At 54.6% G+C, this 56,155-nt stretch carries 53 protein-coding genes (2 of these 53 cut by a window edge); 23 read left to right on the plus strand and 30 right to left on the minus strand.

Features of this window, described 5'->3' with window-relative positions:
- Positions 1-152: the 3' portion of a DNA-3-methyladenine glycosylase 2 gene (gene alkA / locus AC2FCQ_RS12195; RefSeq protein ID WP_490308250.1), read on the plus strand. The gene continues 1,345 nt to the left of window position 1, outside the view; the window shows 152 of its 1,497 coding nt (coding positions 1,346-1,497); its start codon lies beyond the left edge, outside the window; it ends in the stop codon at positions 150-152.
- A 10-nt stretch (positions 153-162) separates the two neighbouring features.
- On the opposite strand, the gene AC2FCQ_RS12200 is transcribed toward alkA, so the two are convergent.
- The 4 genes from AC2FCQ_RS12200 to AC2FCQ_RS12215 all read right to left on the minus strand — a co-directional run bounded on the left by AC2FCQ_RS12200 (position 163) and on the right by AC2FCQ_RS12215 (position 6,039).
- Complete coding sequence (locus AC2FCQ_RS12200) at positions 163-513, minus strand: DNA-binding protein (protein WP_209638230.1); 351 nt, start codon at positions 511-513, stop codon at positions 163-165.
- Between the two features lie 211 nt (positions 514-724).
- Complete coding sequence (locus tag AC2FCQ_RS12205) at positions 725-4,066, minus strand: diguanylate cyclase (RefSeq protein ID WP_490308249.1); 3,342 nt, start codon at positions 4,064-4,066, stop codon at positions 725-727.
- A gap of 162 nt (positions 4,067-4,228) precedes the next feature.
- Complete coding sequence (gene mgtE, locus AC2FCQ_RS12210; protein ID WP_209638226.1) at positions 4,229-5,662, minus strand: magnesium transporter; 1,434 nt, start codon at positions 5,660-5,662, stop codon at positions 4,229-4,231.
- Between the two features lie 197 nt (positions 5,663-5,859).
- A complete protein-coding gene (locus AC2FCQ_RS12215; protein ID WP_265555412.1) occupies positions 5,860-6,039 on the minus strand; it encodes a YfgG family protein in 180 nt (59 codons plus the stop codon).
- Between the two features lie 488 nt (positions 6,040-6,527).
- On the opposite strand from AC2FCQ_RS12215, the gene AC2FCQ_RS12220 reads away from it, so the two are divergent.
- Positions 6,528-8,747, plus strand: a complete 2,220-nt coding sequence (locus AC2FCQ_RS12220; protein WP_490308248.1) for an EAL domain-containing protein — start codon at positions 6,528-6,530, stop codon at positions 8,745-8,747.
- A 28-nt stretch (positions 8,748-8,775) separates the two neighbouring features.
- Here AC2FCQ_RS12220 and ppx read toward each other — a convergent pair whose 3' ends face one another.
- A complete protein-coding gene (ppx, locus tag AC2FCQ_RS12225; protein WP_037424503.1) occupies positions 8,776-10,326 on the minus strand; it encodes an exopolyphosphatase in 1,551 nt (516 codons plus the stop codon).
- A gap of 10 nt (positions 10,327-10,336) precedes the next feature.
- Complete coding sequence (gene ppk1 / locus AC2FCQ_RS12230; protein WP_490308247.1) at positions 10,337-12,400, minus strand: polyphosphate kinase 1; 2,064 nt, start codon at positions 12,398-12,400, stop codon at positions 10,337-10,339.
- A 524-nt stretch (positions 12,401-12,924) separates the two neighbouring features.
- Between ppk1 and AC2FCQ_RS12235 the strand changes: the two genes are divergently transcribed.
- Genes AC2FCQ_RS12235 through pstB form a run of 3 tightly spaced genes read left to right on the plus strand, consistent with a single transcriptional unit; the run spans position 12,925 to position 17,589 of the window.
- A complete protein-coding gene (locus tag AC2FCQ_RS12235; protein ID WP_490308245.1) occupies positions 12,925-15,099 on the plus strand; it encodes an ABC transporter permease subunit in 2,175 nt (724 codons plus the stop codon).
- Positions 15,096-16,748 carry a phosphate ABC transporter permease PstA gene (pstA, locus tag AC2FCQ_RS12240; protein ID WP_265555420.1) on the plus strand — a complete coding sequence of 551 codons (1,653 nt, stop codon included), beginning with the start codon at positions 15,096-15,098 and terminating at the stop codon, positions 16,746-16,748. Before AC2FCQ_RS12235 ends, pstA begins: the two co-directional genes overlap by 4 nt.
- A 28-nt stretch (positions 16,749-16,776) precedes the next feature.
- The gene (gene pstB / locus AC2FCQ_RS12245) at positions 16,777-17,589 is read left to right on the plus strand and encodes a phosphate ABC transporter ATP-binding protein PstB (RefSeq protein ID WP_209638213.1); all 813 of its coding nucleotides are present in this window, start codon (positions 16,777-16,779) and stop codon (positions 17,587-17,589) included.
- Between the two features lie 240 nt (positions 17,590-17,829).
- Here the strand turns inward: pstB and speG are convergent, their stop codons facing one another.
- The 3 genes from speG to purM all read right to left on the minus strand — a co-directional run bounded on the left by speG (position 17,830) and on the right by purM (position 20,174).
- Complete coding sequence (gene speG / locus AC2FCQ_RS12250; RefSeq protein WP_209638211.1) at positions 17,830-18,384, minus strand: spermidine N1-acetyltransferase; 555 nt, start codon at positions 18,382-18,384, stop codon at positions 17,830-17,832.
- Positions 18,385-18,498: 114 nt separating this feature from the next.
- The gene (gene purN / locus AC2FCQ_RS12255) at positions 18,499-19,137 is read right to left on the minus strand and encodes a phosphoribosylglycinamide formyltransferase (RefSeq protein WP_265555422.1); all 639 of its coding nucleotides are present in this window, start codon (positions 19,135-19,137) and stop codon (positions 18,499-18,501) included.
- Positions 19,137-20,174: a phosphoribosylformylglycinamidine cyclo-ligase gene (purM, locus tag AC2FCQ_RS12260; protein WP_265555424.1), complete on the minus strand. Its 1,038-nt coding sequence runs from the start codon at positions 20,172-20,174 to the stop codon at positions 19,137-19,139. Before purM ends, purN begins: the two co-directional genes overlap by 1 nt.
- Positions 20,175-20,429: 255 nt before the next feature.
- On the opposite strand from purM, the gene upp reads away from it, so the two are divergent.
- Both upp and uraA read left to right on the plus strand, forming a co-directional pair.
- Positions 20,430-21,056 carry a uracil phosphoribosyltransferase gene (gene upp, locus AC2FCQ_RS12265; protein ID WP_020828072.1) on the plus strand — a complete coding sequence of 209 codons (627 nt, stop codon included), beginning with the start codon at positions 20,430-20,432 and terminating at the stop codon, positions 21,054-21,056.
- Positions 21,057-21,249: 193 nt separating this feature from the next.
- Positions 21,250-22,542, plus strand: a complete 1,293-nt coding sequence (gene uraA, locus AC2FCQ_RS12270) for a uracil permease (protein ID WP_265555426.1) — start codon at positions 21,250-21,252, stop codon at positions 22,540-22,542.
- 49 nt (positions 22,543-22,591) lie between these two features.
- Here uraA and AC2FCQ_RS12275 read toward each other — a convergent pair whose 3' ends face one another.
- Both AC2FCQ_RS12275 and AC2FCQ_RS12280 read right to left on the minus strand, forming a co-directional pair.
- Complete coding sequence (locus AC2FCQ_RS12275; RefSeq protein ID WP_004941647.1) at positions 22,592-22,840, minus strand: GlsB/YeaQ/YmgE family stress response membrane protein; 249 nt, start codon at positions 22,838-22,840, stop codon at positions 22,592-22,594.
- 28 nt (positions 22,841-22,868) lie between these two features.
- The gene (locus AC2FCQ_RS12280) at positions 22,869-23,378 is read right to left on the minus strand and encodes an E3 ubiquitin--protein ligase (protein ID WP_209638203.1); all 510 of its coding nucleotides are present in this window, start codon (positions 23,376-23,378) and stop codon (positions 22,869-22,871) included.
- Between the two features lie 228 nt (positions 23,379-23,606).
- Between AC2FCQ_RS12280 and hda the strand changes: the two genes are divergently transcribed.
- Positions 23,607-24,308, plus strand: a complete 702-nt coding sequence (gene hda, locus AC2FCQ_RS12285; RefSeq protein WP_037424480.1) for a DnaA inactivator Hda — start codon at positions 23,607-23,609, stop codon at positions 24,306-24,308.
- A 51-nt stretch (positions 24,309-24,359) separates the two neighbouring features.
- Here hda and arsC read toward each other — a convergent pair whose 3' ends face one another.
- Together arsC and bepA are read right to left on the minus strand one after the other, a co-directional pair.
- Positions 24,360-24,713 carry an arsenate reductase (glutaredoxin) gene (arsC, locus tag AC2FCQ_RS12290; RefSeq protein WP_209638201.1) on the minus strand — a complete coding sequence of 118 codons (354 nt, stop codon included), beginning with the start codon at positions 24,711-24,713 and terminating at the stop codon, positions 24,360-24,362.
- Positions 24,714-24,733: 20 nt separating this feature from the next.
- Positions 24,734-26,203, minus strand: a complete 1,470-nt coding sequence (gene bepA / locus AC2FCQ_RS12295) for a beta-barrel assembly-enhancing protease (protein ID WP_209638199.1) — start codon at positions 26,201-26,203, stop codon at positions 24,734-24,736.
- A 370-nt stretch (positions 26,204-26,573) separates the two neighbouring features.
- On the opposite strand from bepA, the gene AC2FCQ_RS12300 reads away from it, so the two are divergent.
- A complete protein-coding gene (locus tag AC2FCQ_RS12300) occupies positions 26,574-27,116 on the plus strand; it encodes an RrF2 family transcriptional regulator (RefSeq protein ID WP_209638197.1) in 543 nt (180 codons plus the stop codon).
- Positions 27,117-27,274: 158 nt separating this feature from the next.
- Complete coding sequence (locus AC2FCQ_RS12305) at positions 27,275-28,483, plus strand: NAD(P)/FAD-dependent oxidoreductase (RefSeq protein WP_490308244.1); 1,209 nt, start codon at positions 27,275-27,277, stop codon at positions 28,481-28,483.
- Between the two features lie 144 nt (positions 28,484-28,627).
- Here AC2FCQ_RS12305 and AC2FCQ_RS12310 read toward each other — a convergent pair whose 3' ends face one another.
- Positions 28,628-28,834, minus strand: coding sequence for a DUF2767 family protein (locus AC2FCQ_RS12310; RefSeq protein WP_209638192.1), 207 nt, complete (start codon positions 28,832-28,834; stop codon positions 28,628-28,630).
- Between the two features lie 29 nt (positions 28,835-28,863).
- Positions 28,864-29,319 (minus strand): Lrp/AsnC family transcriptional regulator, encoded by a 456-nt coding sequence (locus AC2FCQ_RS12315; protein ID WP_186427281.1) that lies wholly within the window; start codon positions 29,317-29,319, stop codon positions 28,864-28,866.
- 194 nt (positions 29,320-29,513) lie between these two features.
- Between AC2FCQ_RS12315 and AC2FCQ_RS12320 the strand changes: the two genes are divergently transcribed.
- The gene (locus AC2FCQ_RS12320) at positions 29,514-30,131 is read left to right on the plus strand and encodes a LysE family translocator (protein ID WP_404760759.1); all 618 of its coding nucleotides are present in this window, start codon (positions 29,514-29,516) and stop codon (positions 30,129-30,131) included.
- Positions 30,132-30,520: 389 nt separating this feature from the next.
- Here the strand turns inward: AC2FCQ_RS12320 and AC2FCQ_RS12325 are convergent, their stop codons facing one another.
- Complete coding sequence (locus tag AC2FCQ_RS12325) at positions 30,521-30,949, minus strand: TOBE domain-containing protein (RefSeq protein ID WP_209638189.1); 429 nt, start codon at positions 30,947-30,949, stop codon at positions 30,521-30,523.
- A 298-nt stretch (positions 30,950-31,247) separates the two neighbouring features.
- Between AC2FCQ_RS12325 and AC2FCQ_RS12330 the strand changes: the two genes are divergently transcribed.
- Complete coding sequence (locus tag AC2FCQ_RS12330; protein ID WP_037424464.1) at positions 31,248-32,318, plus strand: AI-2E family transporter; 1,071 nt, start codon at positions 31,248-31,250, stop codon at positions 32,316-32,318.
- Positions 32,319-32,372: 54 nt separating this feature from the next.
- Here AC2FCQ_RS12330 and bcp read toward each other — a convergent pair whose 3' ends face one another.
- Positions 32,373-32,837, minus strand: coding sequence for a thioredoxin-dependent thiol peroxidase (bcp, locus tag AC2FCQ_RS12335; protein ID WP_209638187.1), 465 nt, complete (start codon positions 32,835-32,837; stop codon positions 32,373-32,375).
- 2 nt (positions 32,838-32,839) lie between these two features.
- A complete protein-coding gene (locus AC2FCQ_RS12340; RefSeq protein ID WP_209638578.1) occupies positions 32,840-33,445 on the minus strand; it encodes a glycine cleavage system transcriptional repressor in 606 nt (201 codons plus the stop codon).
- A gap of 110 nt (positions 33,446-33,555) precedes the next feature.
- Here AC2FCQ_RS12340 and dapA point away from each other — a divergent pair, with 110 nt between their 5' ends.
- The 6 genes from dapA (at position 33,556) to ypfH (ending at position 40,416) form a co-directional block, all read left to right on the plus strand.
- The gene (dapA, locus tag AC2FCQ_RS12345) at positions 33,556-34,437 is read left to right on the plus strand and encodes a 4-hydroxy-tetrahydrodipicolinate synthase (RefSeq protein WP_209638185.1); all 882 of its coding nucleotides are present in this window, start codon (positions 33,556-33,558) and stop codon (positions 34,435-34,437) included.
- 16 nt (positions 34,438-34,453) lie between these two features.
- On the plus strand, positions 34,454-35,506 hold the full coding sequence (bamC, locus tag AC2FCQ_RS12350; RefSeq protein WP_209638183.1) for an outer membrane protein assembly factor BamC: 1,053 nt from the start codon (positions 34,454-34,456) through the stop codon (positions 35,504-35,506).
- A gap of 246 nt (positions 35,507-35,752) precedes the next feature.
- Complete coding sequence (purC, locus tag AC2FCQ_RS12355) at positions 35,753-36,466, plus strand: phosphoribosylaminoimidazolesuccinocarboxamide synthase (protein WP_004951825.1); 714 nt, start codon at positions 35,753-35,755, stop codon at positions 36,464-36,466.
- Between the two features lie 164 nt (positions 36,467-36,630).
- Positions 36,631-37,497 carry a KPN_02809 family neutral zinc metallopeptidase gene (gene ypfJ, locus AC2FCQ_RS12360; protein WP_209638181.1) on the plus strand — a complete coding sequence of 289 codons (867 nt, stop codon included), beginning with the start codon at positions 36,631-36,633 and terminating at the stop codon, positions 37,495-37,497.
- A gap of 112 nt (positions 37,498-37,609) precedes the next feature.
- The gene (locus tag AC2FCQ_RS12365; protein WP_490308328.1) at positions 37,610-39,610 is read left to right on the plus strand and encodes a tRNA(Met) cytidine acetyltransferase TmcA; all 2,001 of its coding nucleotides are present in this window, start codon (positions 37,610-37,612) and stop codon (positions 39,608-39,610) included.
- Between the two features lie 116 nt (positions 39,611-39,726).
- Positions 39,727-40,416 (plus strand): esterase, encoded by a 690-nt coding sequence (gene ypfH / locus AC2FCQ_RS12370; protein WP_209638180.1) that lies wholly within the window; start codon positions 39,727-39,729, stop codon positions 40,414-40,416.
- 28 nt (positions 40,417-40,444) lie between these two features.
- On the opposite strand, the gene AC2FCQ_RS12375 is transcribed toward ypfH, so the two are convergent.
- Genes AC2FCQ_RS12375 through AC2FCQ_RS12390 form a run of 4 tightly spaced genes read right to left on the minus strand, consistent with a single transcriptional unit; the run spans position 40,445 to position 42,793 of the window.
- Positions 40,445-40,630: a YpfN family protein gene (locus tag AC2FCQ_RS12375; protein WP_265555436.1), complete on the minus strand. Its 186-nt coding sequence runs from the start codon at positions 40,628-40,630 to the stop codon at positions 40,445-40,447.
- Positions 40,631-40,632: 2 nt separating this feature from the next.
- Entirely contained in the window at positions 40,633-41,307 is a 675-nt protein-coding gene (locus AC2FCQ_RS12380) for a M15 family metallopeptidase (RefSeq protein ID WP_490308242.1), read from the minus strand.
- Positions 41,304-42,431, minus strand: coding sequence for a succinyl-diaminopimelate desuccinylase (dapE, locus tag AC2FCQ_RS12385; protein WP_209638173.1), 1,128 nt, complete (start codon positions 42,429-42,431; stop codon positions 41,304-41,306). Before dapE ends, AC2FCQ_RS12380 begins: the two co-directional genes overlap by 4 nt.
- Positions 42,428-42,793, minus strand: coding sequence for an ArsC family reductase (locus AC2FCQ_RS12390; RefSeq protein WP_490308241.1), 366 nt, complete (start codon positions 42,791-42,793; stop codon positions 42,428-42,430). Before AC2FCQ_RS12390 ends, dapE begins: the two co-directional genes overlap by 4 nt.
- A gap of 231 nt (positions 42,794-43,024) precedes the next feature.
- On the opposite strand from AC2FCQ_RS12390, the gene AC2FCQ_RS12395 reads away from it, so the two are divergent.
- The gene (locus AC2FCQ_RS12395) at positions 43,025-43,450 is read left to right on the plus strand and encodes a GNAT family N-acetyltransferase (protein WP_490308240.1); all 426 of its coding nucleotides are present in this window, start codon (positions 43,025-43,027) and stop codon (positions 43,448-43,450) included.
- Between the two features lie 103 nt (positions 43,451-43,553).
- On the opposite strand, the gene AC2FCQ_RS12400 is transcribed toward AC2FCQ_RS12395, so the two are convergent.
- The 5 genes from AC2FCQ_RS12400 to yncE form a co-directional block, all read right to left on the minus strand.
- Complete coding sequence (locus tag AC2FCQ_RS12400) at positions 43,554-43,874, minus strand: isochorismate lyase (protein WP_490308239.1); 321 nt, start codon at positions 43,872-43,874, stop codon at positions 43,554-43,556.
- Positions 43,875-43,897: 23 nt separating this feature from the next.
- Positions 43,898-44,329: a GNAT family N-acetyltransferase gene (locus AC2FCQ_RS12405; protein WP_404760763.1), complete on the minus strand. Its 432-nt coding sequence runs from the start codon at positions 44,327-44,329 to the stop codon at positions 43,898-43,900.
- A gap of 11 nt (positions 44,330-44,340) precedes the next feature.
- Positions 44,341-44,820, minus strand: a complete 480-nt coding sequence (locus AC2FCQ_RS12410) for a tetratricopeptide repeat protein (RefSeq protein ID WP_490308238.1) — start codon at positions 44,818-44,820, stop codon at positions 44,341-44,343.
- 133 nt (positions 44,821-44,953) lie between these two features.
- Positions 44,954-47,125, minus strand: coding sequence for a TonB-dependent siderophore receptor (locus AC2FCQ_RS12415; protein WP_490308237.1), 2,172 nt, complete (start codon positions 47,123-47,125; stop codon positions 44,954-44,956).
- A gap of 8 nt (positions 47,126-47,133) precedes the next feature.
- Positions 47,134-48,204 carry a 7-bladed beta-propeller protein YncE gene (yncE, locus tag AC2FCQ_RS12420; protein WP_490308236.1) on the minus strand — a complete coding sequence of 357 codons (1,071 nt, stop codon included), beginning with the start codon at positions 48,202-48,204 and terminating at the stop codon, positions 47,134-47,136.
- A 532-nt stretch (positions 48,205-48,736) separates the two neighbouring features.
- Between yncE and ypfM the strand changes: the two genes are divergently transcribed.
- Positions 48,737-48,796 (plus strand): protein YpfM, encoded by a 60-nt coding sequence (gene ypfM / locus AC2FCQ_RS12425; RefSeq protein WP_100396732.1) that lies wholly within the window; start codon positions 48,737-48,739, stop codon positions 48,794-48,796.
- A 120-nt stretch (positions 48,797-48,916) separates the two neighbouring features.
- Here ypfM and acrD read toward each other — a convergent pair whose 3' ends face one another.
- Complete coding sequence (gene acrD / locus AC2FCQ_RS12430) at positions 48,917-52,054, minus strand: multidrug efflux RND transporter permease AcrD (RefSeq protein WP_209638156.1); 3,138 nt, start codon at positions 52,052-52,054, stop codon at positions 48,917-48,919.
- A 281-nt stretch (positions 52,055-52,335) separates the two neighbouring features.
- Here acrD and AC2FCQ_RS12435 point away from each other — a divergent pair, with 281 nt between their 5' ends.
- Entirely contained in the window at positions 52,336-52,614 is a 279-nt protein-coding gene (locus tag AC2FCQ_RS12435; protein WP_017893610.1) for a winged helix-turn-helix domain-containing protein, read from the plus strand.
- Positions 52,615-52,640: 26 nt separating this feature from the next.
- On the opposite strand, the gene narL is transcribed toward AC2FCQ_RS12435, so the two are convergent.
- Positions 52,641-53,273 carry a two-component system response regulator NarL gene (gene narL, locus AC2FCQ_RS12440; protein WP_209638155.1) on the minus strand — a complete coding sequence of 211 codons (633 nt, stop codon included), beginning with the start codon at positions 53,271-53,273 and terminating at the stop codon, positions 52,641-52,643.
- Positions 53,274-53,434: 161 nt separating this feature from the next.
- Positions 53,435-55,117, minus strand: coding sequence for a nitrate/nitrite two-component system sensor histidine kinase NarQ (gene narQ / locus AC2FCQ_RS12445; RefSeq protein WP_265555448.1), 1,683 nt, complete (start codon positions 55,115-55,117; stop codon positions 53,435-53,437).
- A gap of 446 nt (positions 55,118-55,563) precedes the next feature.
- Here narQ and napF point away from each other — a divergent pair, with 446 nt between their 5' ends.
- The gene (napF, locus tag AC2FCQ_RS12450; protein ID WP_490308235.1) at positions 55,564-56,061 is read left to right on the plus strand and encodes a ferredoxin-type protein NapF; all 498 of its coding nucleotides are present in this window, start codon (positions 55,564-55,566) and stop codon (positions 56,059-56,061) included.
- Positions 56,051-56,155 carry the 5' portion of a chaperone NapD gene (gene napD / locus AC2FCQ_RS12455; protein ID WP_265555452.1) on the plus strand. It continues 162 nt past the right edge of the window, so the window shows 105 of its 267 coding nt (coding positions 1-105); it begins with the start codon at positions 56,051-56,053; the stop codon falls past the right edge of the window. The genes napF and napD overlap by 11 nt, the downstream gene beginning before the upstream one ends.

Raw genomic sequence — 56,155 nt, forward strand, 5'->3', positions numbered from 1 at the left:
CGGGGGATTATTTGATCAAGCAACGCTTCCCTGACCTGACGCCGCGCCAAATTGAAAAATATGCCGAACGCTGGCGGCCGTGGCGTTCTTACGCCACGCTCCATTTGTGGCATAACGACGCATGGGTACCGCTGGCGGATGTCGACAATTAGCGCGGTGGCGTTATCCTTCGTTGTCGATACGAGCCAGTAGGCTTTCTATCCCTTCACGCATCAGGAATGCCAGCACCTTCTCGCGTTCGGTTTCGCTCAGGTGATAGTAATACTGCACCCATACTGCCAGTGGCTCTTGGCGTTCAACTTGATATTCTGCGGGTTCTTCCTGCAACATCAACAGCTTGCGCGGGCCAATAGGCAGGCTGTTGATATGGTATTCCACCGCTTTCCCCTGGATGCCTTTACGGCGGCGGCTGATCCAACCTTCGCGCCGCGCCATCAAATTGATTCCCTGTGGTGAAGAGGGCAGTCCTGCTATGCCTGTCAGCTCCCTGGCGGCAAACCACTCGTTTTTCATAGCCATTATCCCTGAGCAATTACGTGCAAAGATGGTTCCTGGAAATTAACGGGCGTGCTGATTTCCGTATCAAAGTGATTGTACGAAGGATTAACTTTCACCCGTTAGTTATACCACTAACATCTGATTGGCTAAGCAAAAACGTGCTGGGGGCGTGCGGCACAGGATGCCGCAACGCAAAAGAACACAGGAGAGCGCTGCGCTGAGGCGGTTACCTTATGCCGAAATAACCGCCGCTGAGCAGCTCGGTAAGGGGTTGTTCCCGCGCCACGGCGTCACCGTCTGCCAGGTCGACGCCCAGAGCCTGCAACGTATGCAAGGTTATCTGCTGGTGTGCTGGGCCTGCCAGTGTCTGGGCATGTACACGGTGGGCTGCACCGTTAAGCATGGAAACCATCAGTTCATCCATCTGGTTGCAGTGAACCTGGGTGATAAAGCGCTCATCAATGCGGATATAGTCAATCCGACGACCATGCAGTTCGTCGAAGGCGTTGAGGCTGTGGCCGAAGCCGCTGACGATCAGCTTGCAGCCCAGCCGTTGTAATTGGTGGATAAACGGCCTGCAAATGTCATCGTGTTCCAGCACCGCCGCCTCATCGACCACCAGCAGCAAAGCCTGTGGTTGTAATGGAGAGGTATTTAACCGGGTGATCAGGTGTTGTCGGAACCCGGCGTCGAGCAGGCTGTCTGTCGAGAGTGGGAGCGCGATTGTCAGGCCTTTCGCCCCGATCTCTGCGGCGTGGCGCTCGAGAACCTGCCGGCTGACCCAGTCATCGACGTCCGGCAGCAGGCCATAAAGCTGTGCCGCAGCGAGAAACGCCTCTCCGTTCAACGGGCGTGGATCCAGCGGCATGACCTGCAGTTTTAACTGATAGAAACACACTGCCAGTGGGGTTTTCGGCGGTGCCACGGCCTTAACACTGAGCATCAACTGCCCGTCGGCAATAATGCTCATCACTTCCTGTCTCGTCAGCAGCTCATGCTGGCGTTCCAGCATCTGTTTTTGCCGTGCCTCATACAGATAGACCTGCCCGCGGCCGCGATGTTTGGCGGTATAACAGGCAATGTCCGCCTGCGCCAACAGCTCGCCGCTTTTACCACTGCCGCTCTCTATACGGGTGATGCCAGCGCTGGCACCTACGTGATAAACCTTTCCTTCCCAATAGAACGGGTGCTGGCTGATGTTGTTAACCAGCTGCTGCATCAGGGATTTTGCCTGCTCGCTGGCACAATCAAACAGGATTAGCCCAAACTCATCCCCCCCGAGCCTTGCCAGGCAGTCGCTGTCACGCACGTGGCGTTGCATCAGTTGGGCAATATCCCTCAGCAATGCATCGCCTGCCGCATGCCCGGCGCTGTCATTGACGGCCTTGAAACGATCGAGATCGAGGAACACCAGCGCATGCTGCCGCTGTTTTTCACCGGAGCCCAGGATGGCGGCTTTCAGGCGCTTCTCAAAACTGGTGCGATTGGGCAGGCTGGTGAGGGCGTCATGGGCGGCGCTGTAACTCAGCTTACGCATCAACTCGCGTGAAGCCGTGACATCTTGCAACACCATCACAGCCCCCATCACGCCACCCCCGAGGGTTTTCAGCGGCGATACCGATTGTTGAATATCAAAGTGACGGCCGTCGCGACTGTGCAGCACCAGGGCATAATCCGCCGAAAGCTGACGATTTTCCTGAAGGCAGCACTGGACCGGGTTTTCCACTTCCATGCCATCTTTGCCGTTAGTCATGCGTACGACTCCCGCAATCGGCATGCCAACAGCCAGACTCAGCGGCCAGCCGCACATCTGTTCGGCCACCGGATTCATGAAGGTGATATGCATGGCATCGTCAGTTGAAATCACCCCTTCGCCAATGGCATCCAGCGTGATGTGCAGACGTTCTTTCTCTTGGTGCAGCGCTTCGGTCAGATTGCGGACTTCCGTCATATCAATGTTCGTGCCGATCATGCGCAGCGGGCGGCCTTGTGCATCCAGAATGACGTTGCCCTGGCCGCGGATATGGCGGATTTTCCCTTGGCGGGAAAGCAGCCGGAATTCGAGGATAAAAGGACGCGGTTGGTCCAGCAAAGAGGCCATTTCACGGTCGGTTCGCTCGCGATCTTCCGGCAGCAGGAGGGTGCGCCACAGTGAAAGCGTAGGCGTCTGCTCTGGACTGAGGTCATAGAGTTCAAACATGCGCTTGTCCCAGGTGAGTTCCTCACCGTCCATGACCCATTCCCAAACGCCAATCCCCCCCACCTGATTGGCCAGCGTGATGCGCTCAACCAACCGATGATTCTCTGCGGCGGTGCGTTTCAGTTCGCTGATGTCTTCCACCTGAGAAATAAAATACAGCGGTAGGCCTTCGGCATCGCGCACCATTGAGACGGCCAGCAGAGCCCAGACGTGTTCGCCATCGCTGCGAATATAGCGTTTTTCCAGGGTGTAGCTGCTGATATGGCCTTCGAGCAGATCCTGTAACTGCAGCAGGTCGGCATTCAAATCATCCGGGTGAGTGATCTCCTGAAACGTCAAGCGCCGCAGAGCTTCCGGGGTGTAGCCCAGCAGGTTGCACAGTGCTTGATTGACCTGTAGCCATTTCCCTTGCGGAGAGACCAGCGCCATACCGATAGCGGAGTATTCCAGCGCATTACGAAAGCGGGCTTCGCTCTCGACGATATGCTGTTTTTCTACCCGGAAGGCGTGCATGACCATCGCCATGGCGTGTGCGGGGATCAAAATCAACAGAATCGGTAAGTAGATTTCGATGTCACTGAGCGGTTCGGCGGGAACATTAAAATGCAGCAGCCCAAGTGAAATCATCACGGTGATCATCAATGTGGTACAAAAGCAGGTCACAAAGGCTTCCAGGCGTGGCAGTGCGATCGCCGCCCACAGCAGAGGAAGAATGACAAAGGTAAACGGGAAAGGCAGATAGGTCAGCGCGAGATAGCAAAAAATCAGCGCCATCATGAGCGTCAGCAGCAAGGAGAACAGGTTTAACTGCTCCAGCATGCGCCGGCGATAGACCAATCCAATCGGTGCCAGTGACAGGACGCCAATGGCTTCCGAAATAAACCAGGTATTGAAGGGCTGCCAGAAGGATTGCTCCGGGGCAGGGGCCCACCAGGCGGCCAGCAAGGCGCTAAATAGCGGGGTGAAAATGACCGCACAGACCACGAACTTTAGCCAACTGGCCAGATTATTCAGGGGATCGTCAGACAACAGCATACGGCGCAGCAGCAGGGTACTGACGGAGGCTTCCAGCAGGTTGATCAGTGCAAGCTTTACCGGCACCCAGCTAAATCCGTACAGGATAACGCTGGCGCTTATGATACCCAGCCCACAGGCCAGCAAGGGTAATCCCCATTGGCGCGGCGAATGGCGATACAACAGGGTAATGATGGCAGCCGTAGGGAACCACAGCGGCGTAAAATGGCTGGATTCGTTCGACAACGTCAGACACAACAAGGCCAACATAAAAACGGCTACGGCTGCCAGCAAAGTCTGCGTCAACAGCACGCTTTTGCGCGTAGTGAGATGATTCGGTGCGCTGATATCCATAGACAACCTTAACGCTGGCATCTGTCACTGAACTACGTCATGACGCGGATGGGATGAGAAGTTTATTGCCAAAGGGTAGTACAGCACAGCAAGAAAACATACTGAATCAAACGGCTTTAGTGAGCGAGCGCAAAAGCCGGCGTTGCCGCCGGCTCGACAGCGTCAGAGCAGGAACAACGTGGCCAGACCGAGGAAGATAAAGAAGCCGCCGGTATCGGTTAATGCCGTGATCAGTACGCTGGAACCGACAGCGGGATCTCGGCCCATTTTTAGCATGGTCATTGGGATCACCACCCCCATCAGCGCCGCCACCAATAGGTTGAGGATCATGGCTAACGTCATGACGCCACCCATAGCCCAGTCGCCATAGAGCAGCCAGGTGACTATCCCCATAATGCCGCCCCATACGACGCCGTTAATGATGGCGACGCCAAGCTCCCTGAGCATCAGGCGAGAAATATTGCCAACTTCGATCTGGTGTAGCGCAAGTGCGCGGACAATCATGGTAATGGTTTGGTTACCGGTATTGCCGCCGATACCCGCAACGATGGGCATCAACGCCGCCAATGCCACCAACTGCGAAATGGTGTGTTCAAACAGGCCGATGACACGTGACGCGATAAACGCGGTGCACAGATTGATTGCCAACCAAGCCCAGCGAGTTTTCACCGCTTTGCTGACAGGGGCAAATACATCTTCTTCCGGGCTCAACCCCCCCATACGGCGAAGGTTGCTGTCGCTTTCTTCATTGACGACGTCGACGATCTCTTCAATCGTCAGGCGGCCCATCAGTTTGCCCTTGGCATCGACAACCGGGGCACTGATCAGGTCATAACGTTCAAACGCGCTGGCTGCAGCCTCCGCTTTGTCTTCCGGCAGAAAACGGGTGGGATCGTTGTCCATGACTGCGTGTACCGGCGTTTCAGGATCGTTGAGCAGCACCGCGGTCAGCGGCAGTTCACCGAGCAGCGTATTTTTACGGTCCGTGACAAAGAGTTTATCGGTAGCGTCCGGGATGGTTTTGCGCAGCCGCAAGAAACGATGCACGGCCCCGAGGGTAACGTCAGGGCGCACAGTGACCAGTTCAAAATCCATCATCCAGCCGACGGTGTCTTTGCCGTAGTGGATCATCTCGCGCACCTGCGCACGCTGATCCGGCTCCAGCGAGGTCAGCAGGCGGCCCATCAGGTTACGCGGCAGATATTGAGCCAGATAAGCCTGTTCGTCGACATCCAGCGTTTTGATCGCCTTGAGCAGGTCTTTATCGCTCATCTCTTCGATCAGGCTGTCCCACACCGGTTCGGCCACTTCCACCAGTGTTTGGCCGCGTTTGGCATTGCCAACCAAACGCCACAGCGCCAGGCGTTCGTCCTGCGGTAACGCTTCCAGTAAGTCGGCCAGGTCAGCGGCATGCATGTCGTCCAGCAGCCCGGTAATTTCGGCGGTCTGGTTTAGCAGTTCACTTTTACTGAGGGCGTTTTCATCCCCTGGTCTGCCGAGAATACCGTCTATCAGGTCTTTGTTGTTTAACAACAGGGAAAGAATGCGCTGACGATGCTCAGCGACTTTTTTAACATTATGCGTTGCGGCGGACATGGTATTCCTTACTGGCACTCAGTGATCCTTACGGGCGATCTCTACACAAGATAGAGCATAGTGAATGCAGGCGTCATTTTTATGAAATGGGCACAGATGCCAAGGAATAAGTAAGGGGCCTGGCATGCCGAAATGCGGTCCGACGGCAGGCTGCTTAACTATTCGATTGCTCTGCAGGAGGTGTTGGGTCTGTCGGTTCAGGGGGGAGTGTCCTGGTTTTCTCCCTCTACCTCGGTGGTCTCTTGATAGGGGGCGAGCTTTTTTTCCTGATGATGGGGCACCGCAACGACGGCGGCATACAGCAGACGGCCGACTAAAATGATAAAGCTGATAAACAGCACTATTTTCGTCATTTGTCCGGTAGTTTTTTTACGCATATATCACCCGGCATGCCGGTTTCCTGTGTTATACCCGCTGCCTTTCAAACGGTAGCCACTGTAGCGGCTGCGTGGAGCCAACGGCTCATATGAGCGTAATAGGCCGTGCTTTTACCGTACTGAGAGCGAGTAATGAAAGCCGATAAAGTGTAAATGGGATTCTAGCGATTGGTGACAAATATTGTCTATTTATTTCCGGCGACCCAAACAGAGTATTTGACCGGTGTTTAGCTTGGGTTTGAGTTTATCTGTGGGATCAGCATGTTAAGAGATGACAAAAAATGGCTGACATATTTTTACCCAACTTTTCCTCCTTGGTTGATCGGCGTCAAGCCTGAGACGGCCCTCGTGCATAAAATTCCCCCCCGTTCCCCTGTCGCATATGGTACTTTCAGTTTGCCTCATGAATGGATAGAGGTATGAAAAGGAACCTGCCTTACCACCTGAACGCGTGAATGGAATTGCGCTCTGAAGGACTCATTATTTTTATGGTTGAACCGACATTTTGGAAACATTTGCGTGAGCGCTGGTGGGGATACCCCCTGATCTGGAGCTTGTTGTTGATCCCGTTCGCCGGTTGGCTCTCCCCCCGCATCATGTTACCCGAGAGCAAGGTTTATCTGCTCTACCTGCCGCTGGCAGCCTGTATTGCGTTGTTGATGGTTTATGACTGGCGGGCGTTGCCGGGAATTGCTCTTGCCATTTTACTGCGTTACGGCTGCCGACTTGGCCTGGAAAGCGGCGTGCTGCTCACGGCGTTATACCTGTTATGTCTAAGCCTATGTTGGCTGGGGTATCGCAACCAAACCCAGCGTCGCTGGTGTGCGGCCCCCGGCGTGCCCAGGTTGGTCAAGGCAAGGCTTGTCTGGCTGATCGTGTTGCCGGCGCTGCTGTTTATTCTCGGATTGAAGCTGTTGGTGGGGTTAAAACAATTGCCTGACGAGCTGGGAATGATGCCGGGTGATAATGGCTATCTGCTCGCGTTGGTTAATTTCCAGGCGTTGTTATTAGGGTGCCTTTCCGCGGTGCCACTGTTCTACTTTATGTTGCGCCTGCTGAAAAAGCCCGGGTTCATGTTAAGACTTTGGCGGCGCGTTGGCCGTGAAATGGCTCCAGACGTCGATAAAAAAGAGCTGGCGCTGTGGTTTTTGATCCTGTGCGCAATGGTCATATTGCTGTCTTATCATGCAAAAGATGCCAATCCTCTGTTGTTGGGGGGCTACGGTCTGATATTACTGCTGCCGGTGATGCTGTATGGCGCAATGCGTTTTGGCTACCAATTCAATTGCATCATTTGGTCGTCCACGCTTTTGGTGTTGCTTTCCCATCATCCCGACTATGCCCAGCACGAAAACCTGTTGCATAACCTTGCCGTTATTTCTTCGATGATGGTGGTGTTTACCTTATGCATTTTCTTGATGTCTGCGCTCAATACTCGCCAACGGTTGAGTCATGCCAGGGCGCAAAACGCCGCGCTGCAGGACCCGGTGATTGGATTGCCCAATCTGCGCGCCCTTAAACGGGATCTGGCCCAATCACCGCCTTCGACGTTGTGCTTTCTGCGCGTGAGTGAGTTGGACTTGTTAAGCCGTAATTACGGCATGCAGTTGCGCATTCGTTTTAAGCAGCAGTTGGCCGCGCTTTTACACCAAATCTTGGCGCCGGGCGAGGGGGTTTACCATTTGCCGGGCTATGACCTGTTGTTGCGAGTGGACGGCAGTAACAGTGAAGAAAAGGTCGCTGAGATTTACCGCGGGTTGGAAAAATTCCGATTGGTTTGGAATGGGTTGCCAATCCATCCGCCGTTGGGACTCGGGTACTGCAGTGTGATTGCCGATTTTGAGCATCTGTATCTTCTGCTGGGGGAACTCAGCTCGTTGGCCGAAGTCTCGCTGACCAGTGGCAAGCCGGAGAGCGCACACAATGGTGGTCATTTGATACAGGACGAAATCAAACGCAAGGTGGCGTTGCTGCATGGGGTGCAGAGTTCGCTGGATAGTGATGGGTTTATCCTGATGGCGCAGCCGATCCTGGGTCTGCGCGGCGATAGGTACCACGAGATTCTGTTACGTATGCGTGATGATCAGGGGGCGATCATCTCACCGAACGACTTTTTACCGGTGGTGCATGAGTTCGGTCTGTCCTATCGGCTGGACATGTGGGTACTGCGCAATACGTTAAAATTTATGGACAAGCACCGTACCGAACTGCCCAGCGTACGCTTTGCGATCAATGTGTCCCCCTCTTCGCTGTGCAGGCCCATGCTGTGCCATGACGTGCAGAATTTGCTGAAGCAGTACCGGATTGAACCCTATCAACTGACACTGGAAGTGACTGAGTCGCATTTGCTGCAGGATACCGACTACGCCGGTACCAATTTACAGGTATTACGTGAAATGGGGTGCCGTATAGCGTTAGATGATTTTGGCACGGGCTATGCCAGCTACGATCGGCTCAAGATACTGCCGGTGGATATGCTGAAAATAGACGGGAGTTTTGTTCGCGATATGCTGACCAATCCGGTGGATTTCCAGGTAATCATGTCGATTTGCAAGGTCGCACGGATGAAGCGATTGGTCATTGTGGCGGAGTATGTTGAAAGCGCGGAACAGTGGGCGGCGCTCAAGGGCGCTGGCGTGGATTATATGCAGGGCTATTTTATCAGTGAACCTCAGCCGCTCACGGCACTGCTGCCGGCACAACCTTGATTATCGCCCCCAAGCGGGGGCGATAGCTTTAGGCTGAGCGCTGCTCGTCCTGAGAGCCTTCTTCTTCGCAAATCAGTTTCCAACCCACGACGTCGTTCCAGTAGGCCTGTTCACGTTCAAAGTCCAGTTGCACCAGACTGTTTTGCGCCAGATAGCCCGCAGGGAAACGCAGTGTCCAGTGGTTGTCGTCAGTGCTCAGACGCAACGTTTCTGGGGTAGTGGTCGACTGACGTTGATTGTTGAGCAGGGTACTCAGACGCAACAGTTGGATCAGCGGCAGGTAATGTTTTTTCTTGAACAGGTTCAGGCGTGGCAGTTCTTCCAGCTTAATGCCTTTACGGTGGAAGCGGACCAATGCAGCCAGCAACAACTGCTGCTCTTGGTTAAAGCCAGGCAAGTTGGTGTTTTGCAGAATATAGGCCGAGTGGCGGTGCATCCCACTGTGATTGATGCTTAAGCCTACTTCATGCAGCATGGCGGCCCACTTCAACAGGGCTTCCAACTGCGGGTTCGCCAGCTTGGTGTTTTGCGCCATCCACTGTGCGTACAACAGTTCCGTGGTTTCCAGCACCCGTTTGGCTTGTTCACGGTCGATATTGTAGTGATCGGCCAGGCTCTTGGCGGTGCGGCTGCGAATATCTTGATGGCGGAAACGGCCTTCCATCTCGTACAGGACGCCTTCACGCAGAGCACCGTCGGAAAGACGCAGATCGCGGATTGCCAGCGCATCGAATACGCCACACAGGATAGCCAAACCTGGAACAAATACCGACTGACGGTCTTCTGACAGCCCCGGCAGGCTCAGTGCACTGAAGTTTTTAAACTGCAGCACCTGTTCCGCCAACATCTCCAGCCTTTCAAGCGTAATCAGACCGTCTTTTTCACCCATTTCCACCAGCACTTCGTGTGCCGCTTTGATGGTGCCGGACGCGCCTAGCGCATACTGCCAGCCCTGAATGCGGTATTGCCAGGCCAGGGTTTCCAGTTTCTGCGCTGCTGCGAGGCGTGCACGTTTAAAGTTGTTTTTGCTGATTTCCCCGCCAGGGAAAAACTGCTGGGCGAAACTGACGCAACCCATGCGGCGGCTTTCTGCCAGCAGGGGCTCAAAGTCTTCGCCGATCACCAGCTCAGTGGAACCGCCGCCGATATCGATCACCAACTTGCGGCCTTTTTCCGGCTGGGTATGTTCCACGCCCATAAAGATCAGACGTGCTTCTTCCTGCCCGGCGATGATTTCAATGGGGTAAGGGATGACTTTGGCCGCGCGCTTGAGGAAGACCTCTGCGTTTACGGCCTGGCGTAATGTATGGGTACCGACGATCGTAACGTTATCCGCCGGGAAGCCCTGAAGCCGTTCGGCAAACAGCGCCAGACAGGCCAGGCCACGTTCTATTGCCTCTTCACTGAGCACATTGTTGCTGTCCAATCCATCGGCGAGGTGTACCCGCTGCTTTAAACGGCCTAATACCTGTAAGGCGCCGTTGACGACGCGGGCAATCACCATGTGGAAACTGTTCGACCCGAGATCGATGGCAGCGATTTCCTGCGGTTTGTTCGTTGCTGTGCTTTTTAGCGGCATAGTTGCTGGCCTACTGTCCTGGTTGTTCCAGAGCTTTTAAATACTCATAAATGGCAACCTGAGAACGGACTTTACGGCGATTGCCGCGCGGTACGTACTGGTTGCTCAGTTCTTTATCGAGGTAACGCGCCTTGACCGTGTCGCTGAACAGGATTTCCAGAATATCCAGAACCCGTTGTTTCAGCGTTGGATCCAGCAGCGAGACCGCGACTTCGATGCGGTAATCTATGTTACGGGTCATCCAGTCTGCGGAAGACAGATAAACCAGTTTGTCACCTTTGTTTTCGAAAACGTAAACCCGATCGTGTTCCAGATAACGGTCGACGATGCTGATTATCTGAATATTGTCACTGATCCCCGGCAGGTTGGGAATCAAAGAACACATCCCTCGCACCAACAGGCGGATTTTTACACCGGCGCAGGAGGCGGTATATAACCGATCTACCAACCCTTTATCCACCAGATTGTTGATTTTCAGCATAATGCCAGCCGGATGCCCCGCCTCAGCGTTGGCAATTTCCTGGTCGATCAACTCATACAGCTTCAAGCGCGAGTTCTGCGGCGACACCATCAGGTTGTCGAACGTGACCGGTCGATATGGGTTTTCGATAAAGTTGAACACGCGACGCACCTCATTGGTGATGCGTGAGTCGGCGGTCAGCAACGAATAGTCGGTATAAATACGCGCGGTTTTCTCGTTAAAGTTACCGGTCCCGATATGAGCATAGCGCACAATCTCATCGCCTTCACGGCGCGAGATCAGGAACAACTTGGCGTGGATTTTCAGCCCCGGCGCCGAGAAGATAACGTGCACGCCAGCTTCCGTGAGACGCTTAGCCCAGTGGATGTTGGCCTCTTCATCAAAGCGCGCCTGTAGCTCAACCACCACCGTGACTTTCTTGCCGTTGTGGGCTGCGTGGATCATCGACTCGATGATACGGGAGTCTTTTGCTACGCGATAAATATTGATTTTGATCGCCAGCACGCTGGGGTCGAAGGACGCCTGGCGTAGCAGTTCCAGCACATGCTCAAAAGTGTGGTATGGGTAGTAAAGCAACACGTCTTGTTCGCGGATGGCGTCAAAGCCGTTGCGGAACTTATCGAACCAAATATGGCGCAGGCGAGGCAGTGGTTTGTTGACCAGGTTGGCCTTACCGACGTTAGGGAAGCCGATAAAATCTTTGAAATTGTGATAGCGGCCGCCGGCAATCACCGAATCGTAGTTGGAGATGCCAAGTTTACCGCGTAGCAGTTCCACCATTTCATTTGGCATATCACGCTGATAAACAAAACGCACCGGTTCGGCGGTCAGACGCTGCTTCAGGCTGGAAGACATCAGTTCCAGCAGGCTGGATTCCATTTCTGTGACCAGATCGTATTCCGCGTCACGGGTCATTTTCATGGAATAGGCATTGAGCGCATCGTAGTCGAAGAAGCCCTTAAAGATATCGTCGAGGCAATAACGCAGGATGTTATCCAACAGGATCATCGGTTTGCGGCGACGCGGAGCTTCCGGTGGCAGGTTGACGAAGCGCGGCACCTTGTCGGACGGGATCTCCAGCAGCGCGTAATCGATGCGCGTACCGCGGATGATCTCAACGGCCAAATAGGTGTAATCGTCTTTCAGGAACTGCACCAGATTGGTTTCGTGGTTGATCAGGATAGGCGTGATATGTTGGCGCAGATGCTGTTTGAAGTATTGTCGCAGCCAAATCTGCTGGTTCTCTGACACCTGGCGTTCGTTGATCAGGAAGATTTGATTACGCGCCATTTCCAGCAGTAAATCGTTATAGAGGCTGTCGAACTCTTGATCGGTTTTTAATACCTTGGCCTGGATCTTTTTCAGCAAATGGCGAGAGGTGCCGCCAGAACCCTGTTCTTCGCTGATCAGAATGCGTCGTTTGAGATCGGCAAAACGGACTTTATAGAATTCATCAAGGTTATTGGAGTAAATGCCCAGAAAACGCATGCGCTCAATCAGGGGATTGCTCTTATCTGCGGCTTCCTGCAACACGCGTTCATTAAAGGATAACCAGCTTAATTCTTTTTCGATGTAGAGCTTTTCCTGACCCATTGCCACTCCAGTTCAATTTTAGAAAAGGATCCGGGACCTTGCCCGGATGCCGCTTCAGGTCGCGTCCCTAAAGCCCGAGCGCTGCGTGGTCGGGCTTGAACCTAGGTTTGCTATACCCAGCCCCCAGCGCCTTGACTGCGGGCTTTGGGACTGCGACGGCGCCATGACCCATTGCGGGACACAGCCTACTATCTTGCATCATTATTGCGAGAGATTGACAGGAAAGTCCAACATATCCATTACGTTGGCGTGAGGCATTTTAATACGTAAAAATATTTACTGTGGCATCAGTGCGGAAGGGGCTGTTTGCGTAGCATAAAGTTGTGATTATTGTGCTTTATATTTATGTATGTGATCGGTATTGCCATCATTTTTCAGCAACATATGTGATGAATGATGAGTATTGCAGCGTAAAATTCGATGAATGCTCTGGGTAACTTTGTCATGCAAACGTCATAAAACTGACATAAGATGCCCGGTTATTCTATGGCGCAAGCCTGCTTATATCAGCGATAGCGAGAGACATGGCACAGACTACGGTAAACCAACATCCCCGGGATCGCCTGCGAGCGCGCATCGACCGTAGCGTGCAGGCGGCGGTCACCGTCAGCGGGTTGCTGGTGCTGATGACGTTGATGCTGATCTTCGTTTACCTGCTGTTTGCGGTGCTCCCGCTGTTTAAACCGGCGGCGATGGGCCAGGCAACGCCGTTGCCGCTCAGTGCAGCTGCACCGGCGTTGGCGCTGGGTATGGATGTGCAGCAGCGTATCGGTTATCGCATTGACGACCAGGGGGTGGGGCAGTTTTACCGTTTAGCGTCCCAAGAAGGTACTAAAGCGGGTGCGCCGTTGACGCAACAACCGTTGCTGAGCAAACCGGTGCTGTTGACCCAGGCGGCTGGCGAGCGTGATTTGTTTGCTTTGGCGCAGGCCGACGGTCGATTTATTGTCGCCAGCGCGGATTTTGCCGCTGCAGGTACGTCGTTACCGCAGTGGTTATTCCCGCTTGGACAACGGCCGTTAACGCTGGACAAACAGGGGCAGCCGTTGGCCTTGTTGACACTGTCCCAGGCGCGGCATGGGCAGTATTTGCTGGCGGGGATCACCGCCGATCGCCGTTTGGTGTTCGGCCGTTTTAGCCACGATCAACCCCCACAACTGAGTGAACACCCGCTTAATAGCGCGGTGCAGCAGTTGGTATTAACGCCGGACGGCCGTCAACTCTACCTGCTGGCAGGTAATCGGCTGGCCCGCTATCAAATAAACGATACCCAGTTACAGCTAAAAGAGAGCCGTATTCTCGGCGATCATCCCCCTTATCAACTGACGGCGTTGCCCGGCGGCAGTGCGTTATTGATTGAAGCGGCCAATGGCGTTATGCGTGAATGGTTTGATGTTGAAAAAGATCAGCGCTGGCAGTTGACGCCAGTTCAACATTTCGACCATCAGTCCGAACCCCAGGATTTACTGGTGGCTGAACCGTATCGCCGGGTGTTTGCTACGCTGAGGCCCGACGGTGGCTTCTCGTTATTTTCCAGTATCCAACCACAGCCATTGCTGAATGGCAGACTCGCCGCTGGGGTACAGCAGATGGCATTCGCCCCACGCGGTGATGGCCTGCTGTTGGAAACGGCACAGGGCTGGCAACACTATGCGATCGATAACCCTTATCCCGATGTCACCTGGCGCTCACTGTGGCACAAGGTGTGGTACGAGAATTACCCCGAACCGGCTTACGTTTGGCAGTCAACCTCTGGCGAGGACAGCTACCAGGCCAAGTTCAGCCTGATTCCGGTCATTTTCGGTACATTCAAAGCCGCGGCCTACGCCATGCTGTTTGCCATTCCACTGGCGTTAGCCGGGGCAATTTATACGGCCTATTTCATGTCCGCCGGGTTGCGGCGGGTGATCAAACCGGCGATTGAGGTCATGGGCGCCTTACCGACGGTAGTGATCGGGCTGGTGGCCGGTATTTGGCTGGCCCCGGTGATCGAACACTATTTACTGGCGGTCTTGTCGTTGCCGCTGTTGCTGGCCGGGGTCGTTCTGGCGAGCGGGGCGCTGGTGAACCGCTTGGCATCGCGTCGTCTGCCGCCGGGGGGTGACCTGCTGATCCTATTACCGCTGATAGCCCTCACCGTTTGGTTGGCGTTCACCCTTGGGCCTTGGCTGGAGGTGAAACTGTTCGGCGAACCGCTGCATTTTTGGCTGGGTGATGATTATGACCAGCGTAATACGCTGGTGGTCGGCGTGGCGATGGGCTTTGCGCTGGTGCCGATTATCTTCTCTCTGGCGGAGGATGCCTTGTTCAGCGTGCCGGCAACCTTGAGCCAGGGATCGTTGGCCTTGGGGGCAACGCAATGGCAAACCGTGATGCGGGTGGTTTTACCTTCTGCCAGCGCCGGTATTTTCTCGGCGCTGATGATTGGCTTTGGCCGGGCGGTAGGCGAAACCATGATTGTGCTGATGGCGACCGGAAATACACCGGTTATCGACGGCAGCCTGTTCCAGGGCTTGCGCGCTTTGGCTGCCAATATCGCCATTGAGATGCCAGAGGCCGTTGCCGGTAGCAGCCATTATCGCGTACTGTTCCTGACTGCGCTGGTGCTCTTCATTTTCACCTTTGTCTTCAACACGCTGGCGGAAGCCATTCGTCTGCGTTTGCGTGAACGTTATACCTTGAACCAGGAGGCGCCATGAGACGTTGGGCGAAGAGCGGTTCACCGTGGATCTGGCTGACCGCCGGTTCGGTCGCCGTCAGTCTGTTAGCGTTGATCGGTATTCTGCTGCTGCTGGCTGGGCAGGGTATGCGTTATTTCTGGCCCAGCCCTGTCTACCAATTTGAACTCAACCAAAGCGCTGCCGGACCGGTGACGATGATCGGTGAGTTGTACCAGCAACAGAGCATTCCGCGCCGCCAATTGCAGGAGTCTGGCGTTGAATTACCGCCAGGAAATGCGCCGAGCTTTGAACGTTATCTGATCAAGGTAGGCAATCGCGAGAGTGAAGGGCAGGATTTCCGCACGCTGCTGGCTGGCGATATTCGTCGTCAAAGCACGCCGCGCGATTTACTGGTGCTGGAGCGCAACAGCAACGGCACAGCCTATGGCTATTTGGCCGGTATGCTACAGGACGGTCAACCCTTGACCGGGCGTAACCTCAGCCAAGCGCTGTTACAGCGTTTGCCGCAAATTGCTGCGCTTTCACGCCAGGCACATGATATTCAGTTCCGCGATATGGCGCGCATCAACCAACGGTTTGACGCGTTGCGCCTGCGCGAGAAAAGCTTGCAGCACGGCGAACAGTTGAGCGCGCGTGCTCAGGCTTCCATCAATGCTGAAAGACTGGAGTTACAACGCCAGTATCGCGTGCTGTCTGACCGGTTGGACGGATTGAACCGCGATCGCCACCGTGATGCGTTGTTGTTGCGTGATATGCACGGCCAGACTCACACCATTGCGCTTAGTCAGGTGCGTGATGCCTGGTATCCCAATGCGATGAACACCACGCAAAAGCTGGTGCATTGGGGTGAGCAGGTGAAGAAGTTCCTTAGCGATAGCCCGCGTGAAGCCAATACCGAAGGGGGCGTATTCCCGGCTATTTTTGGCACGGTGCTGATGGTGATTCTGATGTCGATTGTGGTGATGCCGTTTGGTGTGATCGCCGCCGTCTACTTGCACGAGTACGCGGGTAATAACGTGCTGACGCGTCTGATACGCATCGCGGTCGTTAATCTGGCCGGTGTGCCGTCGATCGTTTACGGCGTATTTGGCCTTGGTTTCTTTGTTTATATGATTGGCGGCAGCCTAGATCAGCTGTTCTTCCCGGAATCGCTGCCTAACCCAACCTTTGGTACGCCGGGCGTATTGTGGGCGGCGTTGACCTTGGCGTTGCTGACGTTGCCGGTGGTGATTGTTGCCACTGAAGAGGGGCTGTCGCGTATTCCAGCCTCACTGCGTCAGGGCTCGTTGGCGCTGGGGGCCAGCCGGGCGGAAACGCTGTGGCGCATTGTTTTGCCAATGGCTGCGCCAGCAATGATGACGGGGTTGATCCTGGCGGTGGCGCGCGCAGCCGGAGAGACGGCACCGCTGATGCTGGTTGGCGTAGTGAAATCCGTCCCTGTGCTACCGGTGGATGACATTTTCCCGTATCTGCACCTGGAGCGGAAGTTTATGCATCTGAGTTTCCAAATTTACGATATGGCTTTCCAGAGCCCAAGCGTGGAAGCGGCCCGTCCTTTGGTGTTTGCCACCGCCTTCCTGCTGGTGGTGATTGTGGTAGGGTTGAATTTGGCGGCGATGGGCATCCGACACTCGCTAAGGGAGCGGTACAGAGCATGGTCGCAGTAATAATGACGTTATTCTTGGGGAGTGCGTAATGGGTTTGATGACGCCAGGCAGTTTGCCCCGGCTGGATGTCCAGCATCTTGATGATGAACATACCGCGTTGGCGGTAAAGGATCTCAACCTGTTTTATGGTGAAAAGCAGGTGCTGCATGATATTTCTCTGCGTATTCCCAAACACCGGGTGACGGCGCTGATTGGCCCGTCGGGTTGCGGTAAATCAACGCTGTTACGCTGCTTCAATCGTATGAATGATTTGGTGGATAATTGCCGCATTGAGGGCGACGTGCAGCTTAATGGCCAGGGTATTTATGGATCGCAAATCGACGTTGCGGCGTTAAGGCGCCGAGTGGGGATGGTGTTTCAGCGGCCGAACCCGTTCCCGAAGTCGATTTATGAAAATGTGGTTTACGGCTTGCGTCTGCAAGGTGTGCGTGACCGACGGATCCTGGATGAGGCGGTTGAGCGTTCGTTGCGTGCAGCGGCGCTGTGGCATGAGGTGAAAGACCGACTGCGTGAGAACGCATTTCGTCTTTCTAGCGGCCAGCAGCAGAGATTGGTGATTGCACGGGCGATAGCGATTGAACCTGAGGTGTTGCTGCTCGATGAGCCCACGTCGGCGCTGGATCCGATCTCGACCCTGACAATCGAAGAGCTGATTTCCGCGCTGAAACAGCAGTACAGCGTGGTGTTGGTGACACACAACATGCAGCAGGCGGCACGGGTATCCGACTATACGGCGTTTATTCATCAGGGCCGGCTGGTGGAATATAACGACACCGATGACATCTTCACCTCACCGCGTCAGCGGCGTACCGAGGATTATATTACTGGGCGTTATGGTTGAGGGCGTATCATTCCTCTCTGACAGTGAAATAGAATCTATACGCCATTATCTAAAAAAACCGCTTTCACGTAATGCTGGTCACTTAAGGTGTTTTTTTAGCGAGTTCAATGTTCTTTTCGGTCGATAAACGCACAAAGCACCATGAGGCTTATGCGCCTCGACCGAGCAAGGGACCCAGGGCGGGGTCCCTTGCAATCCCGCGCCTTTGCCCACTCAGACGGTTGGCTACGCCAACGGCTCTCACTTCACCAGAGGTTTATCGCTGGCGGGTGTTTTGAACTTTGCCAGATACTGCGGCTGGAAGATGCACATGCGCAGCACGGTCCGGTATTCGCCGTTAACGAAGAATTCGTCAATCAGCTCGCCTTCGACTTCAAAGCCCAGCTTACTGTAGATGTGGATCGCCTTCGGGTTTTCTTTGTCGACGATCAGGTACAGCTTGTACAGGTTCAGTACCGAGAAACCGTACTCCATCGCCAGTTTGGCGGCGATCGTAGCGTAGCCTTTGCCTTGATGAGTCGGATCAATAATGATCTGGAATTCCGCGCGGCGGTGGATGTGATCGATCTCCACCAGTTCCACCAGCCCGACCTTGGCGCCTTCGTGGGCGATGATAAAGCGGCGTTCGCTCTGATCGTGGATGTGTTTGTCGTAGAGATCGGAAAGCTCGACAAAGGCTTCGTAAGGTTCTTCAAACCAATAGCGCATCACGCTGGCATTGTTGTCCATCTGGTGGACGAACGCCAAATCATCCCGTTCCAGTGGGCGTAGTTTGACGTTGGTAGTGCTGGACATGGGGGTTCCTCTATGTCGTGAAATTGTGCAAAGTATAACGTCAGAGAATGAATGCCGGCGAAAAAAAACGGTGCCGCATGGGCACCGTTTAGGCAATGTTCAGACTGCGCCGTTTTAATCGGCGGCATGGCCCTGTTCAGGCAGGCGTTCGCCATCCAGCCAAGCGGCGTTATCGCGCATTGCCAAGCGGCCCTCAACAAACCAATTTACCACCAGCGGATAAATAGTGTGTTCCTGAGCTTGCACCCGCTCAACCACCTCATCTTCCTCGTCACCGGGGAAGATGGGCACTTTGGCTTGCAGGATTACCGGGCCGCCGTCGAGCTGTTCGGTCACGAAATGCACTGAGGTGCCGTGTTCGCTGTCACCGTTATCTATGGCTTGCCGGTGGGTATGCAATCCCGGGTATTTAGGCAGCAGAGAAGGGTGGATGTTCAGCATGCGCCCGGCATAGTGTTGCACGAACGCTGGACTGAGGATGCGCATATAACCGGCCAGCACCACCAGATCGGGCTGGTATTGGTCGATAGCCTCTGCCAATGCGGCGTCGAACGCTGCACGGTCGGCAAAGGCTTTGGCATCCAGCGCATGGGCGGCAATACCTGCCGCCTCTGCACGTTGCAGGCCGTAAGCCTGCGCCCGATTGCTGAATACCGCCACGATGTCGGCGGCAATCCGGCCCTGTTGGCAGGCGTCAATCAGTACCTGGAGATTGCTCCCCTGGCCAGAGACCAACACCACGATCTTTTTCATCAGTTGATGACCACTTGTTGTTCGTCAGAAGAAGCGGTCAGTGTACCTATCTTCCAGGCTTTTTCACCGGCTGCGGTCAACAAAGCGATAGCAGATTCAACGGACGCTTCTGGCAGTGCAATCACCATACCCACGCCACAGTTAAAGGTGCGGTACATTTCGTGACGGCTGACATTGCCGGTTTGCTGCAACCAGTTAAATACTGCCGGCCATTGCCAACTGGATTCGTCGATCACGGCCTGCATGCCTTCTGGCAGCACGCGTGGGATGTTTTCCCAGAAACCGCCGCCGGTCAGGTGGGCGATAGCGTGCACGTCGATTTTCTCGATCAGTTCCAGCACGGATTTCACATAAATCTTGGTCGGTGCCAGCAGATGGTCAGCCAGCGGTTTGCCGTCCAGATCTGTGGTGCTTGGGTCGGTGTTGCTGACTTCCAGGATTTTGCGCACCAGCGAGTAGCCATTGGAGTGCGGGCCGGAAGCGCCCAGGGCGATCAAGGCATCGCCGGACTGCACTTTGCTGCCGTCGATAATCTCGGATTTTTCGACTACGCCAACGCAGAAGCCGGCGACGTCGTAATCTTCACCGTGGTACATGCCCGGCATTTCGGCGGTTTCACCCCCCACCAGCGCACAGCCAGACTGCTTACAGCCTTCGGCGATGCCGGTGATCACGCTGGCCGCGGTGTCCACGTCCAGTTTACCGGTGGCAAAATAATCCAGGAAGAACAGCGGCTCGGCGCCCTGTACTACCAGGTCGTTCACACACATTGCGACCAGATCGATGCCGATGGTGTCGTGTCGTTTCAGGTCCATCGCCAGACGCAGCTTGGTGCCTACGCCGTCGGTACCGGAAACCAGTATTGGCTCGCGGTATTTCTGCGGCAACGCACACAGGGCGCCAAAACCGCCCAGTCCACCCATGACTTCCGGGCGGCGGGTCTGTTTAACTACACCTTTGATGCGGTCTACCAATGCATTGCCAGCATCGATATCGACACCTGCGTCTTTATAGCTGAGAGAGGTTTTGTCGGTCACTGCGCGATCCCCACGACGGTTTGCGATTTGAAAACTGTGCTTCCGGCTTTGATTCCGGAATAAGGCGCGGCAATTCTAACAGCGCAGGCAAACGTTTGCGAGTGGCTTGTGAGGCAGCTCTGCTTTTTCGTCATCTATACTGTTATTCAATCTTTTGTTGATCCCGATCGGGCTATTGTGGGTGGCGCTGTCGGCAAAAGGAGGTATAATCCGGCGATTTTTTTGGCCGTCAACCACCTTAATAGGAGAAAAATGATGAAGATCGTTGAGGTGAAACACCCGCTGGTGAAACACAAGCTTGGCCTGATGCGTGAAAATGACATCAGCACCAAACGCTTCCGTGAGTTGGCTTCGGAAGTCGGTAGTTTGCTGACCTATGAAGCAACCGCCGATCTGGAAACGGAGAAGGTGACCATCGATGGCTGGTGTGGCCCGGTTGAAATAGATCAGATTAAAGGGAAAAAAATTACCGTTGTGCCTATCCTGCGTGCCGGTCTGGGTATGATGGAAGGGGTGTTGGAAAACGTCCCAAGTGCGCGTATCAGCGTGGTGGGTGTTTACCGTGACGAGGAAACGCTGGAGCCGGTACCGTATTTCCAAAAGCTGGTTTCCAATATTGAAGAGCGTTTGGCGCTGGTTGTCGACCCTATGCTGGCGACCGGTGGTTCGATGATCGCGACTATCGATCTGCTGAAGAAAGCCGGCTGCAACAGCATCAAGGTGCTGGTATTGGTTGCTGCACCTGAAGGTATTGCCGCGCTGGAGAAAGCGCACCCGGATGTTGAGCTGTACACGGCCTCCATCGATCAGTGCCTGAACGAGAAGGGGTACATCGTGCCGGGCCTGGGTGATGCGGGCGACAAGATATTTGGTACTAAATAAAAAAATAAGCCGACTTTAATCAGTCGGTTTTTTTTGCATAAAATATATCTATCCCCCAAATAATTGATGTTGCACCAAGGCGGCAAGCGACAGAATCCCGATGAGCTTACTTAGGTAAGTGATTCGGGTGATTGAGCGTAGCCAACGCAGAGGCAGCGGCAAGTATGACGGGGATAGCAGAGGAAAAACATCCATGACCCGTCGTGTGATAGGCGTAAGCGAACGCCCGCCGCTACTGCAAACTATTCCGCTCAGTTTCCAACATCTGTTCGCCATGTTTGGTGCGACCGTGTTGGTGCCGATCCTGTTCAAAATCAACCCGGCGACGGTGCTGTTGTTTAACGGCGTCGGCACGCTGCTGTATCTGTTTATCTGTAAGGGCAAGATCCCGGCGTATCTCGGTTCCAGCTTCGCGTTTATTTCCCCCGTGTTGCTGCTGTTGCCGCTAGGCTACGAGGTCGCACTGGGCGGTTTCATCATGTGCGGGGTGTTGTTTTGCCTGGTGGCGCTGATCGTTAAAAAAGCCGGGACCGGCTGGCTGGATGTCATTTTCCCGCCAGCGGCGATGGGGGCGATTGTTGCCGTCATCGGGTTGGAGCTGGCGGGTGTGGCGGCCAATATGGCAGGTTTGCTGCCGGCCGATGGCGTCAGCGCAGACACGACCACGATAACCATTTCTTTGGTGACGCTTGGCGTGACAATCCTGGGGTCCGTGCTGTTCCGCGGTTTTCTGGCGATTATCCCCATCCTGATTGGCGTGCTGGTCGGGTATGCGCTGTCGTTCTTCATGGGCGTGGTCGATTTGACTCCGATCCGCGAGGCGCATTGGTTCGCACTGCCCACGTTCTATACGCCGCGTTTTGAGTGGTTTGCTATCTTTACCATCCTGCCGGCGGCGTTGGTGGTGATTGCTGAGCACGTTGGCCACTTGGTTGTGACGGCCAATATCGTGAAGAAAGATTTGATCCGCGATCCTGGCCTGCACCGTTCAATGTTTGCCAATGGCATCTCGACGGTAATCTCCGGCTTCTTCGGTTCAACGCCAAACACCACCTACGGTGAGAATATCGGCGTGATGGCCATCACCAAGGTTTATAGCACCTGGGTGATCGGCGGTGCGGCGGTTCTGGCCATTTTGCTGTCCTGCGTCGGCAAGTTGGCGGCAGCCATTCAGGCTGTACCTGTGCCGGTGATGGGTGGGGTTTCCCTGCTGCTGTACGGCGTGATTGGTGCATCAGGTATTCGTGTGCTGATTGAATCCAAAGTGGATTACAACAAGGCGCAGAACCTGATCCTGACCTCGGTGATTCTGATCATCGGCGTCAGCGGTGCCAAGGTGCATATTGGTGCCGCCGAGTTGAAAGGCATGGCGCTGGCGACCATTGTCGGCATTGGTCTCAGCTTGTTGTTCAAGGTCATCAGCCTGTACCGTAAGGAAGAGGACGTAATCGACGCGCCGGACGAGCCGGCTGAACGGAAGCCATAATAGAAAACGGGCAGCCAATAGGCTGCCCGTTTTGTTAATACGCAAGACATTAGCTGCGGATTTTGCGGTAAACAAACAGCACGACGATGGCGCCAATGACGGCGACCACGAAGCTGCCGAAGTTAAAACCGTCAACCTTGCCGTAGCCGAAGAAGGTGCTGATATAGCCCCCCACCACAGCGCCGACGATCCCCAATACGACGGTCAGAATAAAACCACCGCCGTCTTTGCCCGGCATAATCCACTTGGCTAAAATGCCAGCGATGAGGCCGAAGATAATCCAGGAAATAATCCCCATTTACCGCTCCTTTTTGTGATATCAGGCGTTATTGCTGGGTAGCCGGCTGCGTTTTTTCCGCAGAGTCGACATCACCTTTTAATTCTTCAGCTTTATTTTCAGCGCTGTTTTTAATGGCTTCGGTTTTCGCTTTGGCCTGCTCGGTCAAATCGTTGGCACCATTAATGGCATCGTTCTTGATGGTTTTAGCCTGATCGACCAACTGCTGGCTTTGTTTGCTGGCATCTTCCTTGAGTGCGTCAGCCTTGGCTTTCGCATCGTTGGTGATGGCATCTGCCTGCTTGGCGGCATCATCTTTAATCGCAGAGGCCTTGTCTTTAAGCTGATCGGCTTGCGTGGCGGCCTCTTTCTTGATGTCCTTGGCCACCGCAGCGGCTTTGTCGGTCAGATCGTCCGCTTTTTTCTGTGCGGCGTCTTTCATCTGCTCTGCGCTGTCTTTGGCTTTTTCAAGATTGGCGTCGACTTTGGATGAATCATCACAGCCGGCAAGCAATAGCCCAATGATTGAGGCCAAAAGCACTTTATTCCATACTTTCATTGTCCATATCCTTGTAGAAATCTTATTAACGGCGATTGCATTTTGCCCCACTATACTAGGATAACTCTTGGATAAAGTACAAATTCTGCCTGGCCAGGCGAGCTGTCCGCGGGGCTTTATCGGAGCCGTTGTTCACTATTACGGCATAAAATCCTGCCGATTCAACAGAGCCTGTTTTCTGTGGTAGACTTACCGCGTTTTCCTGCCAGTTTTGGTTGAGGTGCTTTTCTGAATACGCCGGCACAGCTTTCACTGCCACTTTATCTTCCCGATGATGAAACTTTTGCCAGTTTTTATCCGGGGGAGAACCCATCCCTATTAGCCGCGATCCAGTCCGCCGTTCGTCAGGAACATGGCAGCTATATCTATTTCTGGTCACGCGAGGGTGGTGGGCGTAGTCACCTGTTACATGCAGCCTGTGCGGAGCTTTCACAACGCGGCGAAGCCGTGGGTTATGTGCCGCTGGATAAGCGAGCTTATTTCGTGCCAGAAGTCTTGGACGGCATGGAGCAGCTGGCTTTGGTGTGCATCGATAATATCGAATGTATCGCGGGCGATGAAGAGTGGGAAATGGCCATCTTCAACCTCTATAACCGCATTCTGGAAACCGGACGCACGCGTCTGTTTATCACGGGCGATCGCCCGCCACGGCAATTGAATCTCCATCTGCCTGATTTGGCTTCACGGTTGGACTGGGGTCAGATCTACAAGTTACAGCCGCTGTCGGATGAAGAGAAACTGCTGGCTCTGCAATTGCGTGGCAAACTGCGCGGTTTTGAACTGCCGGAGGACGTCGGCCGTTTTCTGCTGAAACGGTTGGATCGCGAAATGCGGACACTGTTTATGACATTGGATCAGCTCGATCACGCGTCGATCACCGCACAGCGTAAGTTGACCATCCCGTTTGTGAAAGAGATCCTGGGGCTTTAACCGGCCAATGGGGCTAAATAGGGCACCACACGTCAGTGCCCATTATCCTGCTTAGAGAATGTCCAGCACGTGCTCCGGTGGCCGGCCGATACGCGCTTTACTGCCCTTGACCACGATAGGACGTTCGATCAGCTTTGGGTTCGCTACCATAGCGGCTAACAGCTGGTCTTCGCTCAGGCTTTCATCTGCCAGCTTCAATTCCTTGTACAACTCTTCTTTTTTACGCATCAGCTCGCGAGCCGAGGTGAAACCCAGCTCTTTCAGCAGTTTTTTTAGTTGGGCTACCGATGGCGGTGTCTCCAAATACAGTACCACGTCAGGCGTTATGCCCTGTTGTTCCAGCAGTGCCAGGGTTTCACGGCTCTTAGAGCAGCGTGGATTGTGGTAAATCGTGACGTTTTTCATTGAACTCATCCTTTTCAAAATCAGCTGCGCTGGTACTGGCGGAAACGCTCTTGCAACTGGCGCAATTGGTCGATGCGCGCATCATAACGCGCCTGTTTCAGGCTGCCGAGTTTTTGCAGCGAACTGGCGTTGCTGAGCAGGCCGATAGCCTGATCGAGACGGCCGGTCAGCGCCAGGCTTTCGGCGCGGGCAGAAAGCTCTTCATCGCGCAGACCTTGTGCGGCGCTGGCCTGAGCAAGCAGATCCCAGGCATTGGGATCGTCCGGGTGGGCGAAGGTATAGCGGTTAAGAATTTTTGACGCCTGTGCCGGTTGGTTGCCTTCAACATAGGCGTTCGCCAGGTTGAGCTGCAGCACCGGGTTATTGCTCTGGGCAGCATTGGCGGCTTGCAGGCGCGCAATGGCCTGTGGCGCACGCTTCTGCCCAAGATCAATGTCGGTCATCAGATCGAGCAGCCAGACGTTTTTCGGGTCTTGTGCCAGCAGTGGCTGGATAATGTTACGGGCATCATCATACTTTTTCGCCTCATAAAACAGGATAGCGCGGCCATATTTGGCGGCCATCTGTTCGCGCACGTTGCCTTTGCTGTAAGTATCAAGCAACTCTTCGCGCAGGCCATAACCCTCTGAACTGTACATGCCCAGTGAACGGACCTTGGCCATCAGGTAGTCCTGCGTGGACTGTACCAGGTGCTTAGGCATTTGGTTGGCACGGTTGCGCGCGTCGGACAGGCGGCTGTCGGGCAAGGGGTGAGTCAGCAGCATTTCCGGCGGTTTTGAGGCGTAACGCGACTGGTCAGACAGTTTTTGCAGGAAGTCGGGCATGGCTTCCGGATCAAAACCGGCACGTTGCAGCACCTGAATGCCGATGCGGTCAGCTTCTTGCTCATTTGATTGGGTAAAGCTGATCATACCTTGCTGCGTGCCGGCCAAGGTGCCGCTCAGCGCCGCCATCCCCATGGTCGGGTTGGCCATGGCCAGCAAGATAGAGCCAAGCGCACCGACCCACGTCAGCGGGGCGTTGCGTTGTTGATCTTCCATGGCTCGTGCCAGGTGACGCTGGGTGACGTGTGAGATTTCATGCGCCAAGACTGACGCCAACTGGCTTTCGTTATCGGTTTCGCGGAACAGGGCAGAGTGCAACACCACGTTGCCGCCAAAGAAGGCGAAGGCGTTGATTTCGTCGTTGCGTACCAGATAGAAATGGAAGGGCGTACGCACTGAATAGGCGCTCCCCACCAGTCGGTTGCCCAACTGGTTGATGTATTGGGTCAGCAGTGGGTCGTTGATCAGCGGTGCGCTGGCACGAAGCTGACGAACGTAAAAATCACCCATCGCCATTTCTTGGCCAATGCTCAGGGTACCGCCCGCAGAAGTGCCCATATCCGGCAGTTGATCCTGGGTTTCCGCCTGCACCGGCGCCATCGCTGTGGCGTTGAGTGTGCCAAGCAACAGTACTGCAATCGCTGTTTTGGTCAACCGGGTGGTCATAGTCAGGCCTTTCCCTTAAAGAGTCATTTCTAAGACGTCAGCATTACCTAAGAGTTCTTCTTACCTACCGGGCTTACCAGAACAATCAGCACGAAAGCGGGTTAGCTCACAAAAATGCCTGGGTTATGGCGGCCTGTTGGCAGATAACATCATAGTCAGCCGAAAGCGACAAGGAAACGTCTGTACGGCAATAATCGAACAGAAATGCTTTATTTTTCATTTCTGAATCTCTCTGGTGTGATCTTGAACTTGCGTCGTTCAGTCGGTCTGATAAAAACAAAGACTAACTTTGTCCGTGTTTTAATTGACAAGAAAAACGTGGACTAATATAGTCTGCGTTATTGAATTCATACGTGCAGCTCAAACCCACATGGCATACATAACTACCAGCGTTGAATACGGTATCCATTGTTTACTTTGGCTGGTCGGTGAAAATCAGCGCGCACTCAGCAGCCGCGATCTTGCAGAACTGCAGGGGATTTCACCCAGTTTTCTCGCCAAAATCTTCCCTAAGCTGGAGAAGGCAGGGATTGTCGCCGCAAGTGAAGGCGTGCGCGGCGGTTATCGACTGGCTCGTCCTGCGGATGACATCACTTTTCTGGAGATCATTGACGCGATTGAAGGGCACAAGCCGCTGTTTGACTGCCAGGAGGTGCGTGGCCGTTGTGCGGTGTTTGACGACAGCCCGCCAGACTGGGCGGTTTCCGGCAAGTGTGCCATCCATGCGGTGATGCTGCAGGCCGAAAAGGCCATGCGTGATGCGCTGGCAGTGCAAACGTTGGGGGCCGTTGCCGCTCGCTTCGGGCGCAAGGCACCAGAGGGGTTCTTTGGCGAGATCGACATCTGGATTGACGAACGCATGAGTGAACGCACGACGCGTAGCGGCAAGCCCGCCCGCGCAAAGCCTCAATAACGTCTCAGTATTTCCTCTACTTCTTTTTTTCCCCGCCTGTGTGCCACAGGCGGTAGCCCTTCTGCACCCTTTTGACAGGCGGCGGAACGGCCCAACTCGCCTGGAAAATAATTCGGGCGATTCAACAACCCGATAAACGTGTATGAAGGAGTCATTCCATGACGCAGAAAATAGTGATCGCCGGTTCTGGTTTCGCTGGATTTTGGGCCGCCGTTTCCGCCATGCGGGCGGTGTCGCTTGCGGGTAAAGAAGGGGCTGTCGAAGTGACGATGGTTTCGCCGACCCCGAATCTCACCATCCGCCCGAGATTGTATGAAGCGGTGTTGGAAAATATGAGTCCGGACATCTCGGCGCAGCTTGCGGCAATTGGCGTCCGCCATTTTGCCGGGTTGGTTGAGCAGATCGACAGCGAAAACAGAACATTGCAGGTAGTGAGTGCTGAAGGACACAAACACCCACTGGTTTATGATCGTTTGGTGCTGGCGACCGGGAGCCAGTTGTTTATTCCCCCGGTTGCCGGTTTTGCCGAGTATGGATTCAATGTCGATACGCTGGAAAGCGCGCAGCGGTTGGACGCCCATTTAAAGGCGTTGAAAGAACAACCGGAAACCCCGGCGCGTAACACCGTGGTGGTGGTGGGTGGTGGGCTCACCGGGCTGGAAAGCGCAGCAGAAATGCCGATGCGCCTGCGTGCCATTCTGGGCAATGAAGCCAATATCCGCGTCGTGATTGTTGATACCGCGGAAGAAGTGGGTGCTGGAATGGGGGCTGAACCCGCCCGCGTGATCCGACAAGCCTTGGACGAATGTGGCGTTGAGCCGCGGGCAGGAACCCGTGTTACGGCGATCGATGCAGGCAGCGTAACGCTGTCGACCGGTGAGCGCATCGCAACCAACACGGTGATATTGGCCGCTGGCGTACGGGCGCACCCATTGGTTGCACAAATCCCAGGAGAACGAGACAGTGCCGGGCGTATTCTCGGCGATGCATTCCTGCATGCGCCTGCTGTTGAGGGGGTTTTTGTTACCGGGGACACCGTCAAGGCAGCGACCGACGAACTGGGCAATCATAACCTTATGACCTGCCAGCATGCGATGAGCCTGGGCCGTGTTGCCGGGCACAATGCCGCTGCGGAGTTGGTGGGGTTACTTGCACACCCTTATAGCCAACCAAAGTACGTGACCTGCCTCGATCTTGGCCCTTGGGGCGCACTCTACACCGAAGGCTGGGACCGTCAGGTACGCTTCACGCGTGAAGAGGGCAAAAAGATCAAACAGGAAATCAACACCCAGTGGATCTATCCGCCTGCATTGGATCGCGATGCGTTGTTTGCCATTGCCAATCCGGACTTTGTGATTGTGCCTTAAATTGCCTGTGGGGGCGAAATGCTCCCCTTTTTTATGACCAGGGTGACCGGGTGAGCCGATAGAGGCCTGCCTGCAGTGAAACAGTTGCCCTGGTAATGCAGACTACGCGGTTGTTAAACGTGCCTCGTCACAACGTACGGCGAGCTATCGCTCCAGCCACTCAACCGCCAATTCTCGCGCTTCATCCAGACTGACATCACGGCCTTCCCGGGTAATGGCTATTTTTAGCTCATTAATCACGTCCGCTTTTTGGGTTTCATGTTCTTGATTGGCTAACGCCAGGAAGGCATCGCCGACCACGGTACAAATGCCGATGTACAAGGCTTTGGAGTCTTCAAAACCACTGCTCATAACTGTTTCCTCTTAATTTTGATGTAAATCTACAACGGCAGAAAAGAGCGCTCAGGCACGACGGTTTTCATCACCAAAGTAGAACTGAGGCGTTGAACGCCGGGCAGGGCGGAAAGTTTTTCGTCATATAACTGCTGAAAAGCCGGCAGATCTCGGGAAATAACATGCAGCAGGTAGTCAGGATCACCGAACAGCCTTTGTGCCTGTACCACCTGAGGGATATCTACCATTGCGTCCTCAAAGGCCGCGACAGCATGGCGGTCACCTTCCCGCATGGTGACGAAAACCAGCGCGGAAAAGTTAAAACCCAGGCTGCCCGGATCAAGTTGAGCGCGGTAGCCGCGGATCACGCCAGACTCTTCCAGTGCGCGTACCCGGCGATGGCAGGGGGAAACGCTAAGCCCGATCCGTTCTGCCAGCTCCGTAACAGATTGACGCCCATCCGCCTGTAGTTCAGCAAGAATCTTGCGATCTATCTTATCCATTTGGAAAAATCTCCCCAAATTAACCATTTTCAAGCAAGTAATTGGCAACACATTTTAACGCCTTGCAGATATTCTTTCCAATAATTAAACGGCCCGGACTGAGCGATTTTTACGTGATGCGTACGTCCGCAGAATGAGGAAGAACAGGTGAAAATACGCATGACAGGGCAACCTGGACAAGGGAGCGCGCAACCATGACGCTTGCCATTTTCGCTGCATTTTGGGCCGTCTCGATTTTGTTTGTTATCACGCCGGGCGTGGACTGGGCCTATGTCATATCGGCAGGAATACGTGGCCGGGTGGTGGTGCCTGCCGTGGCGGGATTGCTGTTTGGACACTTGCTGGCCATTTTGATTGTGGCGGCGGGCGTGGGTGTGCTGGTGGCCGGCAACCCGCTGATTCTGACGGGGCTCACTATCCTGGGGGCGGCTTACCTGCTGTGGATTGGCGTTAATATGCTGGTTCACCCGTCTGTGCCCGGCAGCGGTGAGAAACAAAGCTCGGGTTCATGGGTGCGTTGGGCGGGTAAAGGGGTTTGCGTGAGTGGCATGAACCCCAAGGTTTTTCTGCTATTTCTGGCTCTGCTGCCGCAGTTCACCGATCCCTATGCCGTATGGTCAATTCCCATGCAGATCCTCGCGCTGGGTTTGTTGCACTTGGTCAGTTGTGGGTTAGTTTATTTGCTGGTGGGTTTTGGCTCGCAATCGATATTGCAGGCGCGTCCGCAGGCCGCGCGGGTTGTCAGCCGTTTTTCTGGCGCTGCCATGGTGCTCATCGCTATTGGGCTGTTCGCCGAGCAGGCGTTGAAATAAGGCGTGGGTGCCGTCATCAACAAATCCACTCAGACGGTTGGCTGCGCCAACGGTTCTCACTTCATCACGCCGCATCACGGCAGGCTACGGCAGGCGTCCCTGCCTGTCTTGCCTGAAACCGCCGTCCATGGCGGTTTCGCCTATGCGTTGTGCTTGCGTTCGACGGGCGCCCAACCGCGTGCTCATCTCATCATGTTCACTGTCTTTCATCAGCTAACGTCACGCTGAGGGGCTGGGTTGCCCGGTGGTAGCCAATTGCCATTCATTGTAGCTACAGAGAAAGGTAGGGTATTGATGGCAATTCAACGTGCACTGAGCTTACCGATACTGAATGAAAAATGCCCGTCAGGCCTGGCTGAGTAACAGCGGGCTTGAACGGGTGTCTACGGTTATGCTTTGACAGCAAGCAGCACGGAAGAGGCTTTGATCAACGCGATTAACCGTGAGCCGTTTTCCAACGCCATGTCCTGCAGACTTTCATTGGTGATTACCGATGTCAGCGTGAAACCCGCGTCAGTTTTGATGTGCACCGTACTGTTGACGGCGCCTTGTTCTAGGGCGTTGACGGTACCGGCAAATTGATTGCGCGCTGAAAAACGCAGCCCGCAATCCTCTGACGCTAAAATGACCCAAGGCGCCTTGATCAGCGCCACCGCTTCCTTACCTGTCACCAGGCCAAGAGATTGCTGGCTTTGGACAGTCACAATGGCGACCAGCTTCTCCCCGCCCGGCAGGGTGATTTCCACTTCATCGTTGACGGCGCCTTTGGCAACTGCGGATACGATTCCGGATAACTGGTTACGAGCAGATACTGACATAAATTCTCCTGGATCAGACATAATGGGGTTGCCATACAGAATGGCTATTTTCCATCTCCTTTACCAATGCCTGTGGGATATTGTGTGAACTACGGGACGTTTCATTGGGGCGGGTCATCACGAATGCCCAGATACCTGTTTGCAGAAGAAAGCAGGTCATGCTGGATGGTAAATGGCCGGCATGGTACAACCATACGCTTGAACCCCCATTTTATGCTGGGGTTTGTCGATAGATTGAGAAAATCCCCACCACAGGAACCGCAATGCCTGCCAGTCAAACCTCTAGGAGCACTCTCTGATGCTGGAGATGTTATTACAATGGTACCGTCGCCGCTTTACCGATCCACAAGCCATTGCGCTGTTGGTGATCCTGGTCGCCGGGTTCCTCATTCTTTATTTTCTGCATGGCATTTTGACCCCGCTGTTGGTGGCCATTGTGTTGGCCTATTTGTTGGAGTGGCCGACCGCGCGGCTTCAGCGCATTGGGTGTTCGCGTAACTGGGCGGCGAGCATGGTCATGATCATGTTTGCCGGTATCGCGATGCTGTTGGTGTTTGTCGTCGCCCCCACGGCCTGGCAGCAGGGGATCAACCTGATGACGGATTTGCCGGGGATGCTCAATCAGTTCTATAACTTTGCCGCGACGTTGCCGAAGCGTTATCCGGCGCTGGTGGATGCCGGCATCATCGATATGATGGCGGAGAACCTGCGCGGACGGCTGTCGGGTATGGGCGAGTCTGTCGTGAAATTCTCGCTGGCTTCGCTGGTGGGGCTGCTTACGCTGGCAATTTACCTGATCCTGGTACCGATGATGATGTTCTTCCTGCTGAAGGACAAAGAGCAGATGCTCAACGCCGTGCGGCGTGTCTTACCGCGCAATCGCGGGCTGGCCGGGCAGGTGTGGCTCGAAATGAATCAGCAGATCACCAATTATATTCGCGGCAAAGTGCTGGAGATGGTGATTGTCGGCGTCGCGACTTACCTGGTGTTCGTGATTTTGGACATGCGCTATTCGCTGCTGCTGGCGGTATTAGTGGGGTTCTCTGTCCTGATCCCCTATATCGGCGCAGTGCTGGTGACCATTCCCGTGGTGGTGGTGGCCATGTTCCAATGGGGCATCGGCGCTGATTTCTGGACGCTGATCGTCGCTTATCTTGTGGTGCAGGGGCTGGACGGTAACCTGTTGGTGCCAATTCTGTTCTCCGAGGCGGTCAATCTGCACCCGTTAGTGATCATTCTGTCGGTGATCATTTTCGGTGGGTTGTGGGGCTTTTGGGGTGTGTTCTTCGCTATCCCGTTGGCGACGTTGGTGAAGGCCGTCATTCACGCCTGGCCGGACGAATTGCGTGTAGAAACGGAACAAGAATAGAATAAGCGGGAAGGGAAATAACGAAGCGCAGCAGGCCGCTGCGCTTCGTGAGAATTATTGCTGCAGGTAGCTCAGAACAATGTCGTGATGATTGGTGGTCTTGAAATCATCAAACACTTTTTCAACCTTACCCTTGGCGTCGAGCAAGAAGCTGATGCGGTGAATGCCATCATAGGTTTTCCCCATGAAGGTTTTCTCGCCCCAAACGCCGAACTGCTCTGCTACCTGGTGATCCTCATCGGATAACAAGGTGAAGTTTAACAACTCTTTCTCGGCAAAACGCGACAGCTTTTCTGGTTTATCCGTGCTGATGCCAAGCACTTCGACACCGGCTTTTTTCAAGTCATCCATGTTATCCCGCAAACCGCAGGCCTGTACGGTACAGCCTGGCGTCATCGCCTTGGGATAAAAATAAACAAGCACTCGCTGTCCTTGGAAGTCGGCTAAGTTAATTTCCTCACCGTCCTGGTCAGGCAAACTAAAGTTCGGCGCTGTGTCACCGGCTTTCAATGGGCTCATAACTACTCTCCATCTTTCTCATCATGCTGTGGATAGTTAACAACGCTAATACTGCCTTGTGCTTTCAGTTCTGTACATAGGCGATGAAAGGCTTGCTCAATATTTGATGCATCTTGATTGCCGGGGCTGTGTGCCGTGATCTGGATATACAGCTGCGGCGGCAGCCCACCTTCCGCCGGCTGGGTGCGGGACACCAACTCGGCAATGTTCATCTGGCTGGAGTCGAACAGATCGGTAAAACGCTCGATGAGGTGTGGGGAGTCCTGTACTTCAACCTGTACCCATACGGTGGCCGGCATCGGCGGCCTTTCGTGTGAGTTGGTCCGTTTCATTACAATGAGCAGGTCCAGTTCTGCGCCTTTTTGCGGCAGGGTGGACTCGATCAGGGTAATGGCGTTCCAACTGCCTGAAAGCAGCATGATGAACGTGAATTCTTCACCCAACATGGCCAGACGGCTATCTTCGATATTGCATCCGCAGCTGCTGACGTGACGAGTGATGGCATTGACGATTCCGGGGCGATCGGCGCCGAGCGCGGTAATTACGAGATAGTGTTCATCTGGCTTAGGCAAAATGGAGCTTCCTGTCGTGCTCAATGGGGTTACCATGGTAAACATAAAAAAAACCGCCTGCCAAGCGCTTACAACACCGTTGTTTGCTTGCTTTTGGATAGGCAGCAAAAGTACCATGAGTGACTTGTTTGTGGAGGGGACGGCCAATGTTTACGGGAAGTATTGTTGCACTGGTTACGCCGATGGATGACACAGGTGCTGTCGATCGCGCGAGCCTAAAAAAATTGATTGATTATCATGTAGCCAGTGGAACTGCGGCTATCGTTTCCGTAGGGACTACCGGTGAGTCCGCAACGCTTGCCCATGACGAGCATGTCGACGTGGTATTGCAGACGCTGGAGCTGGCTGCAGGCCGTATTCCGGTGATTGCCGGCACGGGGGCCAACGCCACCGCTGAAGCCATTTCTCTGACGCAGCGTTTCGAAAATACGGGTGTCGCGGGTTGCCTGACGGTCACGCCGTACTACAACAAGCCGACTCAGGAAGGGCTGTATCAGCACTTCAAGGCGATTGCCGAAAGCACCGCACTGCCGCAAATCCTCTATAACGTGCCTTCGCGCACCGGGTGTGACATGCTGCCGCCGGTGATTGCGCGTTTAGCAAAAATTAAGAATATTGTTGCTGTTAAAGAGGCAACAGGGAACTTAAGTCGTGTAAGTCAGATCCAAGTGCTGGTTGATGATGAAGATTTCATTTTGCTGAGCGGCGATGACGCCAGCGGTCTGGATTTCATGCAACTGGGCGGCAAAGGGGTGATTTCCGTGACGGCCAACGTGGCGGCGCGTGAAATGGCGCAACTTTGCGCGCTGGCAGCGCAGGGCGATTTTGCCCAAGCACGCCGCTTAAATCAGCGCTTGATGCCGTTGCATCAGGATTTGTTTGTAGAAGCAAACCCAATTCCGGTGAAATGGGCCTGCAAGGCATTGGGATTGATGGCAACCGATACGCTGCGTCTGCCTATGACGCCGTTGACCGACGCTGCCCGTCCGGTAGTGGAACGCGCACTGAAAAGCGCCGGTTTGCTGTAACTCTAAGGGAAATTTGATGGTTTATTCATTGCAAAAGTCGAGGGTAGCAAAAGTCGTTGGCATCTCGCTGGTTATGATGTTGGCGGCCTGTAGCAGCGACCAGCGCTACAAGCGCCAGGTCAGCGGCGATGAAGCGTATCTTGACGCTTCACCGCTGAAGGCACTGAACGCCCCCGCGGGTATGATCCTGCCGGTGCAAAGCGGTAACTACGATGTTCCGGCTACCACACTGAAAGGCGGGATCGGCAAGCAACTGGATATTCGTCCGCCGGTACAGCCTCTGGCATTGCTGAGCGGTTCACGCGCGCAATATGCTGGCGACAGCGGTACGCTGCTGCTTGAGAACAGCCCGCAAAACCAGAACCTGTGGTCACGCGTTGTCAGCATGCTGCAGGCGAAAAATATCGCGATTGCCTCACGCCAAGACGCCGGTCAGACTCTGACTACCGACTGGGTGAAGTGGAACCGTCTGGATGAAGACAACCAGTACGAAGGCCGCTACCAGATCAGCGTGCAGCAGCAGGGTTATCAGCAGGCGCTGGTGGTTAAAACCGTGGGTCTGCAGCAGCAGGGCAAAACCGATCAGGTTACCGACCCGTCTGAAGTTCAGCGCTACAACGGTATGATGATGAATACCATCGTTGAAGGCCTGGACAAACAAGACAACCTGGCAAGCAGCCAGTCTGCTAATCGTTTCGGCGCGCTGGACGTGCAGAGCGCGGCAGATGATACCGGCCTGCCAATGTTGGTTGTGCGTGGTCCGTACACTGTGGTGTGGGATCGCCTGCCGGCAGCGTTGGAAAAACTGGGGATGAAAGTGGGTGACCGCAGCCGTCCGCAGGGTACCGTCGCTGTGACCTACAAATCCCTGAGCGGCAGCGATTGGGATGCGTTGGGTGCCAAGGACCCTGAACTGAAAGAAGGCGATTACAAACTGCAGGTGGGGGACTTGAACAACCGCACCAGCCTGCAATTTATCGATCCTAAAGGTAAGCCGTTGACCCAGTCGCAAAACGACGGGTTGGTTGCGGCATTCCAGGCAGCATTCAGTAAAACCAGCGTTAAATAACGGAAAAGGGGCTTCGGCCCCTTTTTGTTTGATGGTTACGGTATCGTTTGCGTCGCAGATTTGGCACAATATACCCATCATTCTTGAAGCTACAGCTGTGTTGGCTGCGTGCACTCACCCCGGTCACTTACTTGAGTAAGCTCCCGGGGACTCCTGCCCTTGCCGCCTTGCTGTAACTCCAATTATCTTGGGTATATCACGCCTGTGTGTTGAAGCGTTTTTAAAAATTTTTTTGGAGTAAGTGAGATGCAAAAAATAGCTGAGCTGTATCGCGGAAAGGCAAAAACCGTCTACACCACCGAAAACCCCGACCTGCTGGTGTTGGAATTCCGCAACGATACGTCAGCACTGGATGGTCAGCGTATTGAGCAGTTCGATCGCAAAGGCATGGTGAACAACAAGTTCAACCATTTCATCATGAGCAAACTGGAAGAAGCTGGCATCCCGACGCAGATGGAACGCCTGCTGTCAGACAATGAAGTGCTGGTGAAAAAGTTGGACATGGTGCCGGTAGAGTGTGTGATCCGTAACCGTGCCGCCGGTTCTTTGGTGAAGCGTCTGGGCATTGAAGAAGGCCTGGTGTTGAATCCGCCCCTGTTCGACCTGTTTCTGAAAAACGATGCGATGCACGATCCAATGGTCAATGAATCCTATTGTGAAACCTTCGGTTGGGTGAACAAAGAGCACCTGGCACGCATGCGTGAGCTGAGCTACAAGGCAAACGACGTGCTGAGCAAGCTGTTTGACGATGCGGGTCTGATCCTGGTCGACTTCAAACTGGAGTTCGGTCTGTTCAACGGTGAAGTCGTGCTGGGCGATGAGTTCTCGCCAGACGGCAGCCGCCTGTGGGACAAGAACACCCTGGACAAGATGGACAAAGACCGCTTCCGTCAGAGCCTGGGTGGTTTGATCGAAGCCTACGAAGAAGTGGCTCGCCGCATTGGCGTCAAACTCGACTAAGGGTTTTCGCTGCAAACGGGGTCATCTGGCCCCGTCATTCCCTTCATTTTCTCGTCGTCTGCGCCGTTTTGCCTGCATTTCCAGAAAAATTCTACATTTCCCCTGCCGCTGAGCATTTATAATGATCAACGTAACATGACAAAAACCTAATCTGGAGTTTACTTATGCGTTGGCAAGGGCGTCGGGAAAGTGACAATGTTGAGGATCGTCGCGGGCAGTCTTCAGGTCTGGGTGGCGGTGGTGGCGGTTTCCGTGTGCCTCGCGGCAAAGGCGGTATCGTCATTTTAGTGGTGGTGCTGGTGGCCGGTTATTACGGTGTCGATCTTTCGCCGTTGCTCAATGGCGGTGACGTGGGCCCGCAAACTCAACAACAGAGTGCCAGCATCAGTCCAAAAGACGATGAGCTGGCCAAGTTTACCTCGGTGGTGCTGGCCTCTACCGAAGATAACTGGAAAGACGTTTTCCAACGTATGGGGAAAACCTACCAGCCGCCTAAACTGGTCATGTATCGCGGCGTAACGCGCACCAGTTGTGGTACGGGCCAGGCGGCAATGGGGCCGTTTTATTGCCCGGGTGACAAAACCGTGTATATCGATTTGTCGTTCTATCAGGATATGAAAACTAAACTGGGTGCCGGCGGTGACTTTGCGCAGGCCTATGTGGTGGCGCATGAAGTCGGCCACCATGTACAAAACCTGCTGGGCATTGAAGCAAAAGTACGTCAGATGCAGCAGGGCGCCAGCCAGGCGGAAGTGAATCGCCTGTCGGTGAAGATGGAACTGCAGGCGGACTGTTTTGCCGGTGTCTGGGGCAAATATGCCGAGAAGCAACAGATGTTGGAAGAGGGTGATTTGCAGTCGGCGTTGAACGCCGCACAGGCGATTGGCGATGATCGTTTGCAGCAGCAGGGGCAAGGACGTGTTGTACCGGACAGTTTCACCCACGGTACCTCACAGCAGCGTTATACCTGGTTTAAGCAGGGTTTTGACAGCGGCGATCCTAACACCTGCAACACCTTCGCATCACGTTAACATGCTATGCCGGAGCCTGACTCCGGCATTTTTTTAAGTCTGAGTATCAGGCTATGTCCCACCTGTGGACGTGGCACCGTCGTAAATAAGGGACACCGCCTTGTTACAGGCAATGCAGCAACGTATGCAGCAGCAGGGCATCAGGCGCCTGCTGGTGCTCAGTGGCGAACCGCAATGGTGCCGCCAGCAGGCGCAACACCTGGCAGCGACGCTACCGGGTGACTGGCCGTGGGTGGGGGAAAACCCGCCCGCGGGCGTGCAGGCGTTGGCGAGTAGCGCGGTGAAAACGCTGTTGGGCCAAGAGAGGTTGCACGCGACCTTTGACGCAACAGCCGGTTTGGATGTTGAAGCGCTGGCAGCATTAGCCGGTACGTTACGTGCCGGCAGCTGGTTACTGTTATTGACGCCATCCTGGCGACAGTGGCATCAGCAGCCGGATCATGACAGCCTGCGCTGGAGCGATTGCCCACAACCGATCACGACCCCAAACTTTATTCATCATCTGCAACAGCACTTGGTGTCAGACACTGAGGTAACGGTCTGGCGACAGGAAGAGGCGCTGGCACTGGCCCCCTTGCCGTCACGCCCGGACTGGCATGCCCCGAATGGTCGCCCTACCACGGAACAACAAAGGTTGCTGACGCAATTGTTGGGCGCCGAATCAGGCATTTGGGTACTGACGGCGGCACGTGGGCGCGGTAAATCAACGGTGGCGGGCATGCTGGTGGCGAATACGCCACTCACCTGTTGGATTACCGGGCCGAGCCGTGCTGCCACCGAAGTCGCCGGTGAATGGGCGCAGGGCCGTGCTCAATTTTGGGCGCCGGACGCGCTGCTGGCCCATTGCCGTGAACATGATGTCAGCGACGTAGGTTGGTTGCTGGTGGATGAAGCGGCGGCGATCCCCGGACCGTTATTGCAACGCCTGGTGAGCCATTTCCCCCGCGTTTTGCTGACCACCACGGTTCAGGGTTATGAAGGCACCGGCCGTGGTTTTTTACTGAAGTTTTGTGCTGGGCTTCCTGCGTTTCAGCCATTGGGGCTGGAACAGCCGATGCGTTGGGCTCGCGGTGATGCGTTGGAGCGCGTAATAGATAACGCGTTACTGTTCACCGAGCAATCCCCCTGGCAGGCCTCAGGTGAGGCGGTCAGTATCAGCAGTGCCGAACAACGCGGGTTGTGTGCCGAGCCCCAACGGCTGGCACGTTTTTATGCCTTATTGAGCAGTGCCCACTATCGCACCTCGCCGCTCGATTTACGGCGGCTGATGGATGCCCCCGGCATGCATTTCGGCATGGCGCAGGTGGAGGACAACGTCGTCGGTGCACTGTGGCTGGTAGAGGAAGGCGGATTGAGCGCCGAGCTGGCCCATGACGTCTGGGCGGGGCGACGGCGGCCACGCGGCAATCTGGTGGCACAATCGCTGGCGGCGCATGGCGGCCAGTGGTGGGCGCCGACGTTGCGTTCACGGCGTATTACCCGCATTGCGGTGTTACCTGCATTACGCCAGCAGGGCATTGCTCGCCGCATGATAGCGGAGCAACGCCAGCAAGCGCAGGGGCTGGATTACCTTTCGGTCAGTTTTGGTTACACCGAGCCGCTGTGGCGATTTTGGCAATCCTGTGGTTTTGAGCTGGTACGCATCGGTAGCAAAACCGAGGCCAGCAGCGGTTGCTACACCGCCATGGCGATCCTGCCGTTGACCGAACAGGGTGAAGCGCTGCAACATGCGGCCCATAAGCATCTTGCACGTGATTGGCGCTGGTTGCAGCCACGTATCAATCTGCAACTGGAGATCACCGGTGATGATGGCGATACACAACTGGGTGAGGACGACTGGCGCGAGCTGGCCGGGTTTGCTTTCGCCCACCGGCCACTCGAGGCCAGTCTGGGCGCGCTACAGCGTTTATTGTTAGCCAGCACCTTACCGCTGCCTGCTTTGCGTCTGCATTTGCAGCAACAAGCAACGCCAATAGCCTGCGTGGTACAGCTGGGTTGCAGCGGACAGAAAGCCTTGTTGCGTCGTTGGCGGCAAGAGGCGGGTTTGGCCCTCGAACAGCTTGATGCACAGCACTGCCTGCGTTGGCACGACTGGTCTCAATCGTTGGAATAAATTGAAGATGTTACTCAATAAAACCCGATTTTCCTGATTCCTCAGCGGCGTATAGTAGCTGGCAGAAACCCGGACATTGGGTACTGGGCAGAATCTGATGAATGAAGGAGTCACCGATGAAACATGAGCATTTCGTTGTCCAAAGCCCGGCAACCCCGGCTGCGCAGCTGATCCTGCTGTTTCACGGTGTCGGCGACACCCCGGTCGCGATGGGTGAGATTGGCAGTTACTTCGCCAAGGATTTTCCGCAGGCGTTGGTGGTGAGCATCGGCGGCCCTTTCCCCTTCGGGAACGGCAGTGGTCGCCAGTGGTTTTCGGTACAGGGTGTGACGGAAGATAACCGCGCCGAGCGCATCGCAGACGTCATGCCGCAGTTTGTCGAAACCGTACGTTACTGGCAGAAACACAGTGGCGTGAATGATGCGGGCACCGCGCTGATAGGTTTTTCTCAAGGATCAATCATGGCGCTGGAAGCCTTGAAGGTAGAACCCAAACTTGCCGGCCGCGTGGTGGCTTTCAGTGGGCGTTTTGCCAGCTTGCCGGAGCAGGCATTGGGTGAGAGCGTGGTGCATTTGATCCACGGTGAACAAGATGCGGTAATTGCAGTGCAGCACGCCAGGGCGGCGGCAGAACGGCTGCAGGCCAAGGGCGTCGACGTCACGTTGGATGTCGTGGATGACGTTGGGCATGCCATTAATCAGGCGATGATGAATAGCGCCCTCGAACGACTGCACTATTACGTGCCACAACGTTACTGGGAAGAGGCTTTGTTTGGTAAGCGGGGCGATTTAATCGCCTTCAAGTAAACGTCAGGGCGCATTACGCGCCCTGATATCATTTTTTCTTCGGCCAATCGTCTTCATCATCCCACTCGGCGTTGTTATCGCGGTGAGGGGGGAGTTCCGGCTTATCGGCCAGATAGCGTTTGACGTCAACGCGACGTAGCTCTTTGATCCCACTGATGATCATCCCGACGAGAATCAGCAAGATTATCCACCAATAGTCAGCTAACCATTCCATATTTACTCCTTTCCTTCAGTGCGTATAAAGCGCGAAAATATCGATGGCAGATGCTCTTCAAGCCATGCTGCACCGGCAATGTCCTTATCTTTCCAGGCTGCCAGCAACAGTGCTGGTGTCAGCAAATGTTCGGCCTCGCGCGCCAGTGGGCGGTAGCTCAAATGCCAAGGCTCCACCGCCACGCCGTCACCCTCTTCGGTGAACGGACGGTAAAAGCCAAATTCGGCCATATGATCCGTCATCCACTGGTTGAGTGGATAAAAGTAGCCGCCTTGTTCGTATTCCCAGGGTTCCAGTTGCAACTTCTGCCCAGCGGGCAACAGAGAGGGATCGTAAACGTCCAGATCGCTGCCCCAATGATGGCGGCTGGCGCCCGGTAAAGCCGACCAGCGTAAGATCGCCTCGCAACGTTCTGCCGCGGACAGCGGCGTGATGTCGATAGGCCGACTGTCCTTATCTAATACTGGCCGCTCGCCGCAGAATTTGCCATTCCAGATCGCCTGTTGCCGTTCAAAATCACGAAATGTGCTGGCGGGCTGTAGACTAAACCCGGCTTCGAGCGCCGCCTGTTGCATGGCAAGGAACGCCGCGACCGCTGCGGGTTGCAGGCGGTGGTGACCGCTAAGCGGCGCCAGGTGGTCAGTCGAGCGCCCAGTCAGCATTTCTGGCGTGATCATGCGACTAATTGCTCCATGATGCGTTGATACATGCGACTCAGTAATTGTAGGTCAGCCGCGTGTACACATTCGTTAACTTTATGGATAGTCGCATTGACTGGCCCCAACTCAACCACCTGCGCGCCCATTTGGGCGATAAAGCGGCCGTCGGAGGTTCCGCCAGTGGTCAGCAATTGCGGTGTCAGTTCGGAATAGTGTTCGACGGCATTCACCACCGCGTCTACCAACGCCCCGCGCGCGGTCAGGAAAGGGTGACCCGACAGACGCCATTCGATGCTGTAGTTCAGCTGATGGCGTTCGAGCAACTCCTCTACGCGTTGTTTGATCGTGGCGTCAGTCGATTCGGTGCTGAAACGGAAGTTGAACTGGACGAACATCTCGCCCGGGATCACGTTGTTGCTGCCCGTGCCGGCCTGCACGTTGGCGATCTGCATACTGGTTGGCGGGAAGAATTCATTGCCGTGGTCCCACTCAATGGCCACCAGTTCATTAAGCGCCGGCATGGCACGATGTACTGGGTTATCCGCCAGGTGCGGGTAGGCGACGTGGCCCTGAATGCCGTGAATGTGCAGGTTAGCGGTGATTGAGCCGCGGCGGCCGTTTTTCACCACGTCGCCGACGCGTTCGGTGCTGGACGGCTCGCCAACCAGGCAGTAATCAAGACGCTCGTTGCGTGCCATCAGGGCTTCTACCACTTTCACCGTGCCGTGCGTAGCGCTGGCCTCTTCATCAGAGGTGATCAGGAATGCCAGACGCCCCTGATGGTGCGGGTTAGCCGCGACAAAGCGTTCGGCCGCCACTACCATGGCCGCCAGTGAACCTTTCATGTCCGCCGCGCCGCGGCCATACAGCATACCGTCGCGGATGGTCGGTTCAAATGGCGGGTTGTCCCAGCGTTTTTCGTCGCCGGTCGGCACCACGTCAGTGTGGCCGGCAAACGCCAGGGTTTGCCCCTCGCCACGCCAGGCCCAGAAATTCAGGGTGTCGCCGAAAGGCATGGGCTCAACGGTAAAACCGATGGCTTCGAGACGTTCAATCATTAGCGCCTGGCAGCCTTCGTCATGTGGGCTGAGAGAAGGGCGTTTGATCAGCTGTTGGGCCAGTTCGATCACCGGGCAAATCATGCTGCCACCTCGGAAATAAATTGCTGATAACCCTCGGCGTTGAAGCCGAGCAGAGCATGACCTTTGCCGTCGACCAGCAACGGACGCTTGATGATGGCCGGTTGGGACAGCATCAGCGCGATGGCTGCATCGGGATTGTCGCAGGCGTTACGCTGCGCTTCGTCCAGTTTGCGCCAGGTGGTGCCGCGGGTATTCAGCAGCGGCTCCCAGCCCAAAATATCGACAAAATCACGCAGCTGCTGTTCGTCCAGCCCGTCTGCGCGGTAGTCGTGAAATTGATAAGCCACACCCTGTTCTTCCAGCCAGCGGCGCGCTTTTTTGATGGTGTCACAATTTTTGATGCCGTACATGGTTAACGTCATGGAGTAAGAACCTTCTCTGCAACCCAACACCGGCGCGTGTGGCCGGTGGTAAACCGCCGGTGGCGGTGAAATGAAAGCCAGCGACCAGAATGCCGAAAAATGGCGGGGAGTTCCACCGTCCAATGGTCTGAAAGGCGAGGAAAAGCTGAAAAAACACCGGCCGAATTTACCGCGGCGGATTATTTGCTAATCTCAATGTGGTACCCAGTCTGCCTGCACAAGAAGAAAAGCATGGATAAATATCGTATCGACATCACCGAAAGCGCGATTGATGAAATACACGCGCTGATCGCTGAGGGTTTGAATCAGTACAACGATGAGATCACGGGTAGCAACGACCGACGCCCGCTGGCCGTGGTGGTGAGAGATTCCGTGAGCGGAGCGGTGTTGGGTGGGATCACCGGACGTTCATCACTGGGCATGCTGTTTTTAGATCTGTTTTATCTGCCAAAATCGCTGAGAGGTTCGGGGCTGGGCAGCGAACTGCTGCGTCGTTTTGAACGGGAAGGGCGGAGCAGGGGATGTGTTTCTGCGGTGTTATACACCCTCAGTTTCCAGGCACCGAAATTTTATGAGCTGAATGGCTGGACGCGCTTTGGTGAAGTGCCCTGCCTGCCGGCGGGCACCCGTCGTATCTTTATGATGAAGGCGCTGTAGTTTTTCCGGTCAAGGCTATGGTCTGAGCTGCCGCAATTGATAACCCAGACTTTTTTTCACCATCGGCCATTCGTGGTCGATGAGGGAGAAAACCCCGTTGCATTCACTTTTTGTCCTGGTCCTTGGACCAATGCTTCATCTCTTCGTCGATAAAGTAAGTGACGAGATCGCGATACAGTTTTTCTATCACTTCCGGGCTCAAACCTTGTTCTTCGGCCCAGACGCGTCTTTGCAACAGCATGGCGTCAAAGCGCTCTTTGGCGCGCACCGCATCGGGACTGCTCTTGAATTTTGCCGCTGCCTTTACGTAGTCGAAACGTTTGGCGATCAGTGTGATGATGTTTTCATCCATCATATCTATTTCTGCGCGAATATCGTTCATATCCGCACACTCTTGCGGAAGCAGACGGTTCTCAATGTTCATTGAGGTGTTCCCTTAAGGTTAGTTCAACGCAGGTAGCCATTCTGTTGCAGGCGTTCCAATGACGCGCTGTCGGCATAAACCATGCCGGTGGTCAGCTCACGGAAGTGGTATTTTTTGTAGAAATCCAGCTTGTCGGGCACCGAGTAGATAAACACCTTTCCGAGCGGTGCCAAATCCTGCATCACCCGATCCATCAATAGCCGCCCCCATCCCCGTCCCTGAACGTCAGGATGGAGAGCCACATCGGCCAGATAGGCAACGGAGGTCATATCACTTATCGCATGTGCGGTGGCGACCAACCTGCCATCGTAGTAGCCCCAATAGCAAAATTGGCTGTGCTGATAAACCCGTTGCAGGACTTGCGGGTCTCGTTGGCCCAATCCCGCAGCGTGCAAGAGTTCAGCTAACTGCTGCCAGTCGACGCCATAACGGTTTGGGTCGGTGACTATCTCCATATCGACCTCGCTTAGCCAATGCGATCCAGATCGGCGGCATATTGGCGGATTGCCCGTTGGTAACTGCTGATATCGCTGTATGAAGACGTTTCCGCCAGCAACAGCAACAGGTCTGCTACAGCCTGTTTGGTTTCACCCAGGTTGTACAGCGTCATGGCGCGGAACAGGGTCAATTCTTTCGCCTGCGGGAATTCGGCGAGTCCGTCGTCGAAGGTCGTCAGCGATTGCTGATACAGCCCAAGCGCGCGATAGGTGCTGCCCAGGCCAAGCCAGGCTTCTTGCCGTTGCTTTGGCGGCAACCCGTGCGCCAGCGCCGAGAGATAACAAGGAATGGCCTGCTGCTCAAGCCCTTGTACGTCATACAGACATGCCAGTTGGTAGTGCAGGGTGGCTTCTTCCGGCTTTTGCAAAAGTTGTTGTTTCGCAAGTTCGGTGGCTTCTTGGTAACGGCCCAATTCTTTCAATTGTTCGATGGTCAGCGTAGGGGACATGACATGGCCTCAGAGACGTGGGGGTTTTTTGATACCTTTGGCACGCTACTACGGAAGAATTCATCACACAAGGAATATAGGCGTTGGCATAAAATCGGCCCCGTTATCCGGGGCCGTTTATGGAGAAAGACGATCAGAACTCGTGTTTTAGCGTCAGCATGACGTTGCGCGGATCGCCATAGTTACGGGTGCTGTAGAAATTAGCCTGCGAGTAATATTTCTGATCGAAAACGTTGTTCAGGTTAAGTTGCACCGAGGTTTGTGGCGTCAGTTTGTAACGTGCCATCGCATCGACCAGAACATAAGATCCTTGCTCGGCTTTACGCTGGACCATTTCGCCGTTTTTGGCCCCGTCAACGTTGGCATAAATGCGACTCTGCCAGCGTGCGCCCCCGCCCAGAGTCAGGTCGCGTAAGGCGCCAGTCAGTTGGTAGGTGGTGAACAGGTTGATGTGGGTGCGCGGCTGCTCGGTGTTGAGATTAACGTTATCTTTGTCTTTCAGCGTGAAGTGCGTAATGCCTAGCTGTGCATTCCAGCCTTGCGCCAGTTCACCGTTCAGTTCGAACTCGAACCCTTTGCTGGTCGCCCCTTGGCTCTCATGATAGGTCTGCTGTAACCAATCCAGATTACTCGTGTCTTCATCCTGCACGCCCAGGTTGTCCTGCGTGATGCGGAAGGCAGACAGCGACAGATTGAGTCGGTCATTGAGCAGCGCGGCTTTGATGCCCACTTCCTTATTTACCCCTTCAATCGGGGCCAGGTAATGGCCGCTGCTGTCGAGATAGGTCTGATCCTTAAATATATTGGTGTAGCTGGCATAGGCAGATACCTGATCGGTCAGCTTATACACCGTGCCAGCGAATGGCGTCACTTTGTTTGCCGTGGTGGTGGTGGTGTTTTTGAAGCTGTTGAAGCGGGCACCGAGTACCAGATCCAAGCGTTCCGTAACGGAGAAGTCAGCACTGCTATAAATCCCGATTTGGCGCGTCCGGTAATCCATTTGCGGCATTTTGTCCGACCACTCGGGTTCACCCAGACCGCCGTTCCAATCACGCAGGCTGCCGCTAAATAGCCGGGAGGTGCTGGCGCTGCGATAGGTGCTGTAGCTGTGTTGCCAGGCTGAGGAACTGCTTACCACAAAGGTGTGGTTACGGCCCAACAGGGTGAAGTCACCGTTCAGCTTCATGTCTATCGCATGCTGATCGCGGTAGCCTTCATAGCGCCCGGCATACGGGCTTGAGGGTTTTACCGCCCAGGTATCGGGAGCGATCAGCCCGCCGAGACTCATTGCCATTTTGGCATCGAAGGCCTGGCGACTGTGGGTGTAGTTCGCTACGCCTTTCCAGTTGTTGTCGAACTGGTGTTCCAACGTGGCGAACTGAGTACTCAGCGTGGTATCCCAACTTGACCAGTCAGATGCCCCACTGTAGTGACGATCCCAGTTGATTTCGCTACCGTCGCTGAACCAGCCGGTTGGCAAGGCACCGCCCCAGGTTGAGGCTTTAGGCCGGTTTTGCTGATAATCCGCACCCAGTCGCAGCAATGTTTCGCTGGTCAGATCGGCTTCCAGCGTGCCGTAAATCACCCCCTTGCGTTCCTGATGCCGTTCCATATAAGAATGGCTGCGGTCGGCAGCGGCCGCGACGCGTACCCTGACGGTACCTTCATCATTGAGCGGTGTACCGGCATCTATCGTCGTGCGGTAGTGATCCCAAGAGCCGGCAGAAAGCTCGGCGCGGGCAAAAGGAGAAAGGCTGGAGGCTTTCTTTCTGACCAAATTGATGGCCGCACCCGGATTACCGACACCGTTTAACAAACCGGCGGCACCTCTGACGATTTCGACGTGATCCAGCGTGATCGAATCAATTTCAGATTCACCGCCGGAATAACCGGAATCAAAGAAGGTGGGAACACCGTCATATTGATAGTTATCGACGCTGAAACCGCGGTAATTGAACGAGGAGCGTTCGCTATCGTAATTGCTTTCACTGACGCCCGTTGACCAGCGCAGAATATCCTTTAGCGAATACGCATTGATATCATCAATCTGTTGACGAGTGATGACCGAAACCGACTGTGGCGTATCCTTGATGCTTAGCGGCAGGCCGGTTGCGGTGCTCATTTGGTGGGTGGTATAGGAACCGGTATTTTCGGTACTGCCGTCATCGCTAAACGGCGAAGCCACCACCTCCAGAGTTTCTTCTTTCTGCGGCCGGGAAGTCTGCTCGTTGCCTGCGGCCTGTGCAATCATGACCGGTAGGCACAGCAATGCACCGCCGGAAAGGCGAATCATAAAACTAGCCATTTCCTGCCTCACAGTCCGCCGAGGTTAATCTTGAGCAGGTAATCCTGCTTTTTCTCCATCTCTTCCTTGGACTGCTTGATGCTGGCGAACAACTGCTGACCGTCGGAAGAGAGCGCCAGGCTGTTAGGCAATGCGCGGGTCGTGATGCTGTTTTTCACCCGGTAGCTGTTGCTGTCGACGATGCTGATGCGTTTGGCTTCGCGGTGGGTGATGTAAAGCTCGCTGCGTATCGGGTTAAATAACACCGCCAGCGCGTTGATCACGTCAATCTGGTGCAGGATTTTGCCGCTGTCGATATCAACAACCAGCACGTTTGGCAGGTCTGGATCGGTGATGAAGGCGCGCCCCGTTTTAGTATCGAGGCCGATGTTGAGGAAGAAGTGTTTTTTACTCGGTTCAACCACGACGCGTTTAAGGATCTTATGGCTGGTGGTATCCAGCGTAATCAGTTCGCCGCTGCCGTTGACGCAATAAAGATGGCCGCGTTCAGTATCCAGCGCAATGCCAGTTGGGTATTCACCCATGTTGCTCAGCGTCGCAATTTTTTCCCGCTTGGCGGTATCGATGATCCACAGCACGCCTTTCTGTGACGTGCCGGAGACATACAATCGCTGATTTTTCTTATCCAGCACCATTTCGCGTGTCGGTGTGAATTGGTCTTCTTTCATACTTTCGCTGAGCTCAATGGTGGCGAGTTCTTTGCCACTCCGGGTATCGATAACCGTGACCGAGCCGTCGACGGTGTTACCGATGTACAACAGGTGGCGTTGCTCATCGAGGGCGGTGGCGAAGGCGCGACGCTGGGTGGCGATATTGGCGTCGGTTGCCAGCGTGGACGGATTGACTTTAAAGACAATACCGCCGTTTTTTTCTTTGGCGAAGGAGGGCGTAGAGGCGGCAAACAGGGTGTTGCTGGTGCCATCAAAAGCCAGTTCATACAGGCCATGCCCGATAGGCTGGGTTTGGAATTGGCTCTCGGGAAGGTCAGCGGCCAGCGTTGAACAAGACAGCAGCAGCACGGCGGAAGCCAGTGCGCTGAGGGAGAAACCTTTACCTGAAGCGGATAGGTGCATCTTCATATACATTCCTTTACATTAACTTAGAATGCGCGAATGCTAATGATATTGATAATTAATATCAATATCATTTATTGAGTGGTGTAAGAGTGAGTTTGTTACTCATTGAAAAAAATGGGATTTATTTCTGGCTGTCACATTATTGTTCGACACTTTTTTGTAATGCGATGATTTTTGTTGAGATGTGATGTGAGAGGATTTTCTACTTTGTATGCCAGTAACCTGTGAAAGACTGTAAATAAAAGTACAGCCAACAATGGTTAATGGGGTGATGCTTTTTGGATTGGCAAGGCTAAGCGCCAGGGTATTAAACCCAAGTCGGCGTGCCCAGATGCTGTCGGTTTAGATCTTTTATGCCGTGGGATTGACGGATTGATACCGGAAGGGAATAGCCAAGATTCGCCAGCGATCGGATAAGTACGAAAATGTGCACTACCCCCGGTTTTCGCGGGCGGCATCGTTCCCGAACCTCTTCACTTGCTCAAAAAACAGGCGTAGAATCCGCTTCGTCTATTAATTGAGGTTGTAAATTATTATGGTTGATCGTGAGTTGGGAAACTGGAAAGACTTCATCGATGAGATGTTAGGTAACTGACACTGCGGTGAGGTTGATAACAAGGTTGGTTTATTTGTCAGACATTGAAGCACCTTGGGAACGGAATACACGTTCGAGATAAAGCAGCATCGGTTTCCCGACGCTGCTTTTTTATGCCTGTTATTCCCCTTGGTCTTGCGTTTTGGCGGCTATCGCGTGCTTGCCGGGGAAGCGGCGGCGCACCAACACAAAGAACAAGGGCACGAAGAAGATCGCCAGCAGGGTCGCGGAAATCATGCCGCCCATGACCCCGGTACCTACCGCATGTTGGCTGCCAGAGCCTGCGCCGCTGCTGATGGTCATTGGCAGTACGCCGAAGATAAAGGCCAGCGAGGTCATCAAAATCGGCCTCAGACGCATGCGTGAGGCCTCCAGCGTGGCCGACATCAAATCCTGGCCTTTATGGTTCAACTCATTGGCGAATTCGACGATCAAAATGGCGTTTTTCGCCGAGAGCCCAATAATGGTGAGCATCCCCACCTGGAAGTAAACGTCATTCTCCAGCCCGCGCAGCCAGGTGGCCGCGACGGCACCAATCACCCCGAGCGGTACCACCAGCATCACCGAGAATGGGATTGACCAACTCTCATACAGCGCCGCCAGGCAGAGGAATACCACCAGCAGGGAAATCGCGTACAGTGCGGGTGCTTGTGAACCGGACAGACGTTCCTGATAGGACATAGCGGTCCACTCCAGGCCGAAGCCGGTCGGCAACTGGCTGACAAGTTTTTCCATTTCGGCCATTGCAGTACCGCTGCTGACACCTTCTGCCGCCTCGCCAACAATCTCCAATGCAGAGCTGCCGTTATAGCGTTCCAGGCGCGGAGAACCATATTCCCAATGGGACGTGGCGAAGGCCGAGAACGGCACCATGCCACCTGATTTGTTGCGAACGAACCATTTATCAATATCGCCAGGCAGCATACGGAACGGGGCCGCGGCCTGCACATAGACTTTTTTCACCCGCCCACGGTCGACGAAGTCGTTCACATAGGTTGAGCCCCAGGCCGTTGACAGGGTGTTATTGATGTCATCGATGGAAACGCCCAGTGTCTGTGCCTTGCGTTGGTCAATATCGATTTGCAGCTGTGGGCTGTCGTCCAGGCCATTGTGGCGGACTCGGGACAGCAGCGGGTTGGCGCTGGCCAGTTGCAACAGCTGGTCACGTGCCGCCATCAGTTTGGTGTGGCCCAGCCCGGCGTGATCTTCGAGTTCCATATCGAAACCGGAGGAGTTACCCAGACCGGTGATTGCCGGTGGGCTGCTGGCGATCACTCGCGCCTCATTAATCTTGTTAAAGGCTTTGGTGGCGCGATTGATGATGTCGAAAGAGCTATTGGCCCCCGAGGTGCGCAGATCCCAGTCTTTCAAACGAATAAACATACGTGCCACGTTCTGCCCATTACCGCCTGGCCCCGCTCCAATGGTGGAGAAGACCGACAGCACGTCCTCTTTTTCTTGGGTCAGGAAGTATTGTTCAACTTTTTCCACCACCTTGGTGGTTTGCTGCAATGTGGAGCCTGGCGGTAACTGTACCTGCACGGTAAACACGCCGCGGTCTTCTTGCGGGAGGAACGAGGTTGGCAGCTTGATAAACAGAAACGCCATACCGCCGAGCAGCAGCAGGTAAATTGCCATATAGCGCACGCTGAAGTGCAACACGCGCGCCACGCCACGCTCGTAGCGTGCGGCATTGCGGTTGAACATCCGGTTGAACCAACCGAAAAACCCGCGTTTGCCATGATGGTGGCCTTTGGCGATAGGTTTGAGCAGTGTGGCGCACAGGGCAGGGGTCAGAATCATCGCCACCAGTACAGATAACACCATGGCGGAAACGATGGTGATCGAGAACTGGCGATAAATTGCGCCCGTCGTACCGCCGAAGAACGCCATCGGGATAAACACCGCCGACAGTACCATCGCGATGCCGACCAAGGCGCTCTGAATTTGCCCCATGGATTTTCGTGTGGCTTCACGGGGGGGCAGGCCCTCTTCGCTCATCACGCGTTCGACGTTTTCCACCACCACGATGGCATCATCCACCAACAGCCCGATCGCCAGCACCATGGCGAACATTGTCAGGGTATTGATACTGAATCCACAGGCGGAAAGAATGGCGAAGGTACCCATGAGCACCACGGGGACCGCGATAGTCGGGATCAGCGTGGCCCGGAAATTTTGCAGGAACAGGTACATGACCAGGAACACCAGCAAAATGGCTTCCAGCAGCGTTTTCACCACATCCTTGATCGAGGCTTTCACGAACGGGGTGGTTTCATAGGCGACTTTGGCCTCCAGCCCGTGCGGGAAATACTGCGACAGCTCGGCGATTTTGTCTTTCACCAACTGGTCGGTTTGCAGTTCGTTGGCGCCGGAGGCCAGCTTGATGTTCATACCGGCAGCCTGCAGACCGTTATAGCGACTGAGGAAGTTGTAGTTTTCGCCACCGAGTTCGATGGTGGACACATCACCGAGTGTGACCACCGAACCGTCCTGATTGACCCTCAGGGTGATTTTGCGGAACTGTTCCGGTGTCTGTAACTGGGACTGTGCGTTAATGGTGGCGTTAAGCGCCTGTTTATCGACGGACGGTGTGCCCCCTAACTGACCGACCGCCACCTGCGCATTCTGGGACTGAATCGCCGTGACGACGTCCTGGGTGGTGAGCTGATAGCTGTTGAGCTTGTTCGGATCGAGCCAGATACGCATGGCGTATTGCGAACCGTAAACGTCCATGCTGCCCACGCCGTTGATGCGGCTTAGCGGGTCCTGCAGGTTGGAGACGATGTAATCGGCAATGTCCTGTTTGTCCATGCTGCCGTCGGTAGAGACGAAGGCCACCATCATCAACGTGGTGTCGCCGGATTTTGATACCGTCACGCCTTGGGTTTGTACGGCTTGCGGCAGGCGCTTGATGGCCGCCTGCAGCTGGTTTTGCACCTGTTGCATCGCTTCGTTGGGATCGGTGCCGGCTTCAAAGGTCAGTGTCACGGTGGCCTGCCCGGTATTGGTACTCTGCGACGACATATACATCATGTTGTCCAGGCCGGTCATATTTTGTTCAATGATCTGGGTGACGGTGTTTTCCAGCGTTTGCGCAGAGGCACCAGGGTAAGTGGCGCTAATGCGAACGTTCGGCGGCGCGAGGTTCGGATACTGTTCCACAGGTAATGAAAAAATCGCCAAAACGCCCGTCAGGCAAAGAATAATTGCCAGAACCCAGGCGAAAATCGGGCGATCAATAAAAAAATTAGCCATGCAGCGCGAACCTCGTTATGACTTGTTCTATCTTTAAGACGCATCGGCGTTGCGTTTCTCAGCGGCTGGGAAGGATTCCGGCGCTTATGCACTTTACTCGGGAAGGGGGAGTAAAGCGTGGAGAAAAAAAGGAGATAATGTAAATAACGGTAGTAGAAACCTGCAAGGACAGCGCTATTGTTGTTAAAACGGTCATTAAGACAATTTTATGACTATCAAGGGCCTGACCGAACAGTGTCCCCGAAAAATAATCAGGACTCATATTTAAGCAGGAGCTTGGCATGGAAATTAACCCGGTATTTGCCCGTCGTCTTTATCTGTGCTGGTTGATCAGCCACAGCGAACGGCCAAACGTCCCACGTCTGATGGAATTGACGGGGTGGCCGCGCCGTACCCTGCAAGACGTGTTGAAAGCCTTGCCAGGCTTGGGGGTCGAATTGCAATTTGTTCAGCAGGGTGTACGTAACAATGACGGTTTTTACCAGTTGGAAAACTGGGGGCCGATCAACAAGGGCTGGGTTCACCAGCATCATCAGGCGCTGCTTGCCGCCATCGAATAAAGGTTCCCCGGCGTGCCGGGGACGTCTTATTGACTCTTGTGCTCCAGATACATCACTGTCGCCGCCACGCGTGAACGCACATCCAGTTTGCGCAGCATGTTGCGGATATGCACCTTCACCGTCTCTTCAGAAATGTGCAATTGTGCAGCCACCTGCTTATTGGACATCCCGCGTGCGACTTCTTGTAATACGTCCAGCTCGCGTTCTGTCAGTTCGGCAAAGGGATCGTGCTGTTCGCTGCGGGACAACAGATAATCGGCCACCGCGTCGCTAATCACATTTTGGCCTTCCGCTGCGGCGCGAATGTGTTCCAGCAACTGTTCTGGTTCACTGTCTTTCAGCAGATAGCCGTCGGCACCGGCGTCGATCAGCGCATAAACATCGTTGCGTGAGTCGGAAACCGTCAGCACGATGATGCGTGCATCTACACTCTCATTGCGCAGTGCTTTCAGCGTGTCCAGGCCGGACAACCCTTTCATGTTCAGATCCAGCAGGATCACATCCGGTGTTTGTTGCAACGCAAACGTAATGGCTTCGTTGCCGTTGCTGGCTTCGGCGACTACCGTAAACAGCGGATCCAGCCCCAGCAGCTGTTTGATGCCCCGGCGCATCAGTGGGTGGTCGTCGACGATCATCACTCGGTAATTCTTCATCACCATGAAATATGCTCCCTGTAGCGAGTAAAGCCACTCAAACGTGCCGTGCAGCACGCTTCACAGTGGGACAGCCTCTTATAAAGTAGTGGTAATTGGCGCCACAAACATCCTTAAATGACCGTTAGACTTCGCTAAACCGTAACGAAGGGTGAACAGTCCTGATTTTATGGCGGGAATGTCAGCTGGACTTCCGTGCCCTCTGGCTCACCTCGCTGGATGCGCAGCGTTCCTCCCAGTCGCGCAGCGCGCTCGCTCATGATGGTCAGGCCATAGTGACCTTCTGGTTCACTCAGGCTGGCGATACCGCAACCGTCATCTGCAATGCTAATCCTGTTGTCACCCTCGGCCGTCACGCCACAGCGAATCACGATCTCCCGTGCATCGGCATGTTTGATCGCGTTGAGTACCGCTTCGCGTACAATTTGCAACGCATGCACTTGCTGTTGGGCATTAAGCGCCTGGGAAGAAAGCCGACAGTGTAACTGAATCCGCGCGTCGGTAAGAACCTTTAATGGCGCCAGTAACTGGTCCAGTGCGGTATTTAAATCGGCTTCCTGAATGTTCAGGCGGAAGGTGGTCAGCAGCTCGCGCAATTGGCGATAGGCGTCAGCCAGCGCCTGATCGAAGTCATTGATAATCTCATGGGCATCCGGGGCTGTGCCCGCCAACGTTCGTTTGAGCAGCGTGAGTTGAATACGCAAAAACGACAGGGCTTGCGCGAGAGAATCGTGCAACTCGCGGGCGATAGTGGCACGTTCTTCCATCAACAAAAACTGCATGTGCTGTTTCTGCGCGCGGTTAAAATACACTCCGCGGCTCAGCATGTTGGCGACACTCTGCATCAAATGCGGGTGAGGGGGATGATCCTGATGTTGCCAACTCAGTTCGCCCAACGGTTTGTCGCCCTGGGTGATGATCAGCGTTTGCCAGTCCAGCGTCGTTGAGGGTGAGCCGCTATGCAGTTGCCATTCACTGAGGTTGTCCGCCACTTTTAGCTTGATGCAGTGCAGCTGTTCACTTTGACGCACGATGTGCAGGATTTGCTCAAAGGCCTGCTGATCTATTTGCCGTACGCTCAGCGCTTGCGAACAGTTGTACAGCACCTCCAGCGTTTTGTTCGCTTGCTGCAGGCGCTGGGTTTTCTCCTGCACTTTATGCTCGAGCGATCGATACAGCTTGGCCAGATCGCCAGACATGGCGGTAAAGGATTGTGAGAGTACCCCGAGTTCATTGGGCAGTTCAGTGTCCAGCGGCGGGTAATTAAAATCCCGTTGTTGTACGCGCTGGCTGGCTTCCACCAGGTGCTTAAGCGGTGTGACGACCTGGCGTCGCATAAAGCGGATACAAAACAGCACCAAACCAATGATAGCGATATACCCCACCACGCTGATAGCGGCCACGATGGTCAGTTTCAGTTCGGAATAACGCTGTAGCGCCAGCACAAAATGGTCAATCTGATTCACATAGCCGGCGATGTTGGCCTGATAGTCTGCCGCTTGGCCAGCCTGGATCTGCTGCGCAAGCGGTTGCCAGGCGTGTTGCAGAGACTGGTATTTTTCACGGACATCCGCAGGTACGTAAAAACGATCCAACTTTTGCAATACCGGGGCTTGCAGAGACTCTTGGTATTGCCGCAGATGCTGATTCTGTTCCGGGGCCTGTTGGGTAAGGTCGTACGCCAGTCGGTAGCTTTGCATACGCAGTGAGCCGGCAATGTTGACCGCTTCGGCGTCACGCAGGCTGTCAGCGACGGTAGTCAACGCCAAGCCAGTGGAGAGCACGGACAAAATGACAATGCAAAACAGCGCCTTGGCCAGGCTGCTGGTCACTGAACGTTTAACAAGCAATCATGCATCCTTTTCTCGCGTGCGATGGACATTGTGGAGTTTCATTCGAAAGCAAAATTATAACTTTTGCAACTAAAATGCGCGTGTCTCGCATTAAGTTGCCTGTCATGTCACCCATCAATAGACGTTATATAATCAAGTAAATAGCGACTGATTGGGAATAGTGTGGCTAAAAGCGCAGAGCACCCGGTAATAGATTGATCTGGCGCAAACTCCCCCCGCATTTACCCCTTTAGGGTGATTATATACCCCCCGCGCTCCTTTTATCTTACCCCCGTCTTTCTCAAGGTTTATGTCTGTCATTTTTCACGTCATGGCGGCAACTGAACGTTCCTTGGCAACGGCAACAATAACAATACAAAAAACAGGTTCTATACCCTGCAGCTTGAAAGATGACGGGGATATTTACACGCGGTGGCGTGTTTGCAATGTCGAGGAAAAACAGCATGACCGTATTGTCACGACGCAAACTGCTTGGTGGACAATGGCGTCAGCCAACCGCTGCGATTCGCCCCCCGTGGTCGCGGCAAGAATCCCTTTTTATTGCGGGTTGCACCCGTTGTCAGGCCTGTGTTCAACACTGTGAAACGGGCGTCCTTATCGTCGGTAGCGGCGGCTTTCCTGAAGTGAATTTCCAGCGTGCAGAATGTACGTTTTGCGGGCTTTGCGCGCAGGCGTGCACGGAGCCGTTATTTCGCCCATTAACGGAAACGCCCTGGCAGCAACATGCGGTGTTCGCTAGCGCTTGCCTGGCGCAACAGGGCGTGGAATGCCGCAGTTGCCAGGATAGCTGTGAACCCCAAGCCATAGCGTTCCGACCTCGTCTGGGCGAGATGGCGCGACCGATGCTGGATGTAGCGGCCTGCAACGGTTGCGGGGCTTGTGTTGCCGGCTGCCCGGCCGGCGCTGTCACCTTAACCCGGAGCGAAAATAATGATGAATAACGAATGGCACGTCAGCGGGCTGGTGGTGCAGGCTCGACCGGAAAAAATACCACGTCTGACGTCGGCCTTACTGGCAATAACGGACACGGAAATC

This window comes from Serratia sp. CoH_134_PS_4 (assembly GCF_058190535.1).

What these genes read in the sequence shown, in the direction of transcription:
- AC2FCQ_RS12200 (WP_209638230.1), bottom strand. Translation starts at nt 513, where the DNA reads ATGAAAAACGAGTGGTTTGCCGCCAGGGAGCTGACAGGCATAGCAGGA.
- AC2FCQ_RS12205 (WP_490308249.1), bottom strand. Translation starts at nt 4,066, where the DNA reads ATGGATATCAGCGCACCGAATCATCTCACTACGCGCAAAAGCGTGCTG.
- mgtE (WP_209638226.1), bottom strand. Translation starts at nt 5,662, where the DNA reads ATGTCCGCCGCAACGCATAATGTTAAAAAAGTCGCTGAGCATCGTCAG.
- AC2FCQ_RS12215 (WP_265555412.1), bottom strand. Translation starts at nt 6,039, where the DNA reads ATGCGTAAAAAAACTACCGGACAAATGACGAAAATAGTGCTGTTTATC.
- AC2FCQ_RS12220 (WP_490308248.1), top strand. Translation starts at nt 6,528, where the DNA reads ATGGTTGAACCGACATTTTGGAAACATTTGCGTGAGCGCTGGTGGGGA.
- ppx (WP_037424503.1), bottom strand. Translation starts at nt 10,326, where the DNA reads ATGCCGCTAAAAAGCACAGCAACGAACAAACCGCAGGAAATCGCTGCC.
- ppk1 (WP_490308247.1), bottom strand. Translation starts at nt 12,400, where the DNA reads ATGGGTCAGGAAAAGCTCTACATCGAAAAAGAATTAAGCTGGTTATCC.
- AC2FCQ_RS12235 (WP_490308245.1), top strand. Translation starts at nt 12,925, where the DNA reads ATGGCACAGACTACGGTAAACCAACATCCCCGGGATCGCCTGCGAGCG.
- pstA (WP_265555420.1), top strand. Translation starts at nt 15,096, where the DNA reads ATGAGACGTTGGGCGAAGAGCGGTTCACCGTGGATCTGGCTGACCGCC.
- pstB (WP_209638213.1), top strand. Translation starts at nt 16,777, where the DNA reads ATGGGTTTGATGACGCCAGGCAGTTTGCCCCGGCTGGATGTCCAGCAT.
- speG (WP_209638211.1), bottom strand. Translation starts at nt 18,384, where the DNA reads ATGTCCAGCACTACCAACGTCAAACTACGCCCACTGGAACGGGATGAT.
- purN (WP_265555422.1), bottom strand. Translation starts at nt 19,137, where the DNA reads ATGAAAAAGATCGTGGTGTTGGTCTCTGGCCAGGGGAGCAATCTCCAG.
- upp (WP_020828072.1), top strand. Translation starts at nt 20,430, where the DNA reads ATGAAGATCGTTGAGGTGAAACACCCGCTGGTGAAACACAAGCTTGGC.
- uraA (WP_265555426.1), top strand. Translation starts at nt 21,250, where the DNA reads ATGACCCGTCGTGTGATAGGCGTAAGCGAACGCCCGCCGCTACTGCAA.
- AC2FCQ_RS12275 (WP_004941647.1), bottom strand. Translation starts at nt 22,840, where the DNA reads ATGGGGATTATTTCCTGGATTATCTTCGGCCTCATCGCTGGCATTTTA.
- AC2FCQ_RS12280 (WP_209638203.1), bottom strand. Translation starts at nt 23,378, where the DNA reads ATGAAAGTATGGAATAAAGTGCTTTTGGCCTCAATCATTGGGCTATTG.
- arsC (WP_209638201.1), bottom strand. Translation starts at nt 24,713, where the DNA reads ATGAAAAACGTCACGATTTACCACAATCCACGCTGCTCTAAGAGCCGT.
- bepA (WP_209638199.1), bottom strand. Translation starts at nt 26,203, where the DNA reads ATGACCACCCGGTTGACCAAAACAGCGATTGCAGTACTGTTGCTTGGC.
- AC2FCQ_RS12300 (WP_209638197.1), top strand. Translation starts at nt 26,574, where the DNA reads ATGGCATACATAACTACCAGCGTTGAATACGGTATCCATTGTTTACTT.
- AC2FCQ_RS12305 (WP_490308244.1), top strand. Translation starts at nt 27,275, where the DNA reads ATGACGCAGAAAATAGTGATCGCCGGTTCTGGTTTCGCTGGATTTTGG.
- AC2FCQ_RS12310 (WP_209638192.1), bottom strand. Translation starts at nt 28,834, where the DNA reads ATGAGCAGTGGTTTTGAAGACTCCAAAGCCTTGTACATCGGCATTTGT.
- AC2FCQ_RS12315 (WP_186427281.1), bottom strand. Translation starts at nt 29,319, where the DNA reads ATGGATAAGATAGATCGCAAGATTCTTGCTGAACTACAGGCGGATGGG.
- AC2FCQ_RS12320 (WP_404760759.1), top strand. Translation starts at nt 29,514, where the DNA reads ATGACGCTTGCCATTTTCGCTGCATTTTGGGCCGTCTCGATTTTGTTT.
- AC2FCQ_RS12325 (WP_209638189.1), bottom strand. Translation starts at nt 30,949, where the DNA reads ATGTCAGTATCTGCTCGTAACCAGTTATCCGGAATCGTATCCGCAGTT.
- AC2FCQ_RS12330 (WP_037424464.1), top strand. Translation starts at nt 31,248, where the DNA reads ATGCTGGAGATGTTATTACAATGGTACCGTCGCCGCTTTACCGATCCA.
- bcp (WP_209638187.1), bottom strand. Translation starts at nt 32,837, where the DNA reads ATGAGCCCATTGAAAGCCGGTGACACAGCGCCGAACTTTAGTTTGCCT.
- AC2FCQ_RS12340 (WP_209638578.1), bottom strand. Translation starts at nt 33,445, where the DNA reads ATGGTAACCCCATTGAGCACGACAGGAAGCTCCATTTTGCCTAAGCCA.
- dapA (WP_209638185.1), top strand. Translation starts at nt 33,556, where the DNA reads ATGTTTACGGGAAGTATTGTTGCACTGGTTACGCCGATGGATGACACA.
- bamC (WP_209638183.1), top strand. Translation starts at nt 34,454, where the DNA reads ATGGTTTATTCATTGCAAAAGTCGAGGGTAGCAAAAGTCGTTGGCATC.
- purC (WP_004951825.1), top strand. Translation starts at nt 35,753, where the DNA reads ATGCAAAAAATAGCTGAGCTGTATCGCGGAAAGGCAAAAACCGTCTAC.
- ypfJ (WP_209638181.1), top strand. Translation starts at nt 36,631, where the DNA reads ATGCGTTGGCAAGGGCGTCGGGAAAGTGACAATGTTGAGGATCGTCGC.
- AC2FCQ_RS12365 (WP_490308328.1), top strand. Translation starts at nt 37,610, where the DNA reads ATGCAGCAACGTATGCAGCAGCAGGGCATCAGGCGCCTGCTGGTGCTC.
- ypfH (WP_209638180.1), top strand. Translation starts at nt 39,727, where the DNA reads ATGAAACATGAGCATTTCGTTGTCCAAAGCCCGGCAACCCCGGCTGCG.
- AC2FCQ_RS12375 (WP_265555436.1), bottom strand. Translation starts at nt 40,630, where the DNA reads ATGGAATGGTTAGCTGACTATTGGTGGATAATCTTGCTGATTCTCGTC.
- AC2FCQ_RS12380 (WP_490308242.1), bottom strand. Translation starts at nt 41,307, where the DNA reads ATGATCACGCCAGAAATGCTGACTGGGCGCTCGACTGACCACCTGGCG.
- dapE (WP_209638173.1), bottom strand. Translation starts at nt 42,431, where the DNA reads ATGATTTGCCCGGTGATCGAACTGGCCCAACAGCTGATCAAACGCCCT.
- AC2FCQ_RS12390 (WP_490308241.1), bottom strand. Translation starts at nt 42,793, where the DNA reads ATGACGTTAACCATGTACGGCATCAAAAATTGTGACACCATCAAAAAA.
- AC2FCQ_RS12395 (WP_490308240.1), top strand. Translation starts at nt 43,025, where the DNA reads ATGGATAAATATCGTATCGACATCACCGAAAGCGCGATTGATGAAATA.
- AC2FCQ_RS12400 (WP_490308239.1), bottom strand. Translation starts at nt 43,874, where the DNA reads ATGAACATTGAGAACCGTCTGCTTCCGCAAGAGTGTGCGGATATGAAC.
- AC2FCQ_RS12405 (WP_404760763.1), bottom strand. Translation starts at nt 44,329, where the DNA reads ATGGAGATAGTCACCGACCCAAACCGTTATGGCGTCGACTGGCAGCAG.
- AC2FCQ_RS12410 (WP_490308238.1), bottom strand. Translation starts at nt 44,820, where the DNA reads ATGTCCCCTACGCTGACCATCGAACAATTGAAAGAATTGGGCCGTTAC.
- AC2FCQ_RS12415 (WP_490308237.1), bottom strand. Translation starts at nt 47,125, where the DNA reads ATGGCTAGTTTTATGATTCGCCTTTCCGGCGGTGCATTGCTGTGCCTA.
- yncE (WP_490308236.1), bottom strand. Translation starts at nt 48,204, where the DNA reads ATGAAGATGCACCTATCCGCTTCAGGTAAAGGTTTCTCCCTCAGCGCA.
- acrD (WP_209638156.1), bottom strand. Translation starts at nt 52,054, where the DNA reads ATGGCTAATTTTTTTATTGATCGCCCGATTTTCGCCTGGGTTCTGGCA.
- AC2FCQ_RS12435 (WP_017893610.1), top strand. Translation starts at nt 52,336, where the DNA reads ATGGAAATTAACCCGGTATTTGCCCGTCGTCTTTATCTGTGCTGGTTG.
- narL (WP_209638155.1), bottom strand. Translation starts at nt 53,273, where the DNA reads ATGGTGATGAAGAATTACCGAGTGATGATCGTCGACGACCACCCACTG.
- napF (WP_490308235.1), top strand. Translation starts at nt 55,564, where the DNA reads ATGACCGTATTGTCACGACGCAAACTGCTTGGTGGACAATGGCGTCAG.